This window comes from Streptomyces phaeoluteigriseus (assembly GCF_001896135.2).
In the GTDB taxonomy this organism is placed as follows: Bacteria; Actinomycetota; Actinomycetes; order Streptomycetales; family Streptomycetaceae; genus Streptomyces; species Streptomyces phaeoluteigriseus.
This window is the reverse complement of record NZ_MPOH02000004.1, coordinates 57672-112873: the sequence shown is the minus strand read 5'-3', so window position 1 is coordinate 112873 and position 55202 is coordinate 57672. Positions and strand designations below refer to the sequence as shown.

Here is a 55202-nt window from a genome sequence, read left to right as displayed (position 1 = left end):
GGGGGACGATCCGGCGGTGCACGGGGTTCCGATGGCACCGCGGACTGGGGCGGTGCGGCTGGTGCGGGCCGGTCGGCGGGCTGCTGTTCCTGGACGAACTGTCCACCGCGCCGCCGCCGTGCAGGCCGCCCTGCTCCGGCTCGTGCTCGAGCGCAGGATCGGTGCCCTGCGACTGCCGCCGGACGTCCGGATCGTGGCCGCCGCCAACCCGCGGTCCTCCGCGGCCGACGGCTGGGAACTGAGCCCGCCGCTCGCCAACCGGTTCGTCCACCTCCAGTGGACCCACGACCACGACGTCGTCGTACGCGGCCTCGGCGGGACCTGGCCCCGGGCCACGCTGCCCCGGCTCGACCCCGGGAAGGTGGCGCAGGCCGTCGACTTCGCCCGGCGCGCGGTGTGCGGGCTGCTGTCCGCCCGCCCCACGCTCGTGCACCGGCTGCCCAGCGGCGAGGCCCGCCGGGGCGGTGCCTGGCCGTCGCCGCGGAGCTGGGACATGACGCTGACCCTGATCGCCTTCGCCACGGCGGCCGGCTCCTCACGGGAGGTGCTGTCCCTGCTGGTCAGGGGGACCGTCGGGGACGGTCCGGGGCTGGAGCTGCTGGCCGGTCTGGACCGGATGGACCTCCCCGACCCCGAGGCCGTCCTCGCCGACCCGACGGGCATCGACCTGCCCGACCGTGGGGATCTGCGCCAGGCCGTGCTCGACGGGGCGGTGGACGCGGTCCGCAAGCGCCCGGACAAGTCCCGCTGGGACGCGGCGTGGACCCTCCTGGTCCGGGCTGTGGAGACCGGCGCCCCGGACCTGGTGGTCGTGCCCGCGACCACCCTGGCCTCGCTGCGCCGGAGCGACTGGGACGTTCCGGCGACGATCGAGCGACTCGCCGGTGTGGTGTCCCTGTCCCGCAGGGCGGACCGGGCGGCGGCCCGTTCCGTCCCGGCGGGGGCTCGCCGATGAACCGGGACACCACGGGGCCCCTGGACCTCGACAAGCTGTTCGCCGCCCGGCTGCACGCCGCGCGGGCCCGTCCCTACCTGGCGACGGCACTGTTCGCCCTGCACACCGTGGAGTCTCGGCACGTCCCGACGATGGCCGTCGACCAGCACTGGCGGTGCTACGTCTCACCGTCGTTCGTCGACCGGACGCCGGTGGAGGAACTGGCCGGCGTGTGGGTGCACGAGGTGTCCCACCTGCTGCGCGACCACCACGGCCGCAGTGACCGGGTCGCCCGCCAACGCGGCCTGACCGGCCCCGGGGAACGGCTGCGGATGAACATCGCCGCGGACATGGAGATCAACGACGACGCCTTCGGCGACGGGCTGCTGCGGCCCCAAGGAGCCGTCCGGCCACAGTCGCTGGGACTGTCCCAGGGTGAGCTGATGGAGGACTACCTGCGTCAGTTCCGGCTCGGTCCGCGCACGCAGGAGATGGCCTGGCTGGACTGCGGCAGCGGCGCCGACGGACTCGACCGGGAATGGGATCTGGGCCCCGACGGCGCGAACGGACTCAGCGGTCAGCAGCGGGACGCCGTCCGGTTCCGCGTCGCGCAGGGCATCATCGGGCGTCCCGGGCGTGCCCCGAAGAAGTGGCAGCGGTGGGCGGAGGAGGCGTTCCATCCGCCGCAACCGTGGCGGGAGTTGCTGGGCGCGGCGGTCCGCTCCGCGGCCTCCGGACCCGGCGTAGGCGAGGACTACACCTACGGCAGGCCGTCGCGGCGCTCGGCCGGGGTGCCCGGAGTCGTCCTGCCCAGCCTGCGGCGCAGACCGCCCCACGTCTCGGTGATCATCGACACCTCGGGGTCGGTCAGCGACGCCGAACTCGGCAGCGCCATCCTCGAAGTCGCCGCTGTCGCCCGCGCCGTGGGCGGCCGCCGTGACCTGGTCACGGTGCTGCCGTGCGACGCGTCCGCCCGGATCGTGCACCCGCTGTGTCAGGGCGAGAGCATCCCCCTGATGGGCGGTGGGGGTACGGATCTGCGCGCGGGCTTCGCCAAGGCGCTCCGCTCGTCGCCGCGGCCCGACGCCATCGTCGTCCTGACGGATGGTCAGACCCCCTGGCCCACCTCGCGACCGCCGTGCCGGACCGTGGTCGGGCTGTTTCCCAGGAGAGGCGGGGCCGAGGGGTCGTGGAACGAGGACGACCCCGACTACGTGCCGGACACGCCGCCCGCGTGGGCACGGGTGGTGGAGATCGGCTCGGTTCCCTCGGGGGGCGTCGATTAGGCGTCGGGGGTGAGCGCAAGGTTGGTGGGGCGTCCGGTCGGCGGGGCCGGTGCGGTCGCCCTCGCGGGGACGTCCGTACCGGCGATGCGGCGGCACCCCGAAGCGCGGCCCGGCCTGCCGGTCCCACCTCCTTGGTGGAGCTAGCCCTACCACCGGCTGGAGCTACCCCCACCTCCGGTTCGGTGGACCGCTCCCTCGTTCCCGGGCACGGAACACGGCATCGTTCTACGCGGCGGAGCTGATGCCCGGTCGCAGCTCGGCCGAAGCCCGGCAGCCGCCGTTGTGAATGCAGTCCCAGAGGCCCGAGGCCCCAGGCCCGAAACCCGAGGCCCGAGCCCCACCCGGAAGGTGTCCGATGACGTCGCCCGTCCTGCCGAAGCCGCAGCCGCACCCCGCGCACCAGCCGCTGCGCACGGACGGCGCGACCGGTGAGGGGCACGCCATGGCGGCGGTTCCTCCGCCGACGACGTGTGAGGGGCACGCCGAAGCGGCGGCTCCGTCGACGACGCCCGGCCCGCTCGCCTCCTTCGTCCGGTTCGTGGTCTGCGGCGGTGGGATCGGTCTCCTCTCCGGCGCCGCCGTCCCGCTGCTGGCCACGCTGCTGCCCTGGGCCCTGGCGAACGCGGTGATCACCCTGGTCTCGACACTGGTGTGCACCGAGCTGCACGCCCTGTTCACCTTCGGCACCGGGCGACGCGCCGGGTGGCACCAACACCTCCAGTCCGCCGGTTCGGCCACGGCCGCCTACGGGGTCACCTGCGCCGCGATGTTCCTGCTGTACGCGGTCCAGTCGTCCCCCGGCCTGGTCACACAGCAGGTCGTCTACCTGGGCGCCGCCGCCCTCGCGGGCACGGGACGCTTTCTGGTGCTGCGGCTGTTCGTGTTCGCGGACAGGACGCGGAAGGGCACGGCAGCGGGACCGGAGCGCGGTACGGCCGCGGGCGTGAGGGCGCGGCGCGGAACGACCGTGGGCGCGGGCGTGGGGGCACAGCCCGGTACGACCGTGGGCGCGGGCATGGGGGCGCAGCCCGGTACGACGGTGGGCGCGGGCGCGCGTTGCGGTACGACCGTGGGCGCGGGCGCGCGATGGGGTACGACCGTGGGCGCGGAGGGCGGAGCGGCCGTGCCGACCGCGGTCGTGGCGTCCGCCCTCACCCGGCCCGTCCTGGCCGTCGCCTGCTGAGCCGACGTACCGCTACGCCAGCGGGCCGAGGTCGCCTTCGAGGACGGAGACGGTGATCAGCGGCCGGTCCCACAGGGCGAGGATCTCATTGGCGAGGTCCACGACGGAGAGGGGATGCCGCTGACCCTGCACCTCGATGGAGGCGGCCGACAGGCCGCGCGGCACGGCGCCGGCGTCGAGGAGGACTCGCCAGTCCTCCGGTCCGAGGTCCAGGAACTCCAGCCCGGTCAGCTCGGCGATCTCCAGCGGGTCGGCGAGCGTACCGGGGTAGGCGGTGAGGGTGCGCAGCCGCGGCAGCCCGGTGACGGGGGCGAGGCTGAGCGGTTCTCCCTCCCACACTCCGATGCTCAGGACCTCCAGCTCGGAGTGGACTGCGGCCTCGATGCTGTCCAGGGCGGCACGGTTGACCCGGGCCACGGCCGGCAGTTCGTCCCGACGGGACCCGCCGCGCCGGTCGCTGCGCCGCCTCAGCACCAGGTCGGTGACGGAGTCGGCGACCAGGGCGGCGCCGATGCTCTCCTCGTGGCTGAGGACGATGATCTGCCCGACGTACCCGCGCGGACCGGGGGTGAGGTCGACCGCTATCCGGTCGCCGCCGCCGGTGTCGGCGAAGACGATCCAGCCGGCCGAGCCGACCACTCCCTGCACGGTGGCGTCCGGCCTGGTGACGACCGCTTCCATCGCCGCGTACCGCCACGGTGACGTCCGGGACGCCGGGTCGGCGATGTACACGTCGTCCAGGGAGAGGAGTTCACAGCCGACCGCCTGGACGACGCGTTCCGTCACCTCCTGGTCCCCGTCCCAGTCCTGCCACCGCCCCCGCGTCACCCGGTAGAGCGCCCGGAGTTCCTCGGGCAGGTCGACGCCCAGGCGGGCCTCCGCGGCGGCGAGGTCCGCATCGGTGGCACCGACGGCGTCGGGGAGCCGCTCACGAAGCGTCCGCTCCAACAGCGCCGGGTCCGCCGAAGGGGCCGGCACGGCGCCGGGCACCGGATCGGGGAGGCGGCGCCAGGGCTCGGGGACGGCGCCCTCGACCAGCACGAGCGCGCCGGGATGCGGGCCTCCGACGCCGGACTCCACCGCGGCACTGGGGGTGACCAGGCGGAGCACGGTCCGTCCGGTCGACGCGACCTCCGCCGTGAACGGGATGCTGTCGACGCCGGCCTCCGTCAGCGCGCTCTGCACCCGCTGTACGGCGTCGAACTCGGCCCGCATGTCGTCGTGCCGGGCGGCCTGCCCGGGCATGGGGAAGCCCCGCTGGATGGGCAGACTCCATCCGTGGGATCCGATCTGTCCGGCCACGTAACCGCCCGGAGCGGCCAGATCCTCCGCGTTACCGGCCCGGAGCAGTCTCAACACGGGTTCCCAGGTGGCGAATTCATGAAGCGAGGACAACAGCGGGCTCCTGTCGATGGGTGAGCGGTGGTGGTCCGGTGAGCTGAGGTGAGGTGAGGTGTCGATCGTGCGGTGCGTCAGCCCCGGACAGGTGCCGGGGCCGCCTGCCCGGTCGGCCCGGTGGGCCCGGTCAGCCCGGTCAGCCCGGTCAGCCCGGTCAGCGTTTCGCGGGCCCGCGTGGCCAGTTCCTCGTCGGCGCGGATGATCTGGTCCGCGATCCCTCCGGTCACCACCCGCCGGTCGCCCTGCGCCAGGCGCTCGATGCGGTGCAGGTGCTCGTCCGTCAGTGCGGCGCGGCCCAGCTCCGACAGAGCCTCGAAGGCGCTGTCGGCATCGACGGCGCTCTCCGCCGCGTCCAGGACCCGGCCGGCGAGGACCGTACGGTCCAGCGGGCCGTGCAGTTCCTCCTCGGGGAGCCCGGCCAGCAGCGCGAGGACGGCGGCCGGTGCGTGCAGTGGCGTGGCGAGGAGTTCCTCCAACGCCGGGCGCAACGGCCGGGCCGCGGGCCCCAGCCGGACCGCGAGCTTCGCCGCCCGCAGGGCCGTCCACCGCGTCCAGGGGCCGCCGTCGGCTCTGATGACGGCCTCCAGCACCGCAACCGCGGTGGCGTCGTCGCCGGTGATGTCCCAGAGTGCGGCCGCCAGTTCCGCCTCGGCGTCGAGCCGGGGGATCGACCGGCGTTCGGGCCGGTCCGCCAAGGCTGCGCGTATCGCGGGCACGAGCTCCTCCACGGCCTCCCCGAGGGCGGTGACGAGCCTGGCGGCCTCTCGCAAGCGCCGTCCGGCTCCGGTCAGTTCGCCGCGTATCGCGGCGAGCAGCGGTCCGGTCTCGCCGGTCAGTTCGTGCAGGGCGCGGGCCGCGGACAGGCGTCCCTCGTCGGGCCCGTGCAGGGCGGCCGCGCGCAGGTGCTCCGTCGTAGCTGTCCGGTGCTCGCCTTCGTCCGGACAGAGCGCCATGAGTGCGGTGGGGCCGGCGAGCGGGATTCTCGGCAGCACGTCGAGGAGTTCGGGTACCGCGGGGGCGGCCCGCCGGCCCCAGGAGGCGAGCAGCAGGGCGAGGTGGATGGGCTCGTTCCCCTTCGACTCCGGGTCGGCGAGGCGCCGTCGGACCGCGTCGAGCAGCGCGGCGTCGTAGGGGAACGGGGCGTTGACGACCGTGCCGTGGGCGCGGGCTCCGGAGGCGGCGGCGAGTGCCCGGGGGCGTTCGGGCAGCCGCTCGGCGAGCAGCGGGGCCGCCAGGGCGGGGGCGGCCGTCACGAGCGCGGCGAGGGCCCGGTCGGCGAGGTCTCCCTGCCCCGCGGCGAGCCGGGCCAGGGCGGTGGCGCCGGCGCCCGCCTGCTCCGCGACCTTGTCGAGCAGGGCGACCACGCCGTGCGGCGGCTCCGGTTCGTCGAGCAGCGGGAGCAGCACGGGCAGCAGCCGCGCGGGCGCGGACCGGGACACCATGCACGCGTGGTCCGCCGCCCGGACGGCTTCGGCGCGTACGTCCGGTGCCGGGATGCGCAGAGCGGCCTCCAGCAACGCGAAGGCGGCCTCCCGGTCCTCGGCCGTGTCGCGCCGGAGCAGCCCGCCGACCACGGCTTGGAGGGGTTGGCGCTCCTCGAACGCGGAGTCCTGTCCATCGGCGGGCAGCGCGGCGAGTACGGCGTCGTGCTGTCGGATGTCCCACGGCAGACCCGCCGCCAGACAGGCGAGGACAGCGGTGACGCGCACCCGGGCCGGGCCGTCCGGCGCGAGAGCGGCCAGGGCCGTCGGGGCGCCGCGTGCCGGGTCGAGCCGGACCAGCGCGGTCACCAGCTCCGCCCGGACCGCGTCGTCGGTCTCCTCCTCCCACCGTCCCCGCAGCACGGGCCACGCCTCGGCGGTGGCGGCCGTGTGCCCGGCCGCCCATACGGCGGCCTGCCGCACCTGCGCCTCCCCGGCACCCACCAGGTCCAGCACGAACGGGAGTTGCCCGGCCACCGCCGCACGGCAGGCGCCCGGCGCCACCCCGTGCTCGTCGGTGCTCTCGGCGATGCCGCCGAGCAGGACGAGGAGATCGGCGCTGCGGTGTCCAGCCGCAGCGAGGCGCGCCAGGAACGGCACCGCCTCGGCGGTCGCCGCGTAGACCGTGCCCTGGTGCAGGATGCTGCCGTACAGCTCGCCGAGGGCCCCGTCCGCGGTCTCCGGGTCGTCGCCCGCGAGGGAGCGCAGGACTGCGGGGAGGTCCTCCGCGCTTCCGTAGGCGTGGTCCAGTTCCGGCCAGGGGCGGTCGTCGAGTCCGGCGAGGGCGAGCGTGCGATCCATGGGCGGGATCCTCGCAGACGAGCCCACCGGCGCCGCCACCGCACGCGGTTCGCCGGATCGAAGCCCCCGGTTCCGGCCCGTCCCAACCGTACGGCTCCTACAGTGCGGGTATGGAGATCAGGTGCTCGCAATGCCAGGGCTTCGACCTGGAGCCGGGATTCGTCGAGGACTCCGGCGACCACTCGCGGGGATACGCGCGGTGGATTCCGGGGCCCCTCCAGCGCGGGGTGATGGGCGGCGCCAAGCGCTGGGGCCGACCGCGGTTCCAGATCGACGCCCACCGCTGCCGGAACTGCGGCCACCTGGAACTCTTCGCTCCGCACGAGGTGTGAGGCCCTGCGGGCTCCGTGCCTCTCACTCCGCTCAGCCGAGAAAGGACAACCGCACCTGACGCTCGGGGTTGTCGCGGTCGGTGTCCACGAAACTTCGTCAGGACAACTCGATGTCAGCCGACCGGTCCTCACGGTGAGGCGCACCCAGAGGCGGTACCAGTGACGGCACTGCCTGCCCGGGCTTCCCGGCCGGTGGCGGCCGAGGACACGAGCGGGCCTGGTGTCGGGGGCGCCGACTGGTTGCGGTGGACGGCACCAACCGCAAGTGAGGGTGTCCGCGCCGGCCAAGTGCGGCACCCACGCTGTCTTCGCGGCCGAGGCGGACCGCTTGGTGTCCAGGGACAAGAACCGTCGCGCGGTCCCGGCCCAGGTCCGCGCGATCGAGTACACGCCAGGCAGCGAGGGCAGCGAGGGCAGCGACACGGTGTACCGGCTGACTGGCACCATCCTGGCTCCGAAGGCCTGCCCCTCCCTCGTCGCCGGCCGTACGGCATGCCTCGCGATGAGGGATCGACAGCACGCTGGAGGAGAATCGATCCTGGCCGCCCATCGAATGGCGGCATCACCGCAGTCATGCCGTGAGAGGCGAGGCTGCGTCAGTCCCGCGCGATCACGACCACCTCGTCGCGATCGGTCCAGCACCGTCGCTCGTTCTTGTCCGGGTTGATACGCACTCCATGGTCGGGAACAGCTGTGGCCCGGTCGTGGCGGCGGTAGCCGATGGCACACTCGCCCCGCTGCTGTGCCGCTGCGACGACCGTGGCGAAGGACGCCTCACAGCCGGGCAGGACGTACGACGCCGCCGGTCGCAGGTGGACCTGACTGCCGGTGGGGGAGAACAACTCCTCGAACACGGCGGCCAGGTGCCGGTTCTGGGAGATCTGGGCCATCAACAGGCCGATGATTTTCCCACTGATGATCACGTCGGCTCCGGGGCTGACGGGCGCGAGCGTCCGGTTGCGGTCGTCGGTCATCTCGGTGACCACCGGCAGCTCCCGTCCGGTCTCCTGTTCCAGTAGTTGCAGAACGAGGAGCGTGACGAGGGTCCGGTTGTCGGCCTCTTCGGGCCGCTGTCCCGCAACGGGGTCCGGGCCGAGCACGACGACACTGTCGTACGAGTCGATCTCCAGGCACCGAAGTGTCTCGGGCCGGGTGACATCTCCAGGCCGGAACGTGACGGTCAGCCGGGGTGCGAAGTCTGCACCGACGTCCCGTACCTGCTCGGCCGTCACCTCCGCCCGGTCCGCCACCACGGCGAGGACCGAGCCGTGCGCGGCGTACCGGCCCAACTGGTCGACGATGAGCGCGGCCCGCCGGTTCCAGCCGAGAATAAGGAGCCGTTCGGGCCGGACGCCTGCCGACTGCCAGGGCGTCATCACCGACTCGTCGACCCGTCCGGAGCAGTCGCTGAGCCGTGCGGTGTCGTCGTCCCGCGTGATGACGATCAGCCGGTCTGCGGGGCCGATCAGGGTCTGCGGCGGCGGGTTGAGCAGGGGCCTGCCGTCACGCAGCAGGCCGACCACGCTGGAGGTGGCGTAGGCCAGCACCGTGTCGCCGAAGGAGCGGCTGGTCAGGGCCGGGTCGAGGGTGAGGTAGAACTCGTCTCCGGCGAAGTCCAGGAGGTCTCGGTACACCAGGGAGAGTCCGGGACGGCGGGCGGACTGGACGATCAGCCGGGCGGTGATCGCGTCGCTCTCCAGGACGATGCCGCGCGTTCCCGCGGCGAGGGTGGCCGCCAGCCTGTACCGGTCGTCTCTGATGGCGGCGACGACGGGCGGGCCTTCCCCCTCGCCGAGTGCGGACCGCAGCGCCAGCAGCGTCTTGACCACTTCCGGGTCCCCAGACGGATCGTCGTGGGGCAGCACCAGCACAGCGCTGGCCGCGCCGGGGTTGGTCAGGGCGAGCAGGGCGGGGTCGGTGGGGGGACCGCTACGGCAGATCAGCCGGGTACGGCCGGTGGTCCCCACCTTGCTCCTGAGGGCCTCCTCCATGGTGGTCTTGTTCCGGTCCGCCAGCACGGCCACCGCGCCGTACCGCTGGTTGGCGTTGGCGGCCACCAGTTCGCTCACCACCGTGAACACCTGCTCGGACCAGCCCAGCACCACCGAGTGCCCCTGCTCGACGACGGTGGAGCGGCCCCGTCGCAGTGCGGTGAGCCGTTCAGTGAGTCCGGTGGTGATCAGACCGACGAGAGTGGAGACATACACCAGGGCGACCAGGGCGAGCAGTACCGACAACAGCACGCGCAGGAGCGGGCCCGTCGCCCCGCCGAGCCGCAGTGTCTCACCGGTGAGACGCCAGATCTCCGTCAGCCGCTCCGAGCGGGACGCGGGCGCGTGCGGGTCCGTCCACACCAGCACGGCGCTCGCCGGGAGGACGACCATGAGGCAACCGAAGGCCAGCCAGCCGACGAGCGCGGAGGTGCCGCGGGCCAAGGTGGTGTCGAACCAGTACCGTGCCCTGCCCGTGAGTTCGGCCCTTCGTCCCATGCCTGCCCCCTGTTCCGCCGAGTTCCGGCAGCGGCAGCCACGCCGCTCCGATTTGCCCCGCTGCTCCCCCACCGACCGGTCACGGCCACACGGAAGTGTGCCGACGAGGCGGCCGTGACACGCCAATCACCCGCTGTCTTTCATCCCTTCGGGGACGTCGCAGAGAGCGCCGGTCCGCGGACGTCGGAACCGGGCGTCGGCGCCATGACGTTGGCGTCCCTCGTTCGGGGCAATGTCCCGGCGCAGGAGAGCGAGTCGGGTCGGTCGACCGCTACAGGTGATGACTGAAGATCACGAAGCCGTCGTGGCAGGTTCAGGCCCGTCGAGACGCAGCTTCACGGCGGCAGCTGGGACGGCTGTGGCGGCCACGGCTCTGGCCGGTGGCGGGCCTGCCGCGGCGATGCCCGTACAGGCCGTCCCGGCCGCACCGGCGCCCACCCGGTGCGCGGAGTTCGACAGGTGCGTGGCTGTGGCCCGGGCCCTGCCGGTCGTGGACGACCACGACCGCCCCTTGGTTCCACGCTGCGAGCGGGTACTCGAGGACGGACGGCCCGCTCAGCGGTCGGCCACACCCAAGAAGGTCCTCGTCGTCGGGGCCGGCCCGGCCGGTCCGGTGACGGCGCTACTGCTGAAGGGGGCGCGGCCACCACGTGACCGTTCTCGAGGCGAGCGGCAACCGGGCGGGCGGACGCATCAAGATGTTCCGCCGCGGCGGCCGCGAACGGGCGGCCCGGCCCTTCGCCGACCCCCGTCAGCATGCCGAGGCGGGCCGCCATGCGCCTGCCCTCCAGTCACCCGCTGGTGATGGGTCTGATCGACCAACTGGACCTGAAGAGGCGGCGTTTCCATCACGTTGACGTCGACGGTGACGGCCGGCCCGCAACCGCCTGGATCTACGTCAACGGCAGGATTTCCGAACGCGCCGAACCCGCATGCCTGGTGTTCGACGAAGCGCCCTGCATCAAGAATCCGGATGCCCGGCGAACCCGGCGCGAACTTCGGGCGCAGCAGCACACGAGAGCCACGTTCGAGGAACATCGCTTGTGCAGCCGGAAATCCCGCCTGTGGTCCCGCCATACCTGCCACTACCCCAGAAACGACAAACGCACCTGCCGGTTCGGGTTGTCCCGGTTCGTGTCCACGAGGCACACCGACTGCCAGGTCCCGAGTCGCAGGGTGCCGTCCACCACCGGAAGGGTGGCGTGGGGCGGCACGAACGCCGGTAGGACGTGGTCCCGGCCGTGGCCGGGGCTGCCGTGGCGGTGCTGCCAGCGGTCGTCGGCGGGGAGCAGGGCGTGCAGGGCGGCGAGGAGGTCGTCGTCGCTTCCGGCACCGGTCTCGATGATCGCGATGCCTGCCGTGGCGTGCGGGACGAAGACGTTCAGCAGGCCGTCGCGGCCGGCCGCCGCCTCCCGCAGGAAGGTCTCGCAGTCACGGGTGAGGTCGACGACCCTCTCCTCCGCGCCGGAGAGGATGTGCAGTACCCGGGTGGTGAACGCATCTGACATGCCACCATCCTGACCCATCCCGCCATGGTGACGTCGTCGTCCCGTGGTCGGGCCGCCGGGAAGATCCACGGCCTCGGCACTGTTGGTTCAAATGTGAACGACATGCGTGAGGTCGAGGTGGCCGTCATAGGGGCCGGTCAGGCGGGTCTGGCCGCGGCCTATCACCTGCGGCGCACCGGCTTCGAGCCGGAGCGTGACTTCGTGGTGCTCGACCACTCCCCCGGCCCGGGCGGCGCCTGGCAGTTCCGCTGGCCCTCGCTGACGTACGGCAAGGTGCACGGGATGCACGCGCTGCCCGGCAGGGAACTGACGGGCGCGGACCCGGCGCGGCCCTCCTCCGAGGTGATCGCCGAGTACTTCACGGCCTACGAGCGCGCCTTCGACCTGCGGGTGCGGCGGCCGGTCGATGTCACGGCGGTGCGCGAGGGAGCGGGCGGGCGGCTGCTCGTCGAGAGCTCCGACGGCATGTGGGCCACGAAGGCGCTGATCAACGCCACCGGCACCTGGGACCGACCGTTCTGGCCGCGCTATCCCGGGCAGGAGACCTTCCGCGGTCGGCAAGTCCACACCGCGCGCTATCCGGGGCCCGAGGCGTTCGCCGGGCTGCGGGTGGTCGTGGTGGGCGGCGGGGCGTCGGGGACGCAGCACCTTCTCGAGCTTGCCCCGTACGCGGCCGCGACCACCTGGGCGACCCGGCGCCCGCCCGTCTTCCGCGAGGGCCCCTTCGACGAGGACGCGGGGCGCGCGGCGGTCGCGCTCGTGGAGGAGCGGGTACGGCAGGGGCTGCCGCCGAAGAGCGTCGTCTCGGTGACGGGCCTGCCGCTGAACGACGCGATCCGGCAGGGGCTGGCGGACGGGGTGCTCGACCGGCTGCCGATGTTCGACCGGATCACCCCGGACGGGGTGGAGTGGAAGGACGGCCGGCGCGTGTCCGCCGACGTCATCCTGTGGGCCACCGGTTTCCGGCCCGCCGTGGACCACCTGGCGCCACTGCGGCTGCGTGAGCCGGGCGGCGGTATCCGCGTGGAGGGCACGCGCGCGGTCGCCGACCCCCGTGTGCACCTCGTCGGCTACGGCCCCTCCGCGAGCACCATCGGTGCCAACCGGGCGGGGCGGGCGGCCGTACGGGACATCAGGCGGCTGCTCGCCGAGTCGGCCGGGGAGCCGGTCGCCGCCTGACGCACCGCCGGGTCAGCGGTCCTTCGACGGACTCTGCGAGGCCCGGGCGCTCTGCTGGATCCGGTTGAACTCGGCGACGTTGCGCTGGTGTTCCTCGTAGCTGGCGGTGAAGCGCGTGTCGCCCGGTCTGACCGTGACGAAGTACAGCCAGTCGCCCGGCGTCGGGGTGATCGCGGCGCGCACGGCCTCCTCGCCGGGGTTGTCGATCGGCGTCGGGGGCAGTCCCATGCGCTGGTAGGAGTTGTAGGGGCTGTCGACGCGGGTGTCCGCCGTGCTGGTCCTGAGCGTGGAGCGGTTCAGCGCGTAGTTGATGGTGGAGTCCATCTGCAACGGCATGCCGCGCTCCAGACGGTTGAAGACGACGCGGGCCACCTTGCCCATGTCGGCCTTGGTGGCGGCCTCGGCCTGGACGATGCTGGCGACGGTGACGGCCTGATAGACGTTCATCGCGTTGCGCTGAGCCCCGGCGGCGATCGGCGAGCCGTTGAACTTCCTGTTGGCGGTGTCGACCATCTGGCTCAGCAGCGCCTGCGGTGTCGGCTTCTCGCCGAGCGGATACGCCGCCGGGAAGAGGTAGCCCTCCGGGTTGCCCTCGGCGTCGGGCGGCAGCTTCAGGCCGGCCTTCGGCAACGCCTTCCTGGTGGTGCCCGCCGGCAGGGCGAGGGCCTTGTCGACGGCCTCGTAGATCTGGCTCGCGCGCCAGCCCTCCGGGATCACCAGCCTCGTCGGCTTCTTCTCCTCGGGGCTGTCCACGCTCAGCAGCGGCACCGCCACAGCGGTGCCGGCCGCGACGGCTCCGGTCGCGATGAGGACGAGACGGCCCCGGCGCGTCAGTCGGATCGCGCTCCGTGACGGAGTGTTCATCTGCATGCGGGCACGGTAACCCGCATATCGTCACAATCCCGGCATGACCTGGCATATTGTCATCTTGTCGGCTCCAGTCGGGCATCCCTGCGCACCAGCTCCGCATACCGGCCGCCGCGCTCCAACAGCTCCTCGTGCGTGCCCCGTTCGACCAGTCGGCCGGAGTCCAGGACCACGATCTGGTCGGCGCTCCGAACGGTCGACAGCCGGTGGGCGATGGTGAGCGTGGTGCGGTTGGCCGACAGCGCGTCGATGGCCTCCTGGACCGCGTGTTCCGTCCGGGTGTCCAGGGCGCTGGTCGCCTCGTCGAGGATCAGCACCGGCGGGTCGCGCAGGATGGTGCGGGCGATGGCCAGGCGCTGTTTCTCACCACCGGAGAAACGGTGCCCTCGTTCGCCGACGACCGTGTCGTACCCGTCGGGCAGGGCGGCGATGTGGTCGTGGATCTGGGCCGCTCGCGCCGCCGCGTACAGCTCCTCGTCGGTGGCGTCCGGCTTGGCGAAGCGCAGATTGTCGGCGATCGAGGAATGGAAGAGGTACGTCTCCTGCGAGACGACGCCGACCGCGCGCGCGAGGGTGTCGAAGTCGAGGTCGCGCACGTCGACCCCGTCGAGGGTGACCCGGCCGCCGGTCACGTCATACAGGCGCGGCACGAGGTAGCCCAGGGTGGATTTGCCGGCGCCGGTCGGCCCTACGACGGCGAGGCTGCTGCCGGCCGGGACGGTCACGTCGATGCCGGCGAGGACGGGGGCGACCGTGTCGTCGCCGTCGTAGCGGAACTCCACGTCCTCGAAGCGGACCTCGCCCTTGATCCGGTCGAGGTGGACCGGGTCGGCCCGCTCGGTGATGTCGACGGGGAGGTCGAGGTACTCGAAGATGCGCTGGAAGAGCGCGAGGGAGGTCTGGATCTGCACGCCGGTCGACAGGAGGCTGACGGCCGGGCGGAACAGGCCCTGCTGCAGCGAGACGAAGGCGACGATCGTGCCCAGGGAGGCGCCGGGGCCACCGAGTTGGAGGGTCATGCCCGCGGTCCAGTAGATGACGGCGGGCATGGCCGACATGACGATCCCTATCACGGACATGCGCCAGCGGCCGGCCATGCTCGATCTCACTTCGAGGTCGACCAGACGCTCGGACTCGTCGGAGAAGGAGGTCGTGAGGGAGTCGGCGCGGCCCATGGTGCGGCCGAGCAGGATGCCGCTCACCGAGAGCGATTCGGTGACCGTGGCCGCCATTCCGGCCATCTGCTTCTGCCGCTGGGTGGTGATCTTCCGCCGTTCGTTCCCGACGCGGCGGCTGATCCAGACGAAGACCGGCAGCAGGAGCAGGGAGACGGCGGTGAGCCGCCAGTCCAGGACGAGCATCGCGACGATCGTGGCGACGACGCTGGTGAAGTTGGATACCAGGGAGGTGGCGGTGGAGGTGACGGTCGCCTGCATGCCGCCGATGTCGTTGGCGATGCGGGACTGGACCTCGCCGGTACGCGTACGCGTGAAGAACGCGAGCGACATGCTCTGGAGGCGGCCGAAGACGGCGGTGCGCAGGTCGTGCATCACCCGCTGGCCGACCGTCGTGGAGATCAGCGTCTGGAGAACGCCGAAGACTCCGGCGAGGACGGCGCTGAGGATCATGCCGAGCGCGAGCAGGCTCAGCAGGCCGGTGCGGCCCTCGGGGATGGCGACGTCGAGGGTCTCCTTCAGCAGGAACGGCGTGGCGACCGAGACGAGCGAGGAGGCGGCGACGAGCAGGCCGACCACCGCGAGCCGGCCGCGGTAGGGACGGAAGAGTTTCAGGATGCGGCGCACCTGCCGGGGCGGTTCCTCGGCGTCGCCGGACGGGGTCCAGGAGTCTGGTTTGTCGGGGTGCATGGGCTCCTACGGGAGGTCGGACGGGCGGGACGGGGGGAGCGTAGCTCATTGTTACCTATACTCACAATGAACGGCATCCTGATATTGTTCCCGCATGACCACCCCCGATCCCGACGGCGCGCTCGCCGAGCAGCTGCTGCGGTTCACCCGCCGGGTGCACCGCATCCAGAAGCACCATCTGGAGCTGTCGGACCTCGGCATCACGCCCGCCCAGTCCCGCCTGCTGCGCACCCTCGCCCACTTCAGCGAGCCGCCACGGATGGCGGACCTCGCCGCGCGCCTGGAGGTCGTGCCGCGGGCGGTGACCACGCTGGTCGACGGGCTGGAGGCGAACGCCAAGGTGCGCCGGGTCCCGGACCCGACCAACCGCCGGGTGATCCGCATCGAGCTGACCGACGAGGGCCGCACCACACTCCACGAGCTGCACCGGGCGCGCCGGTCGGCGGCCCGGGAGATCCTGGCCCCGCTGACGAACGCGGAACGGGCGGTCCTCGGGGAGTTGCTGGACACGTTGATCGACGGGGCGGCGGTTCCGCGCTGCTGATCCGTTCTCGGATCAGATGCGGCCGGCACAGAAGCGGCGGAACAGAAGCGGCGGATCGGAAGCGGTTCGGGCCGGACGGAGGAGCCCTCCGCAGCACGGGCATGGCCATCCTGCTCTCACGGCTGGTGTCCCACCGGGAGCCGGCCCCTTCCGCCACGAGGCTCGTGACACCTTCGCCTCCGACGCCCGGCATCACGGGCGGCAGCCGGAACCATGCGGTGCCGTGGAAAACGGGTTGATTCTGACCACCCTGTGAAGCGAACCTTTCACGGTTTGCTGTCACCGCCGACCGCGGCCCCTTCCCCCCCCCATCCCTGACACGAGCCTCTGGGACGTCATGCAGATCCAAGACCTTCCGTATCCAGACCCGGGTGTGCCGGACGTACGCTCGGGACCCCGATTCCTGTGGTGGTTGGGGCGCAACCAACTGGGCGGCCAGCTCACGTCCCTGGCCTGGGGCCTGCTGCACTTCATGGCCGTCTCGGCGCAGCCGTTCTGTGTCGGGTTCGCCATCGAGGCGGTCATCGACCGCTCCGGCGCACGGCTGGCCCTCGCCGGTGGCCTGATGGCCCTGTTCGGTGCCGCAACGGCGCTCGGGGACACCTTCCTGCACCGCACCGCCGTCACCAACTGGATCACTGCCGCCGCCCGCGTCCAGCAGCTCCTCGCCCGCAAGGCCTCGCAGTTGGGCTCCGCGCTCAGCAGGCGGGTCGCGGCCGGTGAGGTCGTCGCCGTCTCCACGGGTGATGTCGAGAAGATCGGCTGGTTCGTCGAAGGCGTCTCGCGCTTCTCGGCCGCCGCCCTCACGGTCGTGTTCGTCTGCGTCGGCCTGGTGGTCTACCAGCCGGCCCTCGGCATCGTCGTCGCCCTGGGCCTGCCCGTCGTGGCGTTCGCGGCGCTGCCCCTGCTGCCCCGCGCGACGCGTCGCGCCGACGTCCAGCGCGAGAAGGCCGGACGCGCCACCGAACTGGCCTCCGACACCGTGGCGGGCCTGCGGGTTCTGCGTGGCATCGGCGGCGAGGAACTCTTCCTCGACCGTTACCGCCGCGCCTCCCAGGAGGTCCGTCAGGCCGCCGTGTCCAGTGCCCGGATGTGGTCGCTGATCAGCGCCATACAGGTCCTGCTGCCGGGCCTGCTGCTGATCGCGGTCGTGTTCTACGGCGTCCACCTGGCCCGCGAGGGCCGGATCTCCGTCGGCGAACTCGTCACCGTCTACAGCTCCGTCATGGTCCTGATGTACCCCCTCAGGCACTTCGAGGAGATCGCCATGGCCTACTCCTTCTCCCGTCCGTCGGCGAAGCGTGCCGCCCGCGTGCTGTCGCTGGAGCGGGCCACGGACGCGGCCGGATCACGCACCGCGGACCTGCCCTCCGGTGACCTGTACGACCCGGCCACCGGACTGCTGGCCCCGGCCGCCCAACTCACCGCCGTGGTGTGCGGCGATCCGGACGCCGCCGGGCGGCTGGCCGAACGTCTCGGCGGGCACCCCTCCGAGGACGGCCCGTCGGTGCTGCTCGGCGGAGTCCCCCTGGACGAACTCCCGCTGGAGAGTGCGCGCACGGCGGTCCTCGTCCAGGACAAGGATCCGGTGCTGCTGTCGGGTTCCCTGCGTGACCTGCTCGACGTGCCGGCCTCGGGTGAGGTCGGCGCGACGGAGGCGCTGGCGGCCGCCCAGTGCGCGGACGTTCTCGACGCCCTCGTCCAGGGGGCGTTGGACGCCGGTTCCCCGATGGACGCCCACATCACCGAACGGGGACGCTCCCTCTCGGGCGGCCAGCGCCAGCGGCTGGCCCTGGCCCGCTCCCTGTTCACGGACCCGGAGGTGCTCGTACTGGACGAACCCACCTCCGCCGTCGACTCGCACACCGAGGCTCGGATCGCCGAGGGACTGCGGGAGATCCGGACGGGACGCACCACGATCCTGTTCACCTCGTCCCCGCTGCTGCTGGACCGGGCCGACCGGGTCGTCCTGGTCCACGAAGACGTGGCCGTGGCAGTCGGTGTGCACCGCGAACTACTGCACAACGAGCCGCGGTACCGCGCGGTGGTGACCCGCGAGACCGAAGAAGAGACCGCGCGGGGCGGCGCGCTGAAGGAACTGCACGCTCTCGGAGACGCCGAACGGCTCGGAGACAACGAACGACAAGAGATCGAGGAGTCCGCATGATCGGCGTCGCGCCACCGGAGTACGACCCGGCGGCACCGACGACAGCGAGCACGCTTCCCGTAGGCGCCCCCGCGACCGTGCGTGCCTACGTGGCCGAACTGTTGCGCCGGCACCGCCGTGCGTTCGTGGTGCTCCTGGCCGTCAACACGGTCGCCACCGTCGCCTCGATGGTGGGGCCATGGCTCCTCGGCGACGTCGTGGAACGGCTGTCGGAGGGGGCCCGCGAACTCCATCTGGGTCTCACCGCCACCCTGTTCGCCCTCGCCCTCGTCGTCCAGGCCGCCTTCGTGCGGCAGGTGCGGCTGCGCGGGGCGATGCTCGGCGAGCGGATGCTGGCCGACCTGCGCGAGGACTTCCTCGTCCGGTCGGTCCGGCTGCCACCGGGCGTGCTGGAACGGGCCGGTACCGGGGACCTGCTGTCCCGCATCACCACCGACATCGACCGGCTGGCCAACGCCATGCGCGAGGCCGTCCCCCAGTTGACGATCGGCGTGATGTGGGCGGCGCTGCTGCTCGGCGGACTCGTCGTCACCGCCCCGCCGCTGGCACCGGCCGTGCTGGTCGCGGTGCCGCTGCTGGTGGTCGGCTGCCGCTGGTACTTCAAGCGGGCCCCCGCCGGCTACCGCTCGGAGGCCGCCGGTTACGCCTCCGTCGCCGCCGCCCTCGCCGAGACCGTGGACGCCGGCCGGACCGTCGAGGCGCACCGTCTCGGCGACCGCCGGGTCGAACTGTCGGAGCTGCGGGTCAAACAGTGGACGGCCTGGGAGAACTACACCCTGTGGCTCCGGTCGGTCCTCTTCCCGGTCATCAACCTGGTGCACGTCACCGTCCTCGGTTCGGTTCTCATGCTCGGCGGGGTGTTCGTCCTTCAGGGCTGGATCGACGTCGGTCAGCTGACGACGGGCGCGCTCCTCGCCCAGATGCTCGTCGACCCGGTGAACCTGATCCTGCGCTGGTACGACGAACTGCAGGTGGCGCAGGTGTCGTTGGCCCGGCTGGTCGGGGTGCGGGACATCGAGCCGGACGCCGGTGACTCCGGGCTGGAGCCGGACGGGCGGGACGTGCTCGCCGACCGGGTGCACTTCGGCTACCGGGAGGGCGTCGACGTACTGCGCCAGGTGTCCCTGGAGGTGGCGCCCGGCACCCGGCTGGCACTCGTCGGACCCTCCGGCGCGGGCAAGTCCACCCTGGGCAGGCTCCTCGCCGGCATCTACGCGCCCCGGGACGGCCGGGTCGCCCTCGGTGGCGCGGAACTGTCCCGGATGACCGCCGAACGCGTCCGCTCGCACGTCGCGCTCGTCAACCAGGAGCACCACGTCTTCGTCGGCTCGCTGCGCGACAACCTCCGACTGGCCCTCCCCCACGCCCGGCCCGAGAACGCCCGGGCGACTCCGGGCGAGGTCGAGGCCGAGACCCGGGCAGCGCAGACCCGGGCGGAGAGGGCCCGGGCGGAAGAGGCCGAGCTGTGGGCGGCGCTCACCGCGGTCGACGCGGACGGCTGGGCGCGCGCCCTCGACGACGGCCTGGACACCGAGGTCGGCTCCGGGGGCCAGCTGCTCACCCCGGCGCAGGCCCAGCAGGTCGCACTGGCCCGCCTGGTCCTGGCCGACCCGCACACGCTGGTCCTCGACGAGGCGACCTCGCTGCTGGACCCCCGCGCCGCCCGCCACCTGGAACGATCCCTCGCCCGTGTCCTGGACGGCCGCACCGTGATCGCCATCGCCCACCGTCTCCACACGGCTCACGACGCGGACGTCATCGCCGTCGTGGAGAACGGCCGCATCAGCGAGCTGGGCAGCCATGACGAGCTGGTCGCCGCGGACGGGGCCTACGCGGCCCTGTGGCGGTCCTGGCACGGCTGAGGGGGTGGACTCGGGACTCGGCGGGTGGCCCGGGATCGCGGGTGCGAGCCGGTGAGGGCCGATGAGGCCCCCTGGGATCGAGCCGCAATGACGTGCACGGAGAGTGGTCACGGCCGGGCCCTCGGGTGGCGTGCAGGAGCCGGCCGGGGCTGGAACGCGACGAGGTTTGCCGCGGCCGGCTGCGGTCGGGCCTGCACCTGCTGGACGGGAACCGACCGGGCCGCGGCCGCCTGCACCCCGGCCGACACTCGCCGGACGGGAACCGGCCGCATCCCCGTCACCGTCATTGCCCGGCGAGCGGGCGGTTAGCCGTGGCCGGTCACCGCGAGACGGACGGACGACCGACGCATCCGGACCACCGCACGACAGACGGACGACCGACGCATCCGCACCACCGCGAGGACGAGAACCGGTCGCAGCCGGACCACCGGGCGACGGAGGGGAGGCGGGCGCGACACCTGGGTCGTGCCGCGGCGTGAGGCCCGTGCGGTCCGGGCCGAGAGGTGGCCGGGGCCGCAGCGCCAGGGGCGCCAAGGGCGCCTGCCGGCGGCCCTCCGCCCGTGCCCCGGCACAGCTCTGGCGTTGCGCACTCCCGAACGGGGGTGGAACGCTGGAGAGCGAAACCCCCGCGGAAGGCAGCCGGGCAGGCCCGTCCGGCGCGTCCCACCGCCGACCGGTGCCCCGTGCCACGGTGGCCCACCGCCGACCACGCGGTGTGGACGGGCCCGTCACCCCCTGGAGGTACCCGTGAACAGCGCCGACGGATGGGGAGACGACGTCTACCAGCCCGACGCCTCCGAGATCCAGGACGACGCCGGACTCCTCGACGCGGAGGACACCCTGGAGAACGACGGTGTCGGCGACCCCCTGGACCGGGGCTGGTCGCCTCCGGAGCGGCCCTGGGCCGTGGAGCACTCCGGTGTGACGGCCGCGGAGCGCCGGCAGGGCGAGACGCTGGACCAGCGGCTCGCGGAAGAGCTGCCGGACCTCGTCGCACCCGACGGCGACGGCCTCGGCGACAGCGACGACACCGACGGAGAACTTCTCGACAACGAGGTCGGCACCGCCCGCTCCGGCCGGCTCGTGGCACCGGACGAGGGCGCCCACGAGGACGAGGAGAGCGCCCTGGTCGCCACCGATGTCGGCATCGACGGCGCCGCCGCCTCCGCCGAGGAGCCGCGATGCACATCGTCGACGAGGACGCCCTCCCCGGGTGAACCGCCCCGGACACCCTGCCCGGACGCCGGGGCACGCCCGGCCCCGTCGTCCGCGCCTTCACCGCACCCACCGCACGAGGAGTACGCATGCAGCAGGACAAGCACCCCGACTACCACTCGGTCGTGTTCCGTGACCGCGCCGCCGGCTACGCCTTCCTGACCCGGTCGACCGCGACCAGCGACCAGACGATCGAGTGGGACGACGGCGAGACCTACCCCGTCGTGGACGTGGAGATCTCCGCGGAGAGCCACCCCTTCTACACCGGCAAGGCCCGCACCGTGGACACGGAAGGCCGTGTCGCCCGGTTCGAGCGGCGCTTCGGCGGAGGCACGCCGGGCTGACCCGGTCCCGCCGCCCCCGGCACCGCTCAGATGTAGTTGAGCGCGGCCGCGCCGCCCACTCCTCCGAGCAGCATGAACACCGGCATCAGCACCTTCAGCTCGACCCAGCTGCCGGCCCGGAACCGCATCACCTTCGGCGGACCGATCGGGTACCAGCGCTTGCGCCCGATCGGGATGGGCCACAGGACCGGGCAGCCCGATATGGTCAGCGCGTCCCCGATGTCGTGGACCAGGGCGCCCAGCACGATCGGCAGCCCGAGCCACAGATACTCCTGGCCCGGGTCCGTGAACAGCCAGTCCGCGCCGTTGCCCGGCTTGTCCAGTATCCCTGCGAGGATCCACGCGCTCGCCGCCGCCAGCAGCCACACCAGCACATCGCTGCTGGAGCCCCGGGTCGCCCGCCACAGCAGGCCCTCGATGGCCAGGACCATGTGGACGAAGAGGAGCCCCAGCACCGCCCAGCGGCCACCGGTGATCGCCAGCGCCGAGGCGCCCGCGCCGATCATGACCGCCCAGAGCCAGGTGTGCGTCAGGGTCCGGTGCCCGCCGGAGCGGCGCGGGTCGCCCTGCTTCCGCGTGCCCTTGTAGACGGCGTAGGAGAGCTTGTCCACGATCTCGCAGAGCCAGCGCGAGAGGGGTCCGAAGGCCCGGGAGATGGTCGCGGCCTTGTGGTCCAGGTCCGGGGCCAGAGCCGCTCCGGCGCAGATCAGCGCACCGGCGAGCAGCACCGGCCATGGCATCGAGTGGCCGGCCGCGGTTGCGGCCGCGCCGACGCCGAGCCAGGCGGCCGCGCCCGACAGTGAGTGTGCTGGTCCCATCATGGCCGTTGCCCGCCCCATTCCTCGTGTGCCGCTGTCCAGTTGACCGGGTGCGATGACGCTCCGTCGGCGCCACAGCGTAGCGGCCATGATCTTCGGCCCCGCATCCGATTCCCCCCTCGGGCAGCGGGCCAGGCAAGATGGGGGCGTGACCCTCATCGATCAGTTGCCGCCGACCGCAGATCCCGACGCCCTCTACGAAGCTTTCGAGTCCTGGGCCCAGGAGCGCGGTCTCACGCTCTACTCCCATCAGGAGGAAGCGCTGATCGAGGCCGTCTCCGGGGCGAACGTGATCGTGTCGACGCCGACCGGCTCCGGCAAGAGCATGATCGCGGCAGGTGCGCACTTCGCGGCTCTCGCCCGCGACGAGGTCACCTTCTACACCGCTCCGATCAAGGCGCTGGTATCGGAGAAGTTCTTCGAACTGTGCAAGATCTTCGGCACGGAGAACGTCGGCATGCTCACCGGTGACGCGTCCGTCAACGCCGACGCCCCGGTCATCTGCTGCACCGCCGAGGTACTCGCCTCGATCGCGCTGCGTGACGGCAAGCACGCGGATGTCGGCCAGGTCGTCATGGACGAGTTCCATTTCTACGCCGAGGGTGACCGCGGCTGGGCCTGGCAGATCCCGATCCTGGAACTGCCCCAGGCACAGTTCATCCTCATGTCCGCCACGCTCGGCGACGTGTCCTTCTTCGAGAAGGACCTCGCCCGGCGCACCGGTCGGCCCACCTCGGTGGTCCGCTCGGCGACCCGGCCCGTGCCGCTGTCCTACGAGTACCGCTTCACACCGCTCACGGAGACGCTCACCGAGCTGCTGGAGACGAAGCAGGCTCCTGTCTACATCGTGCACTTCACGCAGGCGCAGGCGGTGGAGCGGGCGCAGGCGCTGATGAGCATCAACATGTGTTCGCGTGAGGAGAAGGAACGGATCGCCGAGCTGATCGGCAACTTCCGTTTCACCACCAAGTTCGGCCGCAACCTCTCCCGTTACGTACGGCACGGCATCGGTGTGCACCACGCCGGCATGCTCCCCAAGTACCGACGCCTGGTGGAGAAACTCGCCCAGGCCGGTCTGCTGAAGGTGATCTGCGGGACGGACACCCTCGGTGTGGGCGTCAACGTGCCGATCCGAACCGTGCTGTTCACGGCTTTGACGAAGTACGACGGCACGCGTGTGCGCACGCTGCGGGCTCGTGAGTTCCACCAGATCGCGGGCCGGGCCGGCCGGGCCGGATTCGACACGGCGGGTTTGGTGGTCGCGCAGGCGCCCGAGCACGTCGTCGAGAACGAGAAGGCGCTCGCGAAGGCGGGTGACGACCCGAAGAAGCGTCGCAAGGTCGTCCGCAAGAAGGCGCCCGAGGGTTTCGTCGGCTGGACCGAGAACACCTTCGAGAAGCTCATCGACTCCGAGCCGGAGCCGCTGATGTCCCGCTTCCGGGTGACGCACACGATGCTGCTGTCCGTGATCGCCCGCCCCGGTAACGCCTTCGAGGCGATGCGGCACCTCCTGGAGGACAACCACGAGCCGCGCAAGCAGCAGTTGCGGCACATCCGGCGCGCCATCGCGATCTATCGTTCGCTGCTGGACGGCGGGATCGTGGAGAAGCTCGACGAGCCGGACGCCACGGGCCGCATCGTCCGCCTCACGGTCGACCTTCAGCAGGACTTCGCCCTGAACCAGCCGCTGTCCACCTTCGCGCTGGCCGCGTTCGAGCTGCTGGACCCGGAGTCGCCGTCGTACGCGCTCGACATGGTCTCCGTCGTGGAGTCCACGCTGGACGACCCGCGGCAGATCCTCGCGGCCCAGCAGAACAAGGCGCGCGGCGAGGCGGTCGCGGCGATGAAGGCCGACGGGGTGGAGTACGAGGAGCGCATGGAGCGTCTCCAGGACATCACGTACCCGAAGCCGCTGGAGGAGCTGCTCTTCCACGCGTACGACGTGTACCGCAAGAGTCACCCGTGGGTCGGTGACCATCCGCTGTCGCCGAAGTCGGTGATCCGCGACATGTACGAGCGGGCGATGTCGTTCACCGAGCAGGTGTCGCACTACGAACTGGCCCGCACCGAGGGCATCGTGCTGCGCTACCTGGCGAGCGCCTACAAGGCCCTCGACCACACGGTCCCGGACGATCTGAAGTCGGAGGACCTCCAGGACCTGATCGAGTGGCTGGGCGAGATGGTGCGTCAGGTCGACTCCAGCCTGCTCGACGAGTGGGAGCAGTTGGCCAACCCGGCGGAGATGACCGCCGAGGAGGCCCAGGAGAAGGCCGACGAGGTCAAACCCGTCACCGCCAACGCGCGCGCGTTCCGCGTCCTCGTCCGCAACGCGATGTTCCGCCGCGTCGAACTCGCCGCTCTGGACCACGTCGAGGAGTTGGGCGAGCTGGACGGCGAGTCGGGCTGGGACGCCGACGCGTGGGGCGAGGCGATGGACAAGTACTGGGACGAGTACGACGACCTCGGTACCGGCCCGGACGCACGCGGTCCGAAGCTGCTCGTCATCAAGGAGGAGCCGCAGCACGGTCTGTGGCGCGTCCGGCAGATCTTCGACGACCCGAACGACGACCACGACTGGGGCATCAGCGCGGAGGTCGACCTTGCGGCGTCGGACGCCGAGGGTCGCGCGGTGGTGCGCGTGACCGACGTCGGCCAGCTGTGAGCGCGGTACGAGACGGACGAGGTACAGGAGAAGCACACACATGACGAATCCGGCCGAGAGGCTCGTCGACCTGCTGGACCTTGAGCAGATCGAGGTCAACATCTTCCGGGGCCGCAGCCCGCAGGAGTCGCTACAACGGGTCTTCGGCGGGCAGGTGGCGGGCCAGGCACTGGTGGCGGCCGGCCGGACGACCGAGGGCGACCGGCCCGTGCACTCCCTGCACGCGTACTTCCTGCGGCCGGGCCGGCCCGGCGTGCCGATCGTGTACCAGGTCGAACGGGTGCGGGACGGGCGCTCGTTCACCACCCGCCGGGTCACCGCCGTGCAGCAGGGACGCACGATCTTCAATCTCACCGCCTCCTTTCACAAGCCTGAGGAAGGTCCCTTCGAGCACCAGCTGCCGCCGGCGCGCGAGGTGCCGGACCCTGAGTCCCTGCCGACGGTCGCCGAGGAGGTGCGCACTCACCTGGGCGCGCTGCCCGAGCAGTTCGAGCGGATGGCGCGTCGGCAGCCCTTCGACATCCGGTACGCGGACCGGCTTCGCTGGAGCCCTGAGGAGATCAAGGACGCCGAGCCGCGCAGTGCCGTCTGGATGCGCGCCGTCGGGCCGTTGGGGGACGACCCGCTGGTGCACACCTGCGCGCTGACGTACGCCAGCGACATGACCCTCCTGGACGCCGTCCGTCTGCCGGTCGAACCCCTGTGGGGGCCGCGGAACTTCGACATGGCCTCCCTGGATCACGCCATGTGGTTCCACCGGCCGTTCCGCGCGGACGAGTGGTTCCTGTACGACCAGGAGTCACCCATCGCGACCGGGGGCCGTGGCCTGGCCCGCGGCCGGATCTACGACCTCCAGGGGCGCCTGCTGGTGTCCGTCGTCCAGGAGGGGCTGTTCCGGAAGCTGTAGGGCCTGGAAGTCGCGGGCCCCGGCACCTCAGTCGTTGCCGCGGCGCAGCCAGCCCAGGAGTCCGCTCCTGACCCGCTGGGTTTTCGCGGGCCGCGCCGGTTCCGTGACTGGCCGTGGTGGGGCCGACCTCACGGTGGGTCGTGGTGCCGGCTGGTGGGAGCGGGCCTCCTCCAAGGCGTGCACGAGGTCGGAGCGCAGCCAGGCGATCTCGTCGGGGTCGTCCGCCGTCGCGATCCGCTCGACCAGACGCGCGGCGGGCGAGCCCGGGGTGCCGTGCGCCGGCGGTCCGGGCCGGAAGCGGTTCAGGTGGGAGCGTTCGTAGGGGTCCCGGGCGATCTCGGCGACCTGGACCGGGTCCAGGAGCGCGGCCAGGGCTCCCGCCCGCTGCCAGGGCCCTTCGGCGTGCCGCAGCAGGAATCCGAGGTGGCGACCACGCCAGTTCCGGGGCCGCAGGTCCAGGCCCGCGGCCAGTTGGTCCCGCATCCCCTCGGGCGTCCGGCCCGTCAGCAGGGGCGCGTTGTCCTTGTCTGCGGCGAACTGCCTCAGTTCCTCGGCGAGATAGAGCCATACGACGGCCCGGTAGCGGTTCAGGTAGAAGGTCACGGGCACCACGAGCCCCAGCCTCGCGAGGCGGGTGAACCGGCTCGGAGGCACCTGCATGGCGGACGCCCCTTCCGTGGTGCCGACGGCCTCGACACTCTTGGTCAGAGCGCCGGGAAAACCGGGCGCCGCACGTAGGCGTTCGATCTCGCTGCGGGCCACGCGCCGGCCTCCGCCCCCTTCGTCGGGCATGGTCCTGACCCGTCCGAGGTTCACGGCGAGGTCGAACTGGCTGCGCCTGAGGCCCAGTTCCCGTGCCGCGCGGCTGTAGACGAAGGACTGGTCGTGCGGTGCTGCGACGGTGTTGTGTGACATGGTCGGTCTCCCCCGTGGAGTCAAGTGCCCCGCGTCGTCCGCGGTGGCCTCGGAAAAAACCGTAGCCCGATCCGCGGATCTCGTGGTGAGCCTGTGGATAACTCCACGGGAGAGGACGAATACGCAGGTCAGAGGCCTGTGAACCGGTCTCCCTCGGGTCGGCGGGCGTCCACGGTGAGGTGTTCGCCGACGCGATTGACGAGCAGGGTCATCTCGTAGGCGATCTGCCCCATGTCGGCCTCCGCCGCGCTGAGCACGCAGAGACAGCTGCCGGTGCCGGCCGCGGTGACGAACAGCACCGCGTCGTCGAACTCGACCATCGTCTGGCGCACCTGGCCGGCGCCGAAGTGGCGGCCGGATCCCTTGGCCAGGCTGTGCAGTCCGGACGAGACGGCGGCGAGATGCTCGGCGTCCTCCCGGCGTAATCCCGTGCTGGCGCCCGCCACCAGCCCGTCGTTGGACAGGACCAGCGCGTGGTGCACCTGTTCGACGCGCTCGGTCAGGTCGTCCAGCAGCCACCCCAGGCTCTGCTTCTGTGCCATGAGTCCGTCTCCCCGTGACGTTTCCCCGTTTGATGTCCCCGCCTGGCCGACGGGTCTGTCCGCAAGCCTTCCCCACCACCGGCCGCCGGGCAAGGAGGATGGGGGCATGGCACAGAAGATGACCGACGAGGAATGGCGGGCGTTCGTCTCGCAGGGCACCCGTACCGGAAAACTGTCGACGGTACGGGCTGACGGAAGCCCGCATGTGGCACCCGTCTGGTTCCTGCTCGACGGGGACGACGTGGTGTTCAACACGGGGAAGGAGACGGTGAAGGGGCGCAATCTGGCGCGGGACGGCCGGGTCGCCCTGTGCGTGGACGACGACCGGCCGCCCTTCGACTTCGTGGTGCTCCAGGGACGCGCCCGGATCTCCGAGGATCTCGACCAGATGCGGCTCTGGGCGACTCGCATCGCGGCGCGGTACATGGGCGAGGAGCGCGCCGAGGCGTTCGGCGCCCGCAACGGCGTCCCGGGCGAGTTGCTCGTCCGGGTCGGGATCGAGAAGGTCCTGGCGCAGAAGGCCGTAGCGGACTGAAGAAGAGGGCGGCGTCCCTCAGCTCACCGAGTCGAGCAACCGGGCGGTGTGCATCCGCCCGGCGTACTCGACGAGTCGGATCAGCACCTCCTTGCCCGAGTCGCGGTCGCGGGCGTCGCACAGGACGACGGGCGTTCCCTTGTCCAGGTCGAGGGCGCGCAACACCTCCGGGGCGCCGTAGGAGCGCGCTCCGGTGAAGCAGTTGACGGCCACCACGAAGGGGATGTGGCGGTGCTCGAAGTAGTCGACCGCGGGGAAGCAGTCCTCCAGCCGCCGGGTGTCGGCGAGCACCACGGCTCCCAGCGCCCCCTGTGACAGTTCGTCCCACAGGAACCAGAAGCGGTCTTGGCCCGGGGTGCCGAACAGGTAGAGGGAGAGGCCGGAGCGGATGGTGATCCGGCCGAAGTCCATGGCGACGGTCGTCGTCACCTTCTGGTCGACGCCGTCGGTGTCGTCGACCAACTGGCCGACCTCGCTCAGCAGTTCCTCGGTGCGCAGCGGTTTGATCTCGCTGACCGCGCCCACGAGGGTGGTCTTGCCCACGCCGAACCCGCCGGCGACCAGTATCTTCAACGCCAGCGGGGCGCTGTCGCCACCCGCGGTGTCGGAGTGCTCGGAGACCATGGATCACTTCTCTCGGGAGTGCCGGCAACGGTCGACATCGGTACGGGGTTCGGGCGCTGCGGCGGGTCGGCCGTGCGCGGCTTCGGCGTAGGAGTGCGAAGGCAGCATCATGGCAAGGGCGGCCCCTTTCCGGGTGGTTCGACCGTGGACTGCCCGATGTGATCGCCTCGCATCGGTTCGATGTCCGAAGACGTGCGCGATGCTGTGCGGGGTGGGTCCGTACGCTTCCGGGTCGGTCCGAACGTCCATCTACAGCGCCCTCAGTCCTTCGATGACCTCGCGCAGGATCCGCTCGTCGGGCAGTTGTGCGGGCGGGACCGGACGGCTGACGGTGACGCAGCCGAGTTCCAGCAGATCACCGAGGAGCACGCGGACCACGCCCACCGGCAGGTCCGAGCCCGCCGCGAGTTCCGCGACGGACTGGGTCTCCGTGTGGCACAGGTCGACGAGAGTGCGGTGTTCCGGCCCGAGTCCCGTGCCGTCGGCACCGGGCGCCGCGGGGTCGAGGGTGACCAGGGCGATGAGGTCGAAGCGCACGCCGGTGGGTCCGGGCCTCGTACGTCCGCCCGTCATGGCGTAGGGGCGCACCAGCGGCCCGGCCTCGTTGTCGTACCACTGGCTGCCCTGTTCGTGCGGGGCTCCGGTCGTCATGTTCTCGTTCATCTGCGCGGGTCACCTCTCGCCTCATCCGGCGGTGGGCGGTCGCTCGGAGACGCGCGGCGGCGTGTAGAGGTGCTCTCCGACTCTCTTGACCAGCCGCGCCATCTCGTAGCCCACCAAGCCGATGTCGGCGGTCACGGCGGTCAGGACGGCGAGGCAGGAGCCGTCGCCGGCGGCGGCGACGAACAGGAAGCCGTCGTCCATCTCCACCATGGTCTGGCGTACGCCGCCGGCCCCGAAGTGCCGTCCGGCGCCCTTGGCGAGGCTGTGGAAGCCGGAGGCGACAGCGGCGAGGTGTTCGGCGTCCTCACGATTGAGGCCGGTGGAGGCGCCGACGGCGAGGCCGTCGTTGGAGAGCACCACGGCGTGCCGTACCTCGCTCACGCGCATGACCAGGTCGTCCAGCAGCCAGTCGAGTTCGCCGGACCGCTGGGCCGATCTCATGCTCGGGTCGTGGATCATGCGGGGTCTCCTTCACTGCTTTGACGGCCCGGTGCGGCACCGCGGCCGGGTTGCCTGCCGCCGCCTCGGGCCCAGCCGTCGCGGTAGGCGGCCATGCGGTCCCGTACGAGTTCGGGGGTGTGCCGGTCGTCGTTCCGCGGGCCGGCGGTCCGGGCCGGTTCCTCGGTGGCCGACCGGCGTAGCTGGGGAGCGAGGCTGGCCTGCCGGACCCGGCGCGGAAGGTCGTCCGACGCATCCGATCCGTCGGATGCATCGGGTCCACCCGTCCTGTCCGACCTGCCCGACCGATCCGATCCGGCGGAGTCGTCCGGGGGGCGGTGCAGGCGCAGGGTGGTGACTGCGGGGGGTGGGGCGTCGGCGGCCGTCGGCTCCGCGGCGGCCGGACGGGGGAGACCAGTGCCGGCCGCTGGGCGGTCGTGGGGACGGCGTCCTGCGGGCGGTCGGCGGCGGACACGCGCGCGTACTCGCGTTCCCGAGGCTGCTCCTCCGACCGCGCGACCTCGCGGGCGGAACGTTCCGGCGTGCCGTTGTGCAGCAGGGCGGTGGGCAGCAGGACGACCGCGGTGGTGCCGCCGTAGGGCGAGGTGCGCAGGTGCACCTTGACACCGTGGCGCGCCGCGAGCCTGCTGACGACGAACAGACCGAGCCGGTCGCTGTCGAACAGGTCGAGAGCCTCGGACTGCTCGATGCGCCGGTTGGCCTCGGCCAGGGTCTCCTTGCCCATGCCGAGGCCACGGTCCTCGACCTCGACGGCGTAGCCGTTGCCGACGGGTTCCCCGGTGACGCGCACGCGCGTGTGCGGCGGTGAGAACTGGGCGGCGTTCTCGACGATTTCGGCCAGCAGGTGGGTGAGGTCGGCGACGGCGGTGCCCTTGACGGAGGTCTCCGGGAGTTGTCGTACCTCCACGCGCGCGTAGTCCTCGACCTCGGAGACGGCGGCGCGCACCACGTTGGTCAGCGAGACCGGCATGCGCCAGGCCCGTCCGGGTGCGGCTCCGGAGAGGATGATCAAACTCTCGGCGTGGCGCCGCATGCGGGTGGTGAGGTGGTCGAGCCGGAAGAGGTCGCTCAGTTCGTTCGGGTCGTCGGAGCGGCGCTCCATGCTGTCCAGGAGGCTGAGCTGGCGGTGGACGAGGACCTGGCTGCGGCGGGCGAGGTTGACGAAGACCCAGGAAATTCCGCTGGCGAGTTCGGCGCGCTCCACCGCGGCCCGCAGCGCGGCGCGGTGCACGGTGCCCAGGGCCTCGGCGACCTGGCCGGTCTCGTCCTCGGCGCGCGGTCCGGACGGGGCCTCGGCCCGGATGTCGATCTCCTCGCCCGCCCGCAGTTTCCGCATGGCCTCGGGGAGTTTGCGCCGGGCGATCTCCAGGGCGACGTTGCGCAGGCTGACGAGTTCGACGACGAGGCCGCGGCCGATGCGCACGGAGATCACGAGCGAGGCCGCGACGGCGGCGAGGCCGAACAGGACCGCGGCGCCGGCCGGGGTGAGCAGGCCGCGGGTGAACGGGTCGGCGCGCTCGGCGACATCGCGGGCGGCGTCGGCCTCGATGGTCCGCATCCCGTCCTGCACGCGCGCGTGGGCCGTGCCCCAGGTCGCCTCCGGAGCGGCGGCGACGGCCTTCGCGCCCGGACCGCCGTCGAGCACCTTGTCCTCGATGGAGTCCACTGCGGCGTAGGCGCTGCCCGCTGCCAGGCTTCGCCAGGCGGTGCGTTCGGGGCCGCGGAGGTCCACCACGGCTGTTTCGGTCAGCGAGCGGCGCGTTTCGACGGCGCCGGTGAACAGCCGCATGCGCTCACCGTCGAGGCGGCCCGCGAGACGGGCGCTGCCGAGTACGACGTCCTCCTGGGCCAGGGCCTCACCCGCGCGGAGAACTCGACCAGCACGCGCGCGTCGGAGCCGAGTTCGGCGTCCTGGATGCCGGAGAGGGCCCCACCGACGGAGAAGGCGGTCGCGATGGTGCGGGTGTACCGCCCGTACGTCTGCTCCCAGCCCGTGCTGCCGTCGAGCACCGCGGTCCGCAGCGGGCGCAGTTGCTCGGCTCCGGTCACGAACGCCTCGATCCGCTGGGCGACTCCCGCGGGCAGGTCCTGGCCGTCGGCCACGGTGCCGGCGTCGCCGAGCCGGAGTGCGGCCACCGAGCGGTCGGTCGCTTCACCGAGCTTCCTGAGGTCACCGCCCTGCCCGGCGGCGGGGTCGGTGGCGTGCCGGACGGCGGCCGCCCGTTCGTTCTGCAAGGCGGCCACGGCCGCGGCGACGGGGGTGCGGACCTGGGCGTCCACCCGCTGCAACTGGCGCAGCCGGGAGATGTCCTGGGCGGTGGTGACCGTGGCGTAGGCCCACAGCGCCAGCAGGGAGACGACCGGCACCATCAACAGGCAGACGATCTTGGCGCGGACGGTGCGCGGCCGGATCCGCCAGTGTCCCGCGCGTGGGGGTGTCGCGTCCGTCGGTGTGGCCATCTGTTCGTCCGGCCCCTCGTCCGCGGGTGGTCCGGCATGGGCTCGGCGCCCACGCAGGGGGGTCGGCGTCTCGGCGCCGTCCGTGGGGGTCCTACGGGGTTTACGCATGGCCTCCTCGCTCGTCAGTGGTTCTCAGGACGGGTCTCCGGTCCCATCACACGGTCCGGGCCTGCTGACGGCCGGCGGCGCTCTCCGCCTGCTGGGCGGAGGCGGACGCCTCGCGCTCCCCCGTGGTGGGCGAGAGCGCGACGAAGGCCGAGGTCAGGAAGAGATAGGACCCGAGGCCGACGGCGAGGGGGAAGATGAACTGCATCGCCGTGGCGCCGGGCAGGGTTTCGCCCGAGGGCGTGACCTGGACATGGACGGCGACCATTCCGGTGTAATGCATGCTGCTCACTGCCGCGCCCATCACCAGGGAGGCAAGGGTGACCGCGACCGGCGACTTGATGTTCAGCGCCGCCCAGAGCGCCGCGGTCGCCGCGACGACGGCGATGGCGACGGAGAGCCCGACGCGCATCGGGTCGTAGGTGACGTCGCCGTGCAGTCGCACGGCGGCCATGCCCAGGTAGTGCATGCTCGCCACACCGAGCCCGGTGGTGAGCCCGCCGACGAGCAACGCGCGCGTGCGGTCCCGGCCGTAGCCGACGGCGAACACCCCGGCACACACGACGACCATGGCGACCAGGAGGCTGAGCACGGTCAGCGGAACGTCGTAACGGATGTCGGTCCCGCTGACGCCGAAGCCGAGCATGGCCACGAAGTGCATGGTCCAGATACCGGTGCCGATCGCCGAAGCCGCCGTGACGAGCCAGTTGCGGCGCGAGCGCCCGGTCGCGCCCAGCGCACGGACGGTGCAGCGCAGCCCGAGGGCGGCGCCGATGCAGGCCATCGCGTACGACAGCACGGGGGTCAGCCAGCCGAAGGTGGCGTGGTCCAGGTGTCCCATGGGTCCGGGACGCTAGCCGGGGCACGGGAGCACAAAGGGGGCGCATTTCGAAAGCTGCCGCAATGTGACGCAGAAATGCGCCGGAGCGATCGCCTCCCGCTCGAACATGTGCGCCGGGGCATCCTCCGTGTCGGTGAGGGATCATGCGGAACATGAGCGACGACCACACACACGTCCAGGAGTTCTTCACCCCGCGCGCGGCGGACTGGGACAGCAGATTCCCCGACGACGGTCCCGCCTACGCGGCCGCGGTCGCCGAACTCGGCCTGCGCGAGGGCGACCGGGTGCTCGACGCGGGCTGCGGCACCGGCCGGGCCCTGCCGCCGCTGCGCGGCGCCGTGGGAGGCTCGGGAGTGGTCGTCGGGGCCGATCTGACCCCGGCGATGCTGGAGGCCGCCGTACGGGCCGGACGCGACCGTGACGGGTGGTTGCTGCTCGCCGACGTCTCCGCGCTCCCCCTGCGCTCGGGATCGCTCGACGCCGTGTTCGCCGCCGGGCTCGTCGCCCATCTGTCCGACCCGGCGCGGGACCTGCGGGAACTGGCGCGGGTGGTGCGCCCCGGCGGTGTGCTGGCGCTGTTCCATCCCATCGGCAGGGCGGCCCTCGCGGCGCGGCCAGGGCCGCGGGATCACCCCCGACGACCTGCGCGCCGAGCCGAACCTGCGGGCGCTGCTGACGGGTTCGGGGTGGCGCATGACGTCGTACGTCGACGAGGACGCCCGGTTCCTCGCACTGGCCGTGCGCGAGAGTTGAGGTTCACGCGTCTCCGGCGACCGCCCGCACGAAGGCGTCGGGGTGGTCGAACATGATGTTGTGACCGGCGTCCGGAACCGTCATGATCCGTACGCCCGCCGCCTCCAGGGCGTCGGCTCCGTCGAGCGGACCGCTCGACTCACCTTGCAGGTAGACACGCTCGACCTTGTCGAGCCCCGTGAGGATCTCGCGCATGACGGGTTCGGATCCGCGTCGCAGTCCGACGGCGCTGCGATGCAGGCCGCGCGGGTCGGCCAGCCGCATGGTCGCCGCCCACAGGGGCCCGACCTCGCCCAGCACGCGCGCGTGGCCGCCGTCGACGAACTCCTCCTCCGTGTAGGAGGCGATGCCGCTGCTGCCCGCGGTCGTGGGCGGGAAGGCGTCGAGGTTGGCCTCCGTGACGACCAGGCGTGCGACCAGGTCGGGTCGGCGGTGGGCCAGGACGATGGCCACGGAGCCGCCCATGCTGTGAGCGACCAGCTCGGCGCCGGCCACGCCCGCCGCGTCCAGCGCCGCGGCCAGTGCGTCGGCGTGCTCCTCGAGCGTGTAACCGAAGTCCTGTGGCCGGTCGCTGATGCCATGTCCCGGGAGGTCGACGAAGAGGCTACGCCGGCCGGCGAGTTCGGGTCGTGCCGCCACATGCGCGTGATAGACGGCCGAGACGGCTCCCAGCCCGTGCACGTACACGCGTGCGGGCTCCTCCCCCGGCGTCTCCGTCCACCGGATCCTGCTTCCGCCCTGACCGAACTCGGCCTGCCGCATCGCTACCTCCTCAAGGCAACGCGATCTACTCGAACGCGGCGACACTACATCGGTGCCGATGTATTGCGTAACCAGAATATGGCGTGATCGATATACGCCCCCTGAGAGGTACCGCGCCGGTGCGGCAGAATGCGGTCATGCTGGAGCTCGCCATCCTCGGTTTCCTGTACGACGCCCCGCTGCACGGTTACGAGCTGCGCAAGCGCATCTCGGCGCTCACCGGTCACGTGCGGCCCGTGGCCGAGAGCACCCTGTACCCGGCGATCAAGCGCCTGGAGAAAGCGGGACTCCTGGTGCGGGCCACCGAACCGGGTGCCGTGGCCGCCCCGCGGCACGTCCTCAGACTCACCGACGACGGACGGCTCGAGCTGCGCCGCCGGCTCGCCGAGCCCGACGAGCGGGACATCACCGACGAGAACCGCTGGTTCGCGGTCCTCGCCTTCCTGCGGCACCTCGACGACGCCCCCGCCCAGGCGGCCGTACTGCGACGCCGCATGGCCTTCCTGGAGGAGCCGGCGAGCTTCTTCTACGACGGTGACCGGCCGCTGCGCGCCGAGGAGCTGGACGACCCGTTCCGGCGTGGCGTGCTGACCATCGCGCGGGCGACGTCGAGAGCCGAACTCACCTGGCTGCGCGACACGCTGGAGTCACTGGGCGGCTGAGCCGTCGCCGTGCCGTACGGGACAGCCTCGCAGCCCGGGCACCGGCCATGTGCCCAACTGCTCCAGGAGGTAGCCCTCCGGATAACTCTTGATCTCCCAGTTCTGGCGCGCGTGGTGCGGTGCGCGGCGTGGCGGGAACAGCCGGACCACACGTCCGCGCGCGCGTACCGCCCGGCGGACCAGCGCGCGCGTGGCCGGTGCCGGCGGGGCGTATCGGAAGGCACGCAGAAGCGGATCGTCGAGCAGTGCGAGGGTGGCAGTGCGCAGCACGGGAGCGAGCGGCCGCGGGTACCAGGAGGCCATCAGGTCGAGCGTGGCGTCCGAGACCGCCCGCGCACCCTCGTCCCAGCCGAAGTGGGCCTCCTCGTAGGCGTCCAGGCACGCCTCGAACTCCTCGTACGACGTGGGGATGTCCTTGATGCCCATGCGGTGCCCGAGGGTGTGGTAGTGGACGGTGGAGGCGACGATCTCGTGGCGTGACAGCCTGCGCCATCCGTAGGCGTCGATCCAGCGTTTGGGCACGACGACGAACGTGCAGAGCACATAGCGCATGTCGTCGTTGCTGATGTCGTAGCTGCGGTGCATGCGGTTGATGCGGCGGACGGCCGTTCGGCCCTCTTCACTGTCGAATCCGTGCTCGACGACGGCGTCGAGGAGCAGCGAGGTGTCGTCGTAGCGCTTCTGCGAGCGGTCGGTGAGCTCCGCCGTGCGGGCGAGCAGTCTGCCGATGCTCGGCACCGCGTAGGTGCGGTAGAGGGCGAGTTCAAGGGCCCGCGTGAAGTCCCACGGAAACTCGTACGCGACGGTCAGGCGGTAGATCTCGGAGGCCTGCGTCACGGGGTCCATCCGCCGGATCAGTCCGAGCCGCTCGTAACGCTTCACCGCGCTGTCCCCCTTCTGCTGCCGGAACTCCAACTCTACGTTGAGCGACAGGAGATGAACGCTCGGTCGGTACATCCACGCAGGGGAAGGTGGTCGGCGATGCTCGACTCGGTCCGCGGGATCTGGGGACGATTTCTCGATGCCGCGCGCGGGCGGACGCGATCGGGCGGGGAGCGGTCCGCGGGTGCCCCGCGGAAAGCCGGCGCGAAACGTGCACACAACCTGTTCGAGGCGGCCGCCGCCTACGTCTCCGCGTGCGCGGAGGACGACCAGGACAGGATGGAGGAAGTGGCGGGCTGGGTGTCCCCCGAGGCGCTGTCGTTCGGGGTCAACGAACTGGCGTGCCGGGCGGTGATCGCCCTCGCGCGCGAGCGCGACGAGTCACCGCGGGCCGTGGCGCGTGCTCTCCTGGGGCTGCCGTCGGCGTGACACTGTCGACGGCCGAGGGCGATTCGCCCCCGTCCGGTGGGAAAACTGCAGCTCCGAGCGTGTCGGGGAGTCGTGACAAGCGGCTTCTCGCCGCACTAGGGTGCGCGCCGATGGACGAACCGATGGGGAGGCTGGGATGGCCGGGACGGAAGAGGACGCCGTCGCCGCCGCGGACGATGCGCTCTATGTGCTCACGGCGGTGTTGCTGACGCCGGCGAAGTTCCCGAGTGTGCTGGGCGACGACTACCCGGAGGCCTGTGCGGCGCTCGGTCTCGCGCCGCTCGCCGACGGATACGGCCTGGTGCTGGGCCAGGACGGCGAGGGCGCTCGGTGGACGGTCGCCATCGACGACGTGTCGCTGGTGGCCGTCGCCATCGCGTCATGGGACTGCGGCATGGAGTACGACCTGTCGCCCGACGAGCGGACGGTGGTCGCCGCCCTGCCCGGCTGGCCGCTGGCGGTCGCCGTCGCGGCGCCCGGTGTGCGGGCGCCGCACGACCCCGACCCGGAGGCGGCGGGCGGCCCCGCCCTGCGCCCGCCGGACACGACCACCTGGGGCCCCGCCCAGCGACGGCTGGGAGCCGACGAGATCGCGCTCCAGTGGGCCCTGTGGCGCGAGCAGATCGACGACACCGAGTTCGCGCCCGCAAGCGACGGGTCGGAGCCGGCCGAGACGACCCGGGGTGAGAAGGACACCGCCGCGGCCGGGCGCGGCGGTGTCCGACGTGTCCTCGCGGAGGTCCGCGCCTACGTCGAGACACCACCTCCGCTGGGGCGCGTGCGCTCGTCGTTCGCGCCGGGTGACGCGCGCACCCTGCGCGCGGACGGCCCCGGCTGGTCACTGGTGGCCCGGACCGACGACATCGCTTTCGTCCTGCTCGACGACGAGCCCGGCGAGGTGCTGCCGGTCGGCCGGGGGCCCGAGCTGCCCGGCCTGCTCGAGGCGCTCGACAAGATGGCCGTACGGCCGAGCTGAGCCGAACGAGGGCGTGCTGGACGACGGGGGGCCACGGCGCGGCCCCCCGCGCCTCAGCGACCGAGCTCCTTGCGTGAGACGCGGCGCAGCCTGCGCCGCTGCGAGGGGTCCAGCATGAGGTACGCCGCCGTCGGAACTCCCAGCATGATCAGCAGGGCCGCCCACCAGGGCAGCCAGATCAGCAGCAGGAGCCCTACGGCCACTCCCCCTACCGCGATCTTCGCGTTATTCGACATGTGCGTCGCCTCCTCCGCGGCCGCTGCCGCTGCCGCTCTCTGGTCTGAGAACGGCTCTGCGCGGCGCGCGGTTCCAGCATCACCCCTGAGACGTCCCTGACGTACACCCCTGAGGTGTCCCTGAGAACCTTCAATCGCACACCGAACCGAACCCTCCTCGAGGAGAGGTGCGCATTTGGTGGCGGGGTGCTGTACCCTCGGCGGCCGACGTCAGTAGTCAAATTTGAGGAGCAGGCATCTCCGTGCAGTGGGTTTCCGCGGAAACACCGTCCGAGATCGTGGAACTGGCTCGTTGCCCCGCCGTGTTCGTGCCCGGGGTCCCCGCGCGCACCGGCCGCGTCGCCTTCTGGCATCCCGACGGTGCCGTTCCGCCCGTCCTGGTGTCGGGGTCCGGCTCGGTGGAGGACGTGTCCGTCGTCCGGCCCACCGGGGCGGGAGGCGTGGAACTGGTCCGCATGTCGGCCCTGTTGCTGCCGGTGCAGGAGGCCCTGCACATCCTCACACGCGCGCGTGCCGCTCCCGAGGCGCACCGGGCCGTCGCCTTCTGGGGGGCGGCGGCTCTGGCCGCCCTGGAGTTCACCGCACGTGGGCTGCTGCTGCCGGGTCTCTCCCCGGACGATCACGACGTCTGGCGCGCGGGCCCCTTGGGGCGACGACATCGAGAAGGTGCGGCGACTGGCCGCCGCGATGCCTCCCGAGGCGCACGCCGTACCGCTCACCGGCCCCCCGCCTCTGCGGTTGCCCGATCCGGAGCGGCTGCTGCGAGCCTTCCTGGACGCGGTCGCCGACGCCCTCCCCCGCTCCCCCGCCGCACCGCTCCTGACGGGCGGTCCGGCGTACGCGGCACCACATCCCGTGCACGTGCCGCAACTGCGGGCCTGGGCCGCCGATGTGGCGGCCGGCCACGACGCGGGCGTACGGGTCTCGCTGCGGATCGAGATCTCGGGGCTGTCCCCCACGGCCCCCACGGGGTCGACGCCGGCCTTTCGTGCGGTGCCCCAGGTGCACAGTGTGAGCGATCCCGCGCTCGTCGCGGACGCCGCCGAGATCTGGCGTCCTCCGGCGCCGGCCACCAGGCGTTCGGCTCACGCGCGCGGACGGACGCCCTCCTCACCCTGCGCCGTGCCGCCCGCGCGTGGCCGGCGCTCACGCCCCTGCTGTCGGCGGCTGTTCCCGACGCCGTCGACCTGCTCGACGAGGAGGTATCGGAACTCCTGGGAGAGGGGTCACAGGCGCTCGCGGCGGCGGGGGTGGAGGTGCACTGGCCCAGGGAGCTGGCCCGCACACTCACCGCCCGCGCGGTGGTGGGCCCGCCGGACGATGGTCCCGGACCGGACAGGGCCGGTTCGGACGCACCGTCGTTCCTGTCCGCGGACGCGCTGCTCAGCTTCAGTTGGTCCTTCGCGCTCGGCGACCAGCGCCTTACGCGCGAGGAACTGGACAGCCTCGCTGAGGCGAACCGGCCGCTCGTGCGGCTGCGCGACCAGTGGGTGCTGATCGACCCCCGGGAAGTGCGTCGCGCGCGGGCTCGGCAGGACCGCAAGGTGACACCCATCGACGCTCTCGGTGCGGCTCTGACGGGCTCCACGGAGGTCGACGGCCGTCGGGTCGAGGTCCAGCCCACCGGATGGCTGGCGGCCCTGCGGGAGCGGCTGACGCGCCCCGAGGAACAGGAGCCGGTGGAACAGCCCGCCGCGCTCGACGCGACGCTGCGCGACTACCAGCGGCGCGGTCTGGGCTGGCTGGCCCAGAACACGTCCCTGGGGCTCGGCTGCTGTCTGGCCGACGACATGGGGCTCGGCAAGACCGTCACGCTGATCGCCCTCCATCTGCACCGCCGGACGGACCCCTCCGCCGCCGGGCCCACCCTGGTGGTCTGCCCGACGTCCCTCATGGGCAACTGGCAACGGGAGATCGAGCGGTTCGCCCCCGGCACGGCGGTGCGCCGCTTCCACGGGCCACGGCGTGATCTCGCGGAGCTGGCCGACGGGGAGTTCGTCCTCACCACGTACGGCACCCTGCGGATGGACGCGGGCCGGCTCGGCGAGGTCCCCTGGGGCCTGGTGGTGGCGGACGAGGCGCAGCATGTGAAGAACCCGTACTCGGAGACCGCGCGGGCGCTGCGCACGATCGGGGCACGCGCGCGCGTGGCGCTCACCGGCACACCGGTCGAGAACAACCTGTCGGAGCTGTGGGCGATCCTGGACTGGACGACCCCCGGGCTGCTGGGCCGACTCGGCACGTTCCGCACGCGATACGCCCGAGCCGTCGAGGAGGGCGGGGACCCGGCCGCGGCGGAGCGGCTCGCCCGGCTCGTCAGCCCGTTCCTGCTGCGCCGCCGCAAGTCGGACCCCGGCATCGCGCCCGAGCTGCCGCCCAAGACCGAGACCGATCGCCCGGTGTCCCTCACCAGGGAACAGACGGGCCTGTACGAGGCCGTCGTGCGGGAGACGCTGGCGGCGATCGCCGAGGCCGACGACATGGCACGGCGTGGGCTGGTCGTGAAGCTTCTGACCGGCCTCAAGCAGATCTGCAACCACCCGGCGCAGTACCTCAAGGAGGAGCGCCCCAGGACCGCCGGGCGCTCCCGGAAGCTGGAACTGCTGGACGAACTGCTCGACACGATCCTCGCCGAAGGTGCGGGCGTCCTGGTGTTCACGCAGTACGTCCGCATGGCTCGGGTCCTCGAACGGCATCTGGCCGCGCGGGGCGTACCGACCCAGTTCCTGCACGGCGGCACACCCGTCGCCGAGCGCGAGGCGATGGTGGCGCGCTTCCAGGACGGCGGGGTTCCCGTGTTCCTGCTGTCGCTGAAGGCGGCCGGGACCGGGCTCAACCTCACGCGCGCGGAGCACGTGGTGCACTACGACCGCTGGTGGAATCCGGCCGTCGAGGCGCAGGCCACCGACCGCGCCTACCGCATCGGGCAGACCCGGCCGGTGCAGGTGCACCGGCTGATCGCGGAGGGCACGATCGAGGACCGCATCGCCGACATGCTGCGCCGCAAGCAGAATCTCGCGGACGCCGTGCTCGGCTCCGGCGAGGCGGGGTTCACGGAGCTGTCGGACGCCGAACTGGCCGAGCTGGTGGAACTGCGAGGGGGCACCCGATGAACGCCTACGACAGCGAGCGGGAACATACCTTCGAGGCACTGCCTCCCGCACAGGGGAGGGGGTTCGCCCAGTCCTGGTGGGGACGGGCGTGGCTGGCGGCCCTGGAGGGCGGGGCGCTGGACGGGGAGCAGGTGCGGACGGGCCGCAGGCTCGCGCGCGCCGGTGCCGTGGGCGCGGTCTCGGTGCGGCCCGGGCGGATCACGGCTGTCGTCCAGGAACGTGACGGCACGGGATACCGGGCCGACGTGCTGCTCGACGTCCTGACGGACGCCCAGTGGGACCGGTTCCTGGACCTGACCGTGGAACGGTCCGGACATGTCGCCGCGCTGCTCGACCGTGAGATGCCGCCGCACCTGGTCGAGGACGCGGAGGCCGCGGGCATCGACCTGCTGCCGGGGCTGGGCGACCTGGAGGCGGAGTGCGGCTGTGACGCCTGGGACCACTGCCGTCATACGACGGCCCTGTGTTACCAGGTGGCGCGGCTGCTCGATCAGGACCCGTTCGTGCTGCTCCTCCTGCGCGGACGTGGCGAGCAGGCTCTCCTCGCCGATCTCCAGGCCCGCGGCACCGCGGCGCCTGCCGAGGCCGCGCCCGCGCCGCAGCAGGGCGTGGACGCGGTGGAGGCGTACCTCGCGGGGCATGTCCTGCCTCCGCTGCCCGCCGTGCCCGAACTGCCCGGACAGCCCGGCGTGCCGCCCTCGTTGGACACCGAGGCTCCACCTGCCGGCGTGGTGGAACCCGCGGCCCTGGAGATACTGGCCGCCCGCACGGCCGCGCAGGCCCATGTCCTGCTCGCGGAGGCGCTGCGCGGCGGGGCGGAACGGTTGGCTCCGGCGTGGACGCTGACGGTGGGTGAGGACGCGGTGCGCCTGGCGGCGGGCCGTCCCGGTGACGCCGACACGGCGCAGTGGGTGCTCGACCGGCTCGCCGCGGGCTCGGGTCGCGGCCGGGAGCAACTGGCGCTGGCCGTCCGGGCCTGGCGCACAGGGGGCGTGTCCGCCCTGGCGGTGCTCGAGGAGGAGTGGGTCGTCGAGGGCGAGGCCCTCGCACGCGCGCGTGCCGCCCTGGACACCGCCTGGGAGGAGGACGAACGGCCGGTGCTGCGGGCCCGGGGCAACCGGTGGACCGTGGTCGGGTCGCCGGCCAACTGCGCCTGGGGCGGGACGGCCGCTGGTGGCCCTACCGCAAGGAGCGCGGGCGCTGGGTGCCGGCCGGGGACGCGGCCCGGGATCCGGCGACCGCTCTGGCCGCCGTAGCGTCCGAGGAGGTGGAGGAAGCGCTGTCCTGAGGTGGGAGCCGCTCCGGTGAAGGCGTGCGGTCCGGCCCGACGGGCGGCCGACGCCACGCGTTCACCGGGGCGTCGCACGGTGTTCCGCGGGTGAATCGACTCTGTCGGCTGTCACCACACTTGTTCCTCAGGAGGCTCGATGTCCCCGCATGCCACCGGCCGACGCGCGGTCCACCGTTCCGTCGCGGCGGGCGTACCGCTCGCCGTGCTGGCCGCCCTCGTCACCGCCGGAACGGCGTCCGCGCACACGGCGTCCGGCGAGGCACACGTCACCCGGACGGCGACGCTCGGCGACATCCCGCTCGGGACGTTCAGCAACGAGCTGCTGCCGGGCGCCGTCGCCGACGACCGGGGGGTGGACCTGGGTGGCATCGGGAGCGACATCTACCCGGCGGGCCGCAAGGGCGAGTACTGGACGGTCACCGACCGCGGGCCCAACGGTCAGATCAAGGTGGACGGCACGAAGCGCCGGACGTTTCCCGTGCCCGGTTTCGACCCGGCGATCGTCCGGATCAGGGTGTCCGGGAACACGGTGAAGGTGCTTGGGTCGATTCCGCTCACCACCTCGGCCGGCAAGGCCGTGACGGGCCTGCCGAACCAGGCGGGGCGCGACGAGGCGGCGTACTCCTACGACGCGAGGACGCCCCTGCCCCACAACCCGAACGGGCTGGACACCGAGGGCATCGTGCGGGCGGCGGACGGCAGCTTCTGGCTCGTCGACGAGTACGGGCCTTCGCTGGTCCATGTCTCCGCGCGCGGGAAGGTCCTCACCCGCTACGTGCCGAGAGGCCTGAACCTGACGGGTGCCGACTACCCGGTGGTGGAGGCGCTGCCCGAGGTGCTGCTGCACCGCAAGATCAACCGCGGCCTGGAGGGGCTGGCGCAGCTAACGGGCGGCGACCTCGTCCTGGCGATGCAGAGCCCACTGTCGCTGCCGGACACGGACGCGGGCGAGGCCTCGCGCACCGTGCGTCTGCTGCGCTTCTCGCCGAAGAAGCAGGCGGTCACCGCCGAGTACGCGTACCGCTTCGACCCGGTCGAGGTCGTCGACCCGAGCGAGGACGACACCTCCGAACTCAAGGTCTCCTCCGTGGTGGCCGTGGGCGGGAACCGGCTGCTGGTCGAGGAGCGCACGGACAAGGCCGCCCGGCTCCATCTGGTGCGGCTGGACCGCAAGGCGGACATCCTGGGCGGCCGCTGGGACGACGAGGCGACGTCGCCGTCACTGGAGCAGTTGGCGGACCCCGCGGCCTCGGGCGTCCCGGTGCTGTCCAAGCGGCTCGTCGTCGACCTCGGCACGGTCGCCGGAGTGCCCGGCAAGATCGAGGGTGTCGCGCTCGTGAACCGCGACACGCTCGCCCTGATCAACGACAACGACTTCGGGATGACGGACGGGACGGGCGCGTTCGACGCGCGGGGCAGGCTGGTCGACAGCGGCATCGAGACGGCGGTGACGTACGTGCGCCTGCCGAAGGGCGTCTGACACCCGGCGGATCAGCCATGCCGTGCGGCACAGATGTGCGTGTGCGGCACGCGACATCACGCGCGTGTGCCGCACGACGGATCACGCGCGCGTGCCGCACGACGGCGCGGTCACGGCAGCAGTTCCTCCAGGGACGGCAGGAGCGACTCGAGACCGCTCGGCAGCACGGTCGGCAGGTCGCTGGGCAGCTGGGAGGGCAATTGGCTGGGCACCTGCGAGGGCAGTCGGCTGGGCAACTGAGTGGGCAGCTCGGTCGGGAATCCGCTGGGAAGCTCGCTCGGGAGGCTGAGGGAGGGGGCGGGCGAGGAGCCCGTCCCGGGCGGAGGGTCGCCGTCCGGTGAGTCGTCGTTCCCGGAGGCGATCAGCACGACAGCGAGGACGACTGCGGCGGCGACCAGCAGCGCCAGTACGGCGAAGAGAGAGTTCCTGCGCCTCCTGGGACCGTCGGGAGGTCCGGGCGGCGCAGGAGGCGGCTCGGACGGGGGGCGGTCGCCGCCTCCCGGGTCGTGACCGTGGCCGAAGCCCGGGGGAGGCGGTCCGAAGCCGCCCGGAGGCGGCGTGTCACCCGGCGGTCCGGGCGGCTTGGGCGGTACGGGCGGCATGGCCATGGCATCCAGCGTCGCGCCGGACCGGCCGAAGCGCGACCCCCGGACGGAAGTTGATACCGGCGCATGCCCTGGAGAGCATCATTCCGACGTACTCCGCACGGAGGCCGCTGACGCGGGATGTGCTCGTCACGCACACGCGTGTGCGTGACGAACGGCGCGCGCGAGTGCCGTGGGCACCCACGCGCGCGTGCCGTCAGCCCCGGGCGCCGAGCAGGTGGTCCATGGCGAGCTGGTCGAGGCGCTCGAACGCCATGCCGCGGGCGGCGGCCGCCTCCGTGTCGAAGTCCTCGAAGGCGCCACGGTCGGCGAGCAGGGCCTGAAGGCCGTCTGCGGCGGTCGGCTGGGCCAGCTCGTCCAGGCGGGAGTCGCGCAGGGCCTGCTGGACCTCCGGGTCGTTGCGGAAGGCCGCCGCACGCTCCTTGAGGATCAGGTAGTTGCGCATGCAGCCCGCGGCCGACGCCCACACGCCGTCCAGGTCCTCGGTGCGCGGCGGCTTGAAGTCGAAGTGGAGCGGGCCGCTGTAGCCGGCCGTCTCCAGCAGGTCGACCAACCAGAACGCCGAGCGCAGGTCGCCGGCGCCGAAGCGGAGGTCCTGGTCGTACTTGATGCCGGACTGGCCGTTGAGGTCGATGTGGAAGAGCTTGCCCGCCCACAGGGCCTGGGCGATGCCGTGCGGGAAGTTCAGGCCCGCCATCTGCTCGTGGCCGACCTCGGGGTTGACGCCGTACATCTCCGGGCGCTCCAGGCGCTCGATGAACGCCAGCGCGTGGCCAACGGTGGGCAGCAGGATGTCGCCGCGCGGCTCGTTCGGCTTGGGCTCGATGGCGAAGCGCAGGTCGTAGCCCTGCTCGACGACGTACTCGCCGAGGAGGTCGAAGGCCTCCTTCATGCGGTCGAGGGCCACACGCACATCCTTGGCGGCGCCCGACTCGGCCCCCTCGCGCCCGCCCCAGGCGACGTAGGTCCGCGCACCCAGCTCGGCGGCCAGGTCGATGTTGCGGATCGTCTTGCGCAGGGCGTATCGCCGCACGTCGCGGTCGTTCGCGGTGAACGCGCCGTCCTTGAAGACGGGGTGCGTGAAGAGGTTGGTGGTGGCCATGGGCACCTTCATGCCGGTGGTGTCCAGGGCCTGGCGGAAGCGCTTGATGTGCTCCTCGCGCTCACTGTCGGAGGACCCGAAGGGGATCAGGTCGTCGTCGTGGAAGGTCACACCGTGCGCTCCCAGCTCTGCCAGGCGCTGCACCGTCTCGACCGGGTCCAGGGCGCGGCGCGTGGCGTCACCGAACGGGTCGCGTCCCTGCCAGCCGACGGTCCACAGACCGAAAGTGAACCTGTCGTCGGGGGTGGGCTGGTAGCTCATTGCCGCGGCTCCTTGCTTGCAGACTATTTCGTCATGGCCGTTTACAAATTAGTATGCGGAGGCATCTCTGGGAAGTCAGATCCCGCAGAGCCGCGGAAAAAGTTAGGGAGATCCCGATGTCAGCAGCCGAGGGTCCGCTCGTCGTCGGCGTGGACACGTCCACCCAGTCCACCAAGGTGCTGGTGGTCGACGCGGCCACCGGTCGCGTCGTCGCGAGCGGTCAGGCACCGCACACGGTGTCCTCCGGCGCCGGCCGGGAGAGCGACCCGCGCCAGTGGTGGGATGCCCTGCACGAGGCCCTGCGCCAGTGCGGTGACGCGGCACACGAAGCGGCGGCCGTGTCGATCGGCGGGCAGCAGCACGGGCTCGTGACGCTGGACGAGCGCGGTGAGCCGGTGCGCCCCGCACTGCTGTGGAACGACGTGCGCTCGGCCCCTCAGGCCCGCCGGCTGACCGAGGAACTGGGCGGCGCGAAGTTCTGGGCGGAGCGCACCGGACTGGTGCCGGCCGCCTCCTTCACCGTGACGAAATGGGCCTGGCTCGCCGAGCACGAGCCGGAGGCCCTGCGCGCGACGAAGGCCGTACGTCTCCCTCACGACTACCTCACCGAACGCCTCACGGGCGAGGGCACGACCGACCGCGGCGACGCCTCCGGCACCGGCTGGTGGGCGTCCGGGAGCGAGGCGTACGACGAGGAGATCCTGGCCCATGTGGGCCTCGACCCGGCGCTGCTGCCGCGGGTGGTGCGCCCCGGCGAGGTCGCGGGCACCGTGCGGGACAGCCACGACCTGCCGTTCTCCAAGGGCACCCTGGTCGCCGCGGGCACCGGCGACAACGCTGCGGCGGCGCTCGGCCTCGGACTGCGCCCCGGCACTGCGGTACTGAGCCTCGGCACCTCGGGCACGGTGTACGCCGTGTCGAAGCGCCGCCCGACCGACCCGACGGGCACGGTGGCCGGATTCGCCGACGCACATGGCCACTGGCTGCCCTTGGCCTGCACGCTGAACTGCACGCTCGCCGTCGACCGGATCGCCACCCTGCTCGGACTGGACCGCGAGGCGGTCGAGCCCACCACCGGCCTCACGCTCCTGCCCTACCTGGACGGCGAGCGCACGCCGAACCTGCCGAACGCCTCCGGTCTCCTGCACGGCCTGCGCCACGACACCACCGCCGGCCAGTTGCTCCAGGCAGCCTACGACGGTGCCGTGCACTCCCTGCTCGGAGCGCTGGACCTGGTCCTCGACGAGGACGCGGACCGCTCGGCTCCGCTGCTGCTGATCGGCGGCGGAGCCCGCGGCGCGGCCTGGCAGCAGACCGTGCGCCGGCTGTCCGGGCGCCCCGTGCAGATCCCGGACGCCAAGGAACTCGTCGCGTTGGGCGCCGCGGCTCAGGCCGCCGGCCTGCTGACCGGGGAGGACCCGGCCTCCGTCGCCCGGCGCTGGAACACCGCGCGGGGCCCGGTGCTCGAGGCCGTCGAGCGGGACGAGGCGGCCCTGACCAGGATCGCCGGGGTACTCTCCGACGCGGCCCCGCTGCTGGAGCGGGGCACGGACACCCACTGAGGATCGACGGAGGCATGAGCGCACCGCCGCACGAGGCCCGCCCGACCGGCCCCGGGCGAGCGCTGCCCGACACCCAGCAGGGCATGCGCCGCCGCAACCTCGCCCGGGTGATGCACGCCGTCAGCGCCGAGGGACCGCTGTCACGGGCAGCGGTCGCCTCGCACATCGGTCTGACACGCGCGGCGGTCTCGACGCTCGTCGACGAGCTGATACGCACCGGCCTGCTCGAGGAGCTGGGTCCTGAGCGGCCCGGCAGGGTGGGCCGGCCAGGGTCGGCTCTCGCGGTCAGCGGGCGCGGCCCGGCGGGGATCGGCGCGGAGATCGGCGTCGACCACCTCGCCGTCTGCGCCGTCGACCTGCGCGGCGAGGTGCGGGCACGCGCCGTACGGCACGGCACGAACCGGGGCCGTGCGCCCGAACCGGTACTACGGGAACTCACCGGCCTGGTGCGCCGGGTCGTAGCCGACGGGGAGCGCGAAGGGCTTTGGCCGGCCGGGCTCGCGGTGGCTGTCCCCGGCCTGGTGGGCCGCGACGCCCGCACCGTCGTCCGCGCCCCGAACCTCGACTGGCACGACGTCGACCTCGGCACCCTACTACCCGGCGAGTTCCCGCTGACCGTGGACAACGAGGCCAACTTCGGCGGCCTCGCGGAACTCTGGCTCGGCGTGGAGACCCCGCGCGACTTTCTCCACGTCTCGGCGGAGATCGGCATCGGTGCCGCGCTCGTCGTCGACGGCAGCCTGCTGCGCGGCACCCGCGGCTTCGCCGGCGAACTCGGGCATGTGCCGGTCCATCCCGACGGGCCGGATTGCGTGTGCGGCAGCCGGGGCTGTCTTGAGCAGTACGCCGGTGAGGAGGCGGTGCTGCGCGCGGCCGGCCTCGAACTGGGCGAGGACCGCGTCGGACTGCTGGCCCGACGCGCGGCGGACGGCGACGAGAGAGTACGTCGGGCCCTGCGCGAGGCGGGGACGGCGCTGGGTGTCGCCCTGACCGGAGCGCTCAATCTGCTGGACCCCGAGGCTGTCGTGCTGGGCGGTGCGCTCGCCGGACTCGCCCCGTGGCTGCTGCCGTCACTGGAGTCCGAACTCGCCCGCCGCACGGCCGGCCCGCCCTGCCCGGTGTCCGTCTCCCGGCTGGGCCCCGAGGGCCCACTGCTCGGCGCGGCGCACTCGGTGGTACGGGCGGTGCTTGACGACCCGGCGGGGGTGGCGGGACGGCTTTGAGGGCCGATGGGGTGGGGGTGTGGGCTGCGGCTCTCTCTGTCGATGATCGTGTGGATGGGGCCGTGGTGTGGCGCCGTGGCCGTGATGTGCCGCCGGGGCTCTGGGGTGGCGCCGGGACCATGGTGTGGCGCCGCTGGCTGGCTGGCTGGCTGGCTGGCTGGCTGGACTGAGGCTGCTCGGGTGAGGGAGGTCCAAGCCTCCAGCAGAGACGCCTAGGCCGTGTTTTAGGTAGCGGGTGGTTCTTGGGCGGATAGTTCTTCGGCAAGTTCCATACAGCGCAGGCGGGCTGGGGAGAAGTCGTAGGGCATCTTGCCGGTGGCTTCGAGCACGCTCATGGAGTCAGCCTCCCGCCTGCCAGAGCTGAGGTCGGCCTCGTCCTCGCCGTCATCGGCGGTAGCGGGGTGCAAAGTGTCCCAGGCGTCGAAGAGGGCATCGTCGTCTTTCCCTAGGCCGGACTCCTCGATGACGGCCTGCAGGGCGCTTTCGAAGGCGTGCCGCTCGACGGCCACTTGAGCCACCCGTGGATCATCGACGGCGACGCTGTCATCGAGTGCCTCCTCGGCGTCATCGATGCGGTCGGAATCCTCCCGCAGAGTGGGATGCGTGGCCAGGACGACGAAGCGGGTGGCCTGGATGGCCGCGCCGAGCGGGCCGAAGATCCGCTCAGTGACCAGCAGACTGTCCAGGTCCGCCTGACGCAGGGAGCCCTCAGGCAGGCTCTTGAGGCGTTCGGTGACGAAGTCGGAGAGCAGGCCCATCCGGTTGCCTTCGGTGCGCATCCGCTGCACGGCGGTCCGCTGCCGCCGCAATTCCGCCTCCTGCTCGGCGAGGGTTTCCTCCAGCCGCTCCAGGATGCCCGCGATACCGTCTCCGCTGTCCGCACCGGCGGAAGCCGTGCCGGTGGTAAAGGCGTCACGGATGTCGTCCAGGGCGATCCCGGCGTCGGCCATCTTGCGAATCCACAGCAGGCGGATCATGTCCTCGTACCCGTAGCGGCGGCGGTCATCGCCGCCCCGCTCAGGCTCGGGGAGCAGGCCGATCTCGTGGTAATGGCGAATCGCCCGCGGCGTGGTGCCGGCGAAGGCCGCCGCGTCACCGATCTTGACCTGGCGAGGTGGCATGAACGGCGAATGCATGAGCAAGGACCTTTCCTCAAGGGACCGGGACGTAGGTCCACCGGACCACATGCCGCTACGGAAGGTGCAACCCCATACACACCGCCCCGCACCAATGCCAGGAAACGCGCTGTTCCTCCGTAATGACCGCAGGTGCGCGGCCGGGATCCGCGAGGAACCGCCGTCGGCCCGCCAGGGACGCACCGCGGATCGCACGCGCGCCTCGCGAGACGGCCGCGGCACCGCTCCGGAGCCGACGCGCGTGCCCGTACCGAACCGGCGTCGAGTCCTGCACGCCCCGTCCTTCGAAAGGCAGCATCCGTGGAACGAACCAGGCCACTCCCCCTCCTCGACAGGCGCCGGATCCTGAAGGGCGCCGCCCTCGCCGCCGTACCGTACGTGCTGCTCCCCGAGACGCGGGCCGGTGCGCGGACGCCGGCCGTCGACCACCCGTCGGCCGAGTGGCAGCCCGCGACATCCCTCAACTACACGGCGTCCAGCCGCCCTACGACGTACACCGTCGACCGGGTCGTCATCCATGTCACACAGACCACGTACGCCCAGGCCCTGTCCATTTTCCAGAATCCGCAGAAGAAGGTGTCCGCGCACTACGTGGTGCGTTCCGCCGACGGTCATGTGGCGCAGTGCGTACGGGAGTCGGACGTCGCCTGGCACGCGGGCGACTGGGACCACAACACACGCAGCATCGGCATCGAGCACGAAGGGTGGGTGGACCGGCCTGCCTACTTCACCCACACCCTCTACGAGCGGTCCGCCCGGCTCACGGCGTCCGTCTGCGACCGGTACGGCATCCCCAAGGACCGGGCCCACATCATCGGCCACCACGAGGTGCCCGGCACCGACCACACCGATCCCGGCCCCAACTGGGACTGGGTCCGCTACCTCAGACTCGTCAACTCCGCCTGACGGGGGCGGCCGGATCTCCCCGTCCCCTCTTTCGGGTGACCCCGGTCCAAACGGTTGTCGGGGCGCACACCCGGAGTGACGATGTCCCCAGCCGCATCGCCTGCCGGGAGGCCGACTTGACCGATCCGTGGGTGGCCCTGGAACCGGGGGCCGACCCTGCCGAGCGTGTACGTGTCCTGCGGCGGGCGCACGACGCGTTCACCGAGGCCGGCACCGTGCCGCGGCCGGTGCGGTCCGTGGTGGCCGACTCGTGGCGGCGATCGGCGCGGGCGGGTGTCGGGCCGGACGGCACCGCGAGTGTGGAGTTGACCGACGGGGATCTCGGCACCTACCGGGCCGAGCATCCCCTGGTACGGGTGATGCCGCTGTTCCGGGAGCTGATGGGCACGTTCGCCGCCGACGGAGAGCATCTCCTGGCGGTGTGCGACGCGCACGGGCGGCTGCTGTGGGTCGAGGGCCACCCTGCGACCCGGCGCCAGGCCGAGCGGATGAACTTCGTGCCGGGCGCGCGGTGGGCGGAGACCTCGGTGGGGACGAACGCACCGGGAACGGCGGTCGCCCTGGACCGTCCGGTGCAGGTGTTCGCGGCCGAGCACTTCATCCGACGGGTGCAGCCCTGGACGTGCGCGGCGGCGCCGGTGCACGATCCGCGGACCGGGCGGGTGCTGGGCGCGGTGGACATCACCGGCGGCAACGGGCTGGCGCATCCGCACAGCCTGGCCTTCGTCCAGGCCGTCGCGCGGGCCGCCGAGTCACACCTCGCGCTGCTCGCGCCCGCTCGGCGGGAGACCGATCCGCCCCAGCTGACCGTGTTGGGTCGCGACGAGGCCTGTCTCGCGGCCGGCGGGCGACGGATCAGGCTCAGTCGGCGGCACAGCGAGATCCTGGTGCTGCTGACCCGCCATCCGGAGGGCCTGACCGGGGACGAGCTGCTGTGCGCGGTGTACGAGGACGAGTCGGTGACTCCGGTGACCCTGCGAGCCGAACTCGCCCGGCTGCGCGGGATGCTCGGCCCCGGGCTGGTGACCTCGCGGCCGTACCGGCTCAGTGTTCCCGTCGAGTCGGACATCGCCGTCGTGGAGCGGCGTCTGGCGGCCGGGGCGGTCACGGCCGCCGTCACGGCGTACACCGGTCCGCCGCTGCCGGCGTCGCAGGCACCGGCGGTGGTGCGGCTCCGGAACCGCCTGGCCGACGGCCTGCGTGCCGCCCTGATCGCCGGCCGGGACCCCGACCTGCTCGCGGACTGGGCGCACGCACCATGGGGTGAGGACGACCTCGACATATGGCGGGCGCTGGCATCGGCTCGGCCGACGGCGGCGGTACGGGCTCGGCTGGCCGCGCTGGAGGCGGAGTTGGCGGCACCGGCGTCGCGGACGCGCCACTGACGACACCGGCCGACCGCGTCGGCCGACAGGGCCGTCACGGCCGACAGGGCCGACACGGCCAACACGACCCGGCGCGACCCGGCGCGACCCGACACGACCCGGCGCGACGGTCACGCGGCTCACTTCAGGTGACTTCCCCGCACCCACCCGCACTCCGCAACGTGGATGCAACGTCGGCCTTCCTAGCCTGGCGCGCAGAGCTGCCCAACGGCGGGCAGTGCTGCTCAGGGAGGCTATCCACCATGACCCGTTACGCGCGCCCGGAACCGAAGGCTCGATCGTCTCCTACCAGGCGCGTTACGACCACTTCATCGGCGGCGAGTACGTGCCTCCGGCCCGTGGCCAGTACTTCGAGAACCCGTCGCCGGTGAACGGGCAGCCGTTCACCGAGGTGGCGCGCGGGACGGCGGAGGACGTGGAGCGGGCGCTCGACGCGGCGCACGCGGCGGCGCCGGGCTGGGGCCGCACGTCTGCGACCGAGCGTTCGGACATCCTGCTGAAGATCGCGGACCGCATGGAGGCGTACCTGGAGCCGCTGGCGGTCGCGGAGAGCTGGGAGAACGGCAAGCCGGTCCGCGAGACGCTGGCGGCGGACATCCCGCTGGCCATCGACCACTTCCGCTACTTCGCGGGTGCGGTCCGCGGGCAGGAGGGCTCGCTCAGCGAGATCGACGAGGACACGGTGGCGTACCACTTCCACGAGCCGCTCGGGGTGGTCGCGCAGATCATCCCGTGGAACTTCCCCATACTGATGGCGACATGGAAACTGGCGCCGGCCCTCGCCGCGGGCAACGCGGTCGTCATCAAGCCGGCCGAGCAGACGCCGGTCTCGCTGCACTACTGGATGAGCCTGGTCGCCGACCTGTTGCCGCCGGGCGTGGTGAACATCGTCAACGGCTTCGGCGAGGAGGCGGGCAAGCCGCTCGCGTCCAGCCCTCGGGTGGCGAAGATCGCGTTCACCGGTGAGACGGCGACCGGGCGGCTGATCATGCAGTACGCCGCGGAGAACCTGAAGCCGGTCACCCTGGAACTGGGCGGCAAGTCGCCGAACATCTTCTTCGACGACATCTGGGAGAAGGACGACGACCTGCGCGACAAGGCCCTGGAGGGCTTCACGATGTTCGCGCTGAACCAGGGCGAGGTGTGCACCTGCCCGTCGCGCGGGTTGATCCAGCGCGGCAACTACTCCGAGTTCATGGCGGCCGCCGTGGCCCGCACCGAGCTGATCAAGCCCGGACACCCCCTCGACACCGACACGATGATCGGAGCCCAGGCCTCCGGCGACCAGCTGACGAAGATCCTCTCCTACATCGACATCGGCCGCCAGGAGGGCGCCAAGATCCTCACCGGAGGCGAACGCGCGGACCATGACGGTGAGTTGAAGGACGGATTCTACGTCCAGCCGACGATCTTCGAGGGCGACAACCGGATGCGGATCTTCCAGGAGGAGATCTTCGGCCCGGTCGTCTCGGTGGCCTCGTTCGACGACTTCGACGACGCCGTGAAGATCGCCAACGACACGTCGTACGGCCTCGGCGCCGGAGTGTGGACGCGGGACATCAACACGGCGTACCGCGCGGGCCGGGCGATCCAGGCCGGCCGCGTCTGGACGAACTGCTACCACGCCTACCCGGCCCACGCGGCGTTCGGCGGCTACAAGCAGTCGGGCATCGGCCGCGAGACGCACAAGATGATGCTGGAGCACTACCAGCAGACGAAGAACGTTCTTGTTTCATACAGTCCGAAGAAACTTGGGTTCTTCTAAAGCCGCAAGTTGGGTGCCTGGCGTAGGCTTTACCCTTCAGGCACCCACAGGCTGAAGCGACCATCCGTGACCGTTCAGCAACCTGCCGAACTCGTCCACCGCGAATCGGTGCCCGCTCCGGACCAGCCACGGACCGGCTGAGGTGCTACCTTGCGCCGTCCGCGGCGGTGCGAAGTGTACGAAGAAGTGCGGACGACGTCGGGCGCCGGACGTGATCACACGGCGGCATGCTCGCGGGTTGTTTCAAAGTAGGTCCTCTTCGATCACCCCCAGTGATCCTCCCGGTACCGCAGGAGACCCTCACCATGCAGCTGCTTGGTGGCGTTACCAACCCGGACCCAGAAGTCGGTGGCCACGCTGCCGCCTTTGGCGGGCCTGGCGAACACGGCCTTGCCGGCCGCGGCCACGCTGACCCGGCAGACGACACGGTCGGCCACCTCGGGAAAACTGATCCGCACGGTGGTCGCGGTCGGAGCCGAGAGGTTGTCATCGAGGACTTGGCGTACGAACAGTTCGTAGCCATCGAGGTCAGCCTGCTTCGGCAGGGTGGACAGATCGTTCTCGATCCCTAGTACAGTCCCGTCGTCACCGATGCCGACGAACAGGTTGCCGCCCTCCCCGTTGAGGAAACCACAGACCGTCTTGACGAGATTGTGTTGCAGGGACTTGTCGTACTCCCCGGTGTGCACGTTCCAGCGGGCACTCGCCTTGAACTCGGTGCCTTGGGACTCACCGGCGGCGATCAGATCGGCCGCCGCGGTGGGCACGTACGCGGGTCGGTCCGCGCTGAGCGTCTCGAACGCCTCCCGTACCACTTGGGCGATCAGCTGGCGGCGTCGTTCCAGGAAGGCCGCGTAGTCGAGCTGCTCCCAGCCGACCGGCAGCGCGTGCCACAGGGCCTGCCGCCTGACCACCTCCGGGTCCATCGCCTCGGTGATCCTGGGCCAGTAGACGTGAGGTGCGTCAGTGTTGCCCTTCTCGCTTGCCGGCCACGTCACATATGCCATGTTGGCGATGGCGTTGACCTGGCGTTTGTCGGTGATACCAAGACCCGCGAGGGTTTCGGAGTAGAACAGCCGGTCCCGGGGAACCTTCCGGGCGGGCCTGGCCGTCGGATCCATCAGGTCGCGGATGTGCTGGTCGCCGCACAGCAACTCGGCGTCCAGGATGTTCAACGCGGCCTGGTAGGCGAACACCACCGGGGAGTACGACGATGAGCTGTCGAGCCTGTTCGGCAGGGAGATGTCCCAGTAATCACCGGTGAAGTGCGCGGAGATGATCCGGGCGAGTTCTGCGGCGAACGCCTGGCCGTCACCCTGCGGCAGGCCGCCGATCCGACCCAGATCAAACTCCATCTGCGACTCGGGGGAGTTGGAGTAGCGGCCGGTAGTGTGCACCATGAAGAACCAGCGCGCGATGACCGGACGGAGTTCTTCCGCCGACAGCCCGAAGTCGTGCAGTCCGATAAGCCACAGCGCGTAGCTGTACAGCAGGGCGGTGTCAGAGGTAATCATCTTGCGGCTACGGAAGCCGGCCGCGGTGATGCACTGGAAGAACTCGTGCCAGCTGGTCAGATCGAGGACCTGCGTTTGCGCCTGCGCCAGCCGTTCGAACTGTTCCTGGCGCCGCTCGGCGGAGACCTTTCCGGTCTCAAAGTCCTTGCCTCGCAGCACGTTGTAGACGTGCT

The 55202-nt window shown here is 71.9% G+C and carries 38 protein-coding genes and 9 pseudogenes (1 of these 47 only partly in view); 26 read left to right on the top strand and 21 right to left on the bottom strand.

The features are described from left to right. The 3 genes and pseudogenes from BM536_RS03205 to BM536_RS03195 all read left to right on the top strand — a co-directional run. Positions 1 to 955: pseudogene (locus tag BM536_RS03205) on the top strand (sigma 54-interacting transcriptional regulator); the annotation flags it as partial. Further along, positions 952 to 2220, top strand: a complete 1269-nt coding sequence (locus BM536_RS03200) for a vWA domain-containing protein (protein WP_094102482.1) — start codon at positions 952 to 954, stop codon at positions 2218 to 2220. The pseudogene BM536_RS03205 and the gene BM536_RS03200, both read left to right, overlap by 4 nt. Positions 2221 to 2662: 442 nt before the next feature. Next, positions 2663 to 3160, top strand: a pseudogene (locus BM536_RS03195) (GtrA domain-containing protein); the annotation flags it as partial. Positions 3161 to 3415: 255 nt separating this feature from the next. Here the strand turns inward: BM536_RS03195 and BM536_RS03190 are convergent. Next, a complete protein-coding gene (locus tag BM536_RS03190; RefSeq protein WP_094102481.1) occupies positions 3416 to 4798 on the bottom strand; it encodes an SMI1/KNR4 family protein in 1383 nt (460 codons plus the stop codon). A gap of 77 nt (positions 4799 to 4875) precedes the next feature. After that, a complete protein-coding gene (locus BM536_RS03185) occupies positions 4876 to 7083 on the bottom strand; it encodes a hypothetical protein (RefSeq protein ID WP_094102480.1) in 2208 nt (735 codons plus the stop codon). Between the two features lie 110 nt (positions 7084 to 7193). Between BM536_RS03185 and BM536_RS03180 the strand changes: the two genes are divergently transcribed. After that, the gene (locus tag BM536_RS03180; RefSeq protein ID WP_073491015.1) at positions 7194 to 7415 is read left to right on the top strand and encodes a hypothetical protein; all 222 of its coding nucleotides are present in this window, start codon (positions 7194 to 7196) and stop codon (positions 7413 to 7415) included. A 596-nt stretch (positions 7416 to 8011) separates the two neighbouring features. Here BM536_RS03180 and BM536_RS03175 read toward each other — a convergent pair. Further along, on the bottom strand, positions 8012 to 9904 hold the full coding sequence (locus BM536_RS03175) for a CASTOR/POLLUX-related putative ion channel (RefSeq protein WP_073491017.1): 1893 nt from the start codon (positions 9902 to 9904) through the stop codon (positions 8012 to 8014). A 280-nt stretch (positions 9905 to 10184) separates the two neighbouring features. Between BM536_RS03175 and BM536_RS42265 the strand changes: the two are divergent. Continuing rightward, positions 10185 to 10837, top strand: a pseudogene (locus tag BM536_RS42265) (FAD-dependent oxidoreductase); the annotation flags it as partial. A 152-nt stretch (positions 10838 to 10989) separates the two neighbouring features. Here the strand turns inward: BM536_RS42265 and BM536_RS03165 are convergent. Continuing rightward, on the bottom strand, positions 10990 to 11412 hold the full coding sequence (locus BM536_RS03165; RefSeq protein ID WP_073491019.1) for a YjbQ family protein: 423 nt from the start codon (positions 11410 to 11412) through the stop codon (positions 10990 to 10992). 93 nt (positions 11413 to 11505) lie between these two features. On the opposite strand from BM536_RS03165, the gene BM536_RS03160 reads away from it, so the two are divergent. Then, positions 11506 to 12591 carry an NAD(P)-binding domain-containing protein gene (locus tag BM536_RS03160; protein ID WP_073491021.1) on the top strand — a complete coding sequence of 362 codons (1086 nt, stop codon included), beginning with the start codon at positions 11506 to 11508 and terminating at the stop codon, positions 12589 to 12591. A gap of 12 nt (positions 12592 to 12603) precedes the next feature. Here BM536_RS03160 and mltG read toward each other — a convergent pair whose 3' ends face one another. Beyond that, a complete protein-coding gene (gene mltG / locus BM536_RS03155) occupies positions 12604 to 13461 on the bottom strand; it encodes an endolytic transglycosylase MltG (protein ID WP_073491023.1) in 858 nt (285 codons plus the stop codon). A 53-nt stretch (positions 13462 to 13514) separates the two neighbouring features. Next, positions 13515 to 15323, bottom strand: a complete 1809-nt coding sequence (locus BM536_RS03150; RefSeq protein WP_073491025.1) for an ABC transporter ATP-binding protein — start codon at positions 15321 to 15323, stop codon at positions 13515 to 13517. A gap of 94 nt (positions 15324 to 15417) precedes the next feature. Here BM536_RS03150 and BM536_RS03145 point away from each other — a divergent pair, with 94 nt between their 5' ends. The 5 genes and pseudogenes from BM536_RS03145 to BM536_RS03125 all read left to right on the top strand — a co-directional run bounded on the left by BM536_RS03145 (position 15418) and on the right by BM536_RS03125 (position 21455). Beyond that, positions 15418 to 15867, top strand: coding sequence for a MarR family winged helix-turn-helix transcriptional regulator (locus BM536_RS03145; RefSeq protein ID WP_073491027.1), 450 nt, complete (start codon positions 15418 to 15420; stop codon positions 15865 to 15867). Positions 15868 to 16204: 337 nt separating this feature from the next. Then, positions 16205 to 18034, top strand: a complete 1830-nt coding sequence (locus tag BM536_RS03140; RefSeq protein ID WP_094102479.1) for an ABC transporter transmembrane domain-containing protein — start codon at positions 16205 to 16207, stop codon at positions 18032 to 18034. Then, the gene (locus BM536_RS03135; protein WP_073491029.1) at positions 18031 to 19896 is read left to right on the top strand and encodes an ABC transporter ATP-binding protein; all 1866 of its coding nucleotides are present in this window, start codon (positions 18031 to 18033) and stop codon (positions 19894 to 19896) included. The genes BM536_RS03140 and BM536_RS03135 overlap by 4 nt, the downstream gene beginning before the upstream one ends. Before the next feature lie 747 nt (positions 19897 to 20643). Further along, positions 20644 to 21113 (top strand): annotated as a pseudogene (locus tag BM536_RS03130) (DUF5709 domain-containing protein). An 87-nt stretch (positions 21114 to 21200) separates the two neighbouring features. After that, positions 21201 to 21455, top strand: a complete 255-nt coding sequence (locus BM536_RS03125) for a type B 50S ribosomal protein L31 (protein ID WP_073491031.1) — start codon at positions 21201 to 21203, stop codon at positions 21453 to 21455. Between the two features lie 26 nt (positions 21456 to 21481). Here the strand turns inward: BM536_RS03125 and BM536_RS03120 are convergent, their stop codons facing one another. Next, positions 21482 to 22276 (bottom strand): metal-dependent hydrolase, encoded by a 795-nt coding sequence (locus BM536_RS03120; protein WP_073491033.1) that lies wholly within the window; start codon positions 22274 to 22276, stop codon positions 21482 to 21484. A gap of 145 nt (positions 22277 to 22421) precedes the next feature. Between BM536_RS03120 and BM536_RS03115 the strand changes: the two genes are divergently transcribed. After that, positions 22422 to 24935, top strand: a complete 2514-nt coding sequence (locus BM536_RS03115; protein ID WP_073491035.1) for a DEAD/DEAH box helicase — start codon at positions 22422 to 22424, stop codon at positions 24933 to 24935. A 40-nt stretch (positions 24936 to 24975) separates the two neighbouring features. Continuing rightward, positions 24976 to 25842 carry an acyl-CoA thioesterase gene (locus BM536_RS03110; RefSeq protein WP_094102478.1) on the top strand — a complete coding sequence of 289 codons (867 nt, stop codon included), beginning with the start codon at positions 24976 to 24978 and terminating at the stop codon, positions 25840 to 25842. A gap of 27 nt (positions 25843 to 25869) precedes the next feature. Here BM536_RS03110 and BM536_RS03105 read toward each other — a convergent pair whose 3' ends face one another. After that, positions 25870 to 26757 (bottom strand): DUF6397 family protein, encoded by an 888-nt coding sequence (locus tag BM536_RS03105; RefSeq protein ID WP_073491039.1) that lies wholly within the window; start codon positions 26755 to 26757, stop codon positions 25870 to 25872. Between the two features lie 128 nt (positions 26758 to 26885). Continuing rightward, complete coding sequence (locus tag BM536_RS03100) at positions 26886 to 27299, bottom strand: roadblock/LC7 domain-containing protein (RefSeq protein ID WP_073491041.1); 414 nt, start codon at positions 27297 to 27299, stop codon at positions 26886 to 26888. A 106-nt stretch (positions 27300 to 27405) separates the two neighbouring features. Between BM536_RS03100 and BM536_RS03095 the strand changes: the two genes are divergently transcribed. Then, positions 27406 to 27834 (top strand): PPOX class F420-dependent oxidoreductase, encoded by a 429-nt coding sequence (locus BM536_RS03095; RefSeq protein WP_073491043.1) that lies wholly within the window; start codon positions 27406 to 27408, stop codon positions 27832 to 27834. 18 nt (positions 27835 to 27852) lie between these two features. Here BM536_RS03095 and BM536_RS03090 read toward each other — a convergent pair whose 3' ends face one another. The 5 genes and pseudogenes from BM536_RS03090 to BM536_RS03070 form a co-directional block, all read right to left on the bottom strand. Further along, positions 27853 to 28458 carry a GTP-binding protein gene (locus BM536_RS03090; protein ID WP_073491045.1) on the bottom strand — a complete coding sequence of 202 codons (606 nt, stop codon included), beginning with the start codon at positions 28456 to 28458 and terminating at the stop codon, positions 27853 to 27855. 249 nt (positions 28459 to 28707) lie between these two features. Continuing rightward, positions 28708 to 29121, bottom strand: coding sequence for a DUF742 domain-containing protein (locus BM536_RS03085; RefSeq protein ID WP_073491047.1), 414 nt, complete (start codon positions 29119 to 29121; stop codon positions 28708 to 28710). Positions 29122 to 29142: 21 nt separating this feature from the next. After that, on the bottom strand, positions 29143 to 29580 hold the full coding sequence (locus BM536_RS03080) for a roadblock/LC7 domain-containing protein (protein ID WP_073491049.1): 438 nt from the start codon (positions 29578 to 29580) through the stop codon (positions 29143 to 29145). Next, positions 29577 to 32148, bottom strand: a pseudogene (locus BM536_RS03075) (sensor histidine kinase). The gene BM536_RS03080 and the pseudogene BM536_RS03075 overlap by 4 nt, the downstream one beginning before the upstream one ends. A gap of 46 nt (positions 32149 to 32194) precedes the next feature. After that, entirely contained in the window at positions 32195 to 32986 is a 792-nt protein-coding gene (locus BM536_RS03070) for an MHYT domain-containing protein (protein WP_073491050.1), read from the bottom strand. Between the two features lie 152 nt (positions 32987 to 33138). On the opposite strand from BM536_RS03070, the pseudogene BM536_RS03065 reads away from it, so the two are divergent. Beyond that, positions 33139 to 33739 (top strand): annotated as a pseudogene (locus BM536_RS03065) (class I SAM-dependent methyltransferase). A 3-nt stretch (positions 33740 to 33742) separates the two neighbouring features. On the opposite strand, the gene BM536_RS03060 reads toward BM536_RS03065, so the two are convergent. Next, a complete protein-coding gene (locus tag BM536_RS03060) occupies positions 33743 to 34501 on the bottom strand; it encodes an alpha/beta fold hydrolase (protein WP_094102477.1) in 759 nt (252 codons plus the stop codon). Between the two features lie 137 nt (positions 34502 to 34638). On the opposite strand from BM536_RS03060, the gene BM536_RS03055 reads away from it, so the two are divergent. Next, positions 34639 to 35163 (top strand): PadR family transcriptional regulator, encoded by a 525-nt coding sequence (locus BM536_RS03055; protein WP_073491052.1) that lies wholly within the window; start codon positions 34639 to 34641, stop codon positions 35161 to 35163. On the opposite strand, the gene BM536_RS03050 is transcribed toward BM536_RS03055, so the two are convergent. Next, entirely contained in the window at positions 35149 to 36045 is an 897-nt protein-coding gene (locus BM536_RS03050) for an oxygenase MpaB family protein (RefSeq protein WP_073491079.1), read from the bottom strand. The genes BM536_RS03055 and BM536_RS03050 overlap by 15 nt on opposite strands. 99 nt (positions 36046 to 36144) lie before the next feature. On the opposite strand from BM536_RS03050, the gene BM536_RS03045 reads away from it, so the two are divergent. Continuing rightward, on the top strand, positions 36145 to 36474 hold the full coding sequence (locus tag BM536_RS03045; protein ID WP_073491054.1) for a hypothetical protein: 330 nt from the start codon (positions 36145 to 36147) through the stop codon (positions 36472 to 36474). A 136-nt stretch (positions 36475 to 36610) separates the two neighbouring features. Beyond that, positions 36611 to 37450: a hypothetical protein gene (locus BM536_RS03040; RefSeq protein ID WP_094102475.1), complete on the top strand. Its 840-nt coding sequence runs from the start codon at positions 36611 to 36613 to the stop codon at positions 37448 to 37450. A 53-nt stretch (positions 37451 to 37503) separates the two neighbouring features. Here the strand turns inward: BM536_RS03040 and BM536_RS03035 are convergent, their stop codons facing one another. Beyond that, positions 37504 to 37686, bottom strand: coding sequence for a hypothetical protein (locus BM536_RS03035; protein ID WP_073491056.1), 183 nt, complete (start codon positions 37684 to 37686; stop codon positions 37504 to 37506). 242 nt (positions 37687 to 37928) lie between these two features. Here BM536_RS03035 and BM536_RS03030 point away from each other — a divergent pair. The 3 genes and pseudogenes from BM536_RS03030 (at position 37929) to BM536_RS03020 (ending at position 43570) form a co-directional block, all read left to right on the top strand. After that, positions 37929 to 40799: pseudogene (locus tag BM536_RS03030) on the top strand (SNF2-related protein). Further along, positions 40796 to 42087: pseudogene (locus tag BM536_RS03025) on the top strand (SWF or SNF family helicase). Before BM536_RS03030 ends, BM536_RS03025 begins: the two co-directional pseudogenes overlap by 4 nt. A gap of 139 nt (positions 42088 to 42226) precedes the next feature. Further along, positions 42227 to 43570, top strand: coding sequence for an esterase-like activity of phytase family protein (locus BM536_RS03020; protein WP_073491058.1), 1344 nt, complete (start codon positions 42227 to 42229; stop codon positions 43568 to 43570). Between the two features lie 110 nt (positions 43571 to 43680). On the opposite strand, the gene BM536_RS41635 is transcribed toward BM536_RS03020, so the two are convergent. Next, a complete protein-coding gene (locus BM536_RS41635) occupies positions 43681 to 44178 on the bottom strand; it encodes a hypothetical protein (protein WP_073491060.1) in 498 nt (165 codons plus the stop codon). A 193-nt stretch (positions 44179 to 44371) separates the two neighbouring features. After that, on the bottom strand, positions 44372 to 45538 hold the full coding sequence (xylA, locus tag BM536_RS03010) for a xylose isomerase (RefSeq protein WP_073491062.1): 1167 nt from the start codon (positions 45536 to 45538) through the stop codon (positions 44372 to 44374). A 116-nt stretch (positions 45539 to 45654) separates the two neighbouring features. Between xylA and xylB the strand changes: the two genes are divergently transcribed. Next, positions 45655 to 47100, top strand: a complete 1446-nt coding sequence (gene xylB, locus BM536_RS03005; RefSeq protein ID WP_094102474.1) for a xylulokinase — start codon at positions 45655 to 45657, stop codon at positions 47098 to 47100. 14 nt (positions 47101 to 47114) lie between these two features. Next, positions 47115 to 48323, top strand: coding sequence for an ROK family transcriptional regulator (locus tag BM536_RS03000; RefSeq protein ID WP_094102473.1), 1209 nt, complete (start codon positions 47115 to 47117; stop codon positions 48321 to 48323). A gap of 224 nt (positions 48324 to 48547) precedes the next feature. Here BM536_RS03000 and BM536_RS02995 read toward each other — a convergent pair whose 3' ends face one another. Then, a complete protein-coding gene (locus tag BM536_RS02995) occupies positions 48548 to 49459 on the bottom strand; it encodes a MerR family transcriptional regulator (protein WP_073491064.1) in 912 nt (303 codons plus the stop codon). A gap of 300 nt (positions 49460 to 49759) precedes the next feature. Here BM536_RS02995 and BM536_RS02990 point away from each other — a divergent pair, with 300 nt between their 5' ends. From BM536_RS02990 to exaC, 3 genes and pseudogenes are all read left to right on the top strand, one after another. Further along, complete coding sequence (locus tag BM536_RS02990; protein WP_073491066.1) at positions 49760 to 50365, top strand: N-acetylmuramoyl-L-alanine amidase; 606 nt, start codon at positions 49760 to 49762, stop codon at positions 50363 to 50365. 116 nt (positions 50366 to 50481) lie between these two features. Next, positions 50482 to 51750 (top strand): GAF domain-containing protein, encoded by a 1269-nt coding sequence (locus BM536_RS02985; protein ID WP_094102472.1) that lies wholly within the window; start codon positions 50482 to 50484, stop codon positions 51748 to 51750. 242 nt (positions 51751 to 51992) lie between these two features. Beyond that, positions 51993 to 53515 (top strand): annotated as a pseudogene (gene exaC / locus BM536_RS02980) (acetaldehyde dehydrogenase ExaC). Between the two features lie 263 nt (positions 53516 to 53778). Here the strand turns inward: exaC and BM536_RS02975 are convergent. Further along, on the bottom strand, positions 53779 to 55202 hold the 3' portion of the coding sequence (locus tag BM536_RS02975; protein ID WP_073491068.1) for a GmrSD restriction endonuclease domain-containing protein. It continues 853 nt past the right edge of the window; the window shows 1424 of its 2277 coding nt (coding positions 854-2277); the start codon falls outside the window, past its right edge — the gene reads right to left on this strand; its stop codon occupies positions 53779 to 53781.

Coding starts and splice junctions, on each gene's coding strand:
- BM536_RS03150 (WP_073491025.1), bottom strand. CDS start 15,323: ATGCACCCCGACAAACCAGACTCCTGGACCCCGTCCGGCGACGCCGAG.
- BM536_RS03135 (WP_073491029.1), top strand. CDS start 18,031: ATGATCGGCGTCGCGCCACCGGAGTACGACCCGGCGGCACCGACGACA.
- BM536_RS03090 (WP_073491045.1), bottom strand. CDS start 28,458: ATGGTCTCCGAGCACTCCGACACCGCGGGTGGCGACAGCGCCCCGCTG.
- BM536_RS03070 (WP_073491050.1), bottom strand. CDS start 32,986: ATGGGACACCTGGACCACGCCACCTTCGGCTGGCTGACCCCCGTGCTG.
- BM536_RS03110 (WP_094102478.1), top strand. CDS start 24,976: ATGACGAATCCGGCCGAGAGGCTCGTCGACCTGCTGGACCTTGAGCAG.
- BM536_RS03000 (WP_094102473.1), top strand. CDS start 47,115: ATGAGCGCACCGCCGCACGAGGCCCGCCCGACCGGCCCCGGGCGAGCG.
- BM536_RS03020 (WP_073491058.1), top strand. CDS start 42,227: ATGTCCCCGCATGCCACCGGCCGACGCGCGGTCCACCGTTCCGTCGCG.
- xylB (WP_094102474.1), top strand. CDS start 45,655: ATGTCAGCAGCCGAGGGTCCGCTCGTCGTCGGCGTGGACACGTCCACC.
- mltG (WP_073491023.1), bottom strand. CDS start 13,461: ATGCAGATGAACACTCCGTCACGGAGCGCGATCCGACTGACGCGCCGG.
- BM536_RS03200 (WP_094102482.1), top strand. CDS start 952: ATGAACCGGGACACCACGGGGCCCCTGGACCTCGACAAGCTGTTCGCC.
- BM536_RS03125 (WP_073491031.1), top strand. CDS start 21,201: ATGCAGCAGGACAAGCACCCCGACTACCACTCGGTCGTGTTCCGTGAC.
- BM536_RS02995 (WP_073491064.1), bottom strand. CDS start 49,459: ATGCATTCGCCGTTCATGCCACCTCGCCAGGTCAAGATCGGTGACGCG.
- BM536_RS03100 (WP_073491041.1), bottom strand. CDS start 27,299: ATGGCACAGAAGCAGAGCCTGGGGTGGCTGCTGGACGACCTGACCGAG.
- BM536_RS03175 (WP_073491017.1), bottom strand. CDS start 9,904: ATGGGACGAAGGGCCGAACTCACGGGCAGGGCACGGTACTGGTTCGAC.
- BM536_RS03140 (WP_094102479.1), top strand. CDS start 16,205: ATGCAGATCCAAGACCTTCCGTATCCAGACCCGGGTGTGCCGGACGTA.
- BM536_RS03045 (WP_073491054.1), top strand. CDS start 36,145: ATGCTCGACTCGGTCCGCGGGATCTGGGGACGATTTCTCGATGCCGCG.
- BM536_RS03120 (WP_073491033.1), bottom strand. CDS start 22,276: ATGATGGGACCAGCACACTCACTGTCGGGCGCGGCCGCCTGGCTCGGC.
- BM536_RS03105 (WP_073491039.1), bottom strand. CDS start 26,757: ATGTCACACAACACCGTCGCAGCACCGCACGACCAGTCCTTCGTCTAC.
- BM536_RS03085 (WP_073491047.1), bottom strand. CDS start 29,121: ATGAACGAGAACATGACGACCGGAGCCCCGCACGAACAGGGCAGCCAG.
- BM536_RS03165 (WP_073491019.1), bottom strand. CDS start 11,412: ATGTCAGATGCGTTCACCACCCGGGTACTGCACATCCTCTCCGGCGCG.
- BM536_RS03055 (WP_073491052.1), top strand. CDS start 34,639: ATGCTGGAGCTCGCCATCCTCGGTTTCCTGTACGACGCCCCGCTGCAC.
- BM536_RS03080 (WP_073491049.1), bottom strand. CDS start 29,580: ATGATCCACGACCCGAGCATGAGATCGGCCCAGCGGTCCGGCGAACTC.
- BM536_RS03035 (WP_073491056.1), bottom strand. CDS start 37,686: ATGTCGAATAACGCGAAGATCGCGGTAGGGGGAGTGGCCGTAGGGCTC.
- BM536_RS03040 (WP_094102475.1), top strand. CDS start 36,611: ATGGCCGGGACGGAAGAGGACGCCGTCGCCGCCGCGGACGATGCGCTC.
- BM536_RS03180 (WP_073491015.1), top strand. CDS start 7,194: ATGGAGATCAGGTGCTCGCAATGCCAGGGCTTCGACCTGGAGCCGGGA.
- BM536_RS03095 (WP_073491043.1), top strand. CDS start 27,406: ATGGCACAGAAGATGACCGACGAGGAATGGCGGGCGTTCGTCTCGCAG.
- BM536_RS41635 (WP_073491060.1), bottom strand. CDS start 44,178: ATGGCCATGCCGCCCGTACCGCCCAAGCCGCCCGGACCGCCGGGTGAC.
- BM536_RS03185 (WP_094102480.1), bottom strand. CDS start 7,083: ATGGATCGCACGCTCGCCCTCGCCGGACTCGACGACCGCCCCTGGCCG.
- xylA (WP_073491062.1), bottom strand. CDS start 45,538: ATGAGCTACCAGCCCACCCCCGACGACAGGTTCACTTTCGGTCTGTGG.
- BM536_RS03060 (WP_094102477.1), bottom strand. CDS start 34,501: ATGCGGCAGGCCGAGTTCGGTCAGGGCGGAAGCAGGATCCGGTGGACG.
- BM536_RS03145 (WP_073491027.1), top strand. CDS start 15,418: ATGACCACCCCCGATCCCGACGGCGCGCTCGCCGAGCAGCTGCTGCGG.